Below are 41,119 nucleotides of genomic sequence, written 5' to 3'. Positions count from 1 at the left end.
GGGGTGGTCACTTTCAATCGGAATGAGGTGGTCAGTTTGCTCCGGAAACGGTGGTCACTTTAGCCCGGAATCAGGTGGTCAGTTTGGTCGGTTTTTCCAATTTATGTAAACAGTTTTTTTTAAAGCAAATGCTTCATCGCTTCATTGAATTGCTTATTCTCAAAACTATCTAAATAAATTTGAGTAGTGGAAAGTTCAGAATGTCCCAGAGCTTCACTTATTAAAGCAATATTTACACCTGAGTTCTTTAAAATTGTCGCGAATGAGTGACGTGAAACATAACTGGTTAACTTGGTTTTTATCTTTAATTCTTTGCCTATTGCCCTGAGTTCATGGTTTATTTGTTTACGGACTTTTAACACCCTGTCATTTTTTTGTATTGATGTTATATGAATATTTGCATCTAAAATCGGGAATAAATAAGAACTCATTTTACAGTTTTGTTCATAATGCTTTAAGTATTTATTAGCAGCTTTAATAAAAGGGATATTTATTAAGCCATTAGTTTTCTGCCTTTTGTAGATAAGTCTATTGTTTAAAATGTTTTCAGGTTGTAAGTTCGCCACATCTACAAATGAAATTCCACCGCATAAATAAGAAAAACAAAAAATTGAGTGTGCGAGCTTGCGTTTATCAGATTTGTTTCTGGTATTGTAGTTAATTATTTTCTGAATATCGGTTTTTGATAATGCTCGTTTAACGCTTTTAGTATTGAATTTCCCAAGTTTGAATTCATAAAACGGATTGCTGTCTTTACTAATAACCTTATTTGTAATAGCTCGGTTATAAGTTGCTCTTAATGTTTTAAATCGGTTAGAAATAGTACGGTCTGAATTTCCGTTTTTTCTGAGCCACGTTTCATATTTAGTTAGAAAGAGATAGTCAATCTTATCAAATGTGTATATCAGATTTTTACTCTTATTAAAATTCCGTAACGAATTATAAGAGGTCTTGTAAACATCACTATTCCCAATATTACCGTTTTTTCTCAGTATGTTAATAGTTTCAGTATAAAACTCATGAACACTTATTTTTTCATGCTTAATTGGCTTGTCTTTTGCAATTGTTTCAGCCGTGAAATTTTCGCCTTTAACCTTAACTGAAAGTAATTTTTGTTGATATTCGATTTTTGTTTTTAATATTAGCTGTTCAACTTCTGTTTTGTTGGGACACTCTGGTTTTGGTTCATTTTTTTCAAAATTCCAAAAGTCAGGATTAATCGAAACTCCCAAGCTTTTCATACTTCGTTTTCCATCTTTGGCTACTCTTAGCATCAAAGGATTTTCTCCATTAGATAACACTTTACTCTTGTAACAAATGATTGTAATTGTTGCATTCATTTTTAATCTTGGTTGACGTGCTGGTTGACGTTTGAAGTAAACCAAGAGTGAAATTCAACCAAAATCAGAAAAGTATATAAAAAGAAAAAGCTCAATAATCAGATGATTATCAAGCTTTAAATGAGTCGGGATGACAGGATTTGAACCTGCGACCCCTGGTCCCCCAGATAGGTGTTTGAAATTCTTGTATATTCTTGTAGATAAGCATGATGAGGTTTTTATAAAAATTGGTTTTTGACTGATTTTTGACTGAATTTGTGCAAAAACGTAACATTTTGCCGAAATCAGTTACTTTGTTTTTGTGAAGATACTAAAATAATTCAGACCGTTACTGTTAATAAGTTGCAAGTACAAAATTTCAGAAACCTGTAACTCATTTTATAGATTTGTAATGCGTTCCCCACGCTTGGCGATGTTACAGTTTTATATATGAAAAAAGCAACATCGCAACAAAAATTAACCTCTAACCGTAGGCTTGTTGCTCGCGAAGCAAAGCAGAAGTTCGATCCTGCTATAAAGGGCCTTACAGAATCCATTCGTCATACGAACGAAGTAACCGATATTTTTCACGGTTACAAAGTAAATGCCGGTACTTACGTTGATGGACGTGGAAGAACCTGGCAGCTTCAGGTACATGGTGTTCTTGCCAAAGGCAATTTCATTAAAAAGGACCAGGTGATTCCTGTATTCAGTAAATGGGCCATCGGTATTCGTGTAAAAGCATTCATCAAACATTTAATCGACAAAACCTTCAGTTAATGAAATTGAAAGAAAAATTCAAAGAGTGGAATAAACGCCGCAAAGTAAAGAAAGCTATGCGACGCATGAACCGAAATGTAACCCGGTCGAAAATAATGTATGCAGTAGTAATTTATGGTGGTATTGCAGGTTTCTTTTATGGCATTGCCAGTATTTTCACTGGTTGGCCGCGGGTGTTCGCATTTACGCCTGTTTTTATCATTATTGCCGCCCTGGCACTTCAATTTCTTAAAAAGAACTGGAAATTAATCTGGTTATATGTGCGCGACATGGAACAGGGCCGGTTATTACTTTATTTAAACGATCATACCGTATGGAGCCACGAACACAAAATGAAAGTTTTGGCTTGGGTTTACCTCCGCAGAAAAACGGTACGGAAAGAACGAAGCCTGTATTTAAGCAACAAATTACGCGAAGGTGAAAAACTCTGCCATCGGGAAAGTATAGAATTGGGGTACCATTCCGTATTCTGTCCACAACAAATACTCGATGGAGTGAACAAGGCAATTTTAATTGATGCTTTAATATGGGCTCACCGCAACGTTCAGGTACTCGACGATAATTTGCGTGAGATACTTGACCTCACCGACGAAAATATCAAGAATTTCAGCCTCCAGCGCGAGATTAACAAATGCCGGAAAGATATTGACAAGAAAGAGGAAGAACGTTTATTGGAAATTGGAAGAAAACGAAGCAAAAAACTGAATGGAAGCAAATAGCATAGCAATAGGATTAATGATCGTTCACATGGTTTATTACCTATGGTTTCAGGTAATTTCTGATTTTCAGCGAATCGGGATGATACACAATACGCCACACATTGAGATTGAACGACTACGGAGCAAGTACAATGTGAACATTAAAACATTTCAGAAAAATACGGTCCACTATGGTTTTGCCTGGTTCCGTACCATCTATTTGAATGAAAACCTGCTCCGGATGAAAAAACGCAAACAACCAGATCCCTTTTATTTATTGAAGTGGAGTTTTCATCACGAACACTACCATTTGCAGCATCATCATAAAAGAAATGTGCTGTTGCATCGGTTTGCATTCTCATTGCTTCCATTGCTGATAATGATTCACTGGATACCGTTTGTGGTAGTTTATGTTTTGGCCGCATACGGAATGTACTATTTAAAAGAAAATGTTTACGAGAGGAACGCGAATAACTATGCAAACGAGCAGATGAAATGACGAGAGCCAGTACTAAGCAAAAAGAAAAGAAAGTATTGAGTGAGTTTCACCGCTTGCTTCGCAGTGGAAAAGATTATAGTGCAAATTATATGTACGAAGAAGCAGGTAAGTCCTGTTTTTTAGCGGCTAAAAGTGCAGGTGACATTGTGCGGAAACATTACCAGGAGAAGATTACCGACGAAATGCAAGCGTTTGTAAACAATTTGGGCGATATGCCCCACGATGTTAAAGTGAATCTGTTTGCCGAAAGATTTTCATTGTGTGTGCGCGAAAGCCGGTTGATAATTCGATACATACGCCGAAACTCGATAGTTGATAATTTGAAATGACATGAAAATTAAAAAGTACAAAGCAACGATTAAAGCTATTAACCGGGAGGTTGAAGTTTTTAAAAACGACGAAGGCGACTGGACGGATTACAACGACATAGAAACTGTGTATGAAGATCACGAACTGGATATTCAGGAGTTATGACAAAAGAGGAAAAAACAGCATTACAAAAGCACATCCTTGATAAGATAAATGAATTGTGCGAAGGAAACGAAACTCGCAATGCTGTGCTGGTTATTAGTGTCGATGTGGATAACGAAAGGGTAATTACTCACAACATGGGCGATGTGCAATTATTATCAGCCGCACTAATTAATCAATTGGATAAAAACCTGGTATTGCGTCGGTTTATGTTTTCAACGTTTGGAGCCTATCTGAGTAAGAATGCAGAAGCAAAGATGGAGTTTGATCAGGGAATAGAATTAATGAAGAATGCTTTAGGAATAAATTAATGGCAGGATTAACACATAAACAAGAAGCCTTTGCCCAGGCAGTTGCAAGCGGTAAAACGTATTCCGATGCTTATCGGGAAGCTTACGATTGCAAAAAAATGTCTGTCAATTCAATTTATGTGAAATCATCGGAGTTGATGAATAACGGTAAGGTAACGGTAAGGGTGAAGGAGATTCAGGAAGAAACAAGGGACCGGAATAAAGTGGTATTGGATGAAGTACTAAAAGAAATGGCCAATTGGCTCAGATTTGATCCCATAGAACTGTTTGATGAGAACTATGCCGTAAAATCAATTGCCGATCTTCCTCCGCAGGTACGCAAAACAATAGCTTCACTCGAAGTGGTTGAACTGTACGAAAATATTGATAAAGAAAAAACCAAAGTGGGCGAACTGAAAAAGATAAAATTTATTGATAAACGAGCCATTTCCGACCAGTTTATGAAACACTTTGGAGCCTATGTTACCAAAGTAACCCACGAAATTGAGGATTTAAGCCACCTGGAAGATTTATTAAAAGGCATAAACGAATGAAACGTCCCGGTAAATACCATCGGAAAATACTTTGCCCCGATTGTAAAGGCGATAAAGTAACTATGCAACCAACTCCGGGAAGTATCGATCCGGAAGATTACAGCTTACAGCCATGCACTACCTGTAAAGGCGAAGGAATAACCGAAATGCACTGGACAATTGAATATAAACCTATCAAAAACTAAGGAAATGAAAATGGTTAGACAGGATAAAAAATGGCTCCGCATGGTATTATATGAAACCGGAGAATATGCGGTTCAGATAAGGCATTGGTTTAGGTGGCGCGATGTTACATTTGGCCCTTATGGTCCGTTTACCGTTGGGTTGTCAAGATTCTCTGTTCGTTGGGTACTCGAAGAAAGCTATAACGAATGTGTAAGAAATAAAAAAAGTTACACACTCAGAGGTGCCAGCCTTGTGCTTGCAGATATTTAATTCACTTATAAGTTAACTACTATGAAAAAACTAATAATTACAGGAATATGTATTTGGGTTCCAATTTTGATGTTTAGCCTTACGAATATTGGTAAACAAATACTAAATAATCCCGAAAACAAAACTCTTGGAATTTCCACTATAATTGTGATGGTAATTGGTATTGCGATGATGTATATCGGAATATTTAAAGACATGAATAATTCAAATTAAAGAAATATAACACCGGAACCGAAAGGAGAACCGCTGTCCTGTGGAAGTCAGGCTGTTAAATAACTCCGGTAGTTGTTGCTTCCGGAGTTTAACGAATAAAATATGGAAATAGATAAAGACTTAAAATTAAATCTGATTTCAGATGTTGAGAACATCCTTGGAATTGACTTGGACGAAGATAAAAAGCAAGCATTGGAGCGTAGTTTTGAAATTACTATCTCTGTTCACGATCTTGGAGCGAGCAAAATTCAGATAGGAACAGCTCTTGATAAGATGAGTAGTAGAGAGATCGATGAACTTGCCAAAATTGCCCAATCACAACGAGGTGTCATTTTGGTTTGTGGTCCCGTAAGAATTCCAGCGCCTCCGGTTCCCAACCTGGAAGAAAAAATGAAACGGGTGGATGAACTGCTCCATCCGGCTCCACTTGAAACTATATTTAAAGAACCAAAGCCTAAAGATCGACGTGCAAAATTTGGAAGGAAACCAAGTAGATATTAATTGCTAACTTTGGATTATGATATTTTCTGAATTTATACAAAAGCAGCATCCAGAGGTTTATAAGCAGCAACCTTACAAAATAGAAAGAATTTCTGATGCACTGGAAGAAGCAAAACGAAATTATTCAACACTTGTATTAGAAAATTATCGAAATTCATTGCGAAATCTGATACATGAATTCGAACTTATCAATAAAAAGGAAAAGCAAAACCGGGCAAAAGAGATATTTGAATCAATTTATTATCGAGACGGAAACAATGTTTTGGACGATGAGAATGTTCAGTTAATCGTTGAAGCGATGATACGTTTCGAAGAATCAGAATCTACCAACCTCCCGATTTCTTAACACCAGGTTTATCTTCCCATTCATCATCAACTTTAAGCGCAATGGAGTAAGCCAGAGCAGCGTTTGTTTGGTAACCTTCGCGTCCGTTTACTTCGCCGGTTTCTTTTTTGCGCTCCAGTAACTTAACTTCCTCAAATACTTCCTGTGGTAAAGCACCAATCTTTGCCGATTCTGCCCGGTCTTTCAGGTTGTAATACACTTCGCGACTGGTAGAATGATTAACTTCGAAACCAAACTCCCGTTCGCGTTTCTGTTTAATATCTTTAACTGTTAACCTGGAATAGATATTTTCGTATTGCAGCTTCTTAATTTCAGCCAGTGCGATGTGTGATAGGTCGTATTCTTCGTTTTGCGCCTGTCCGGTGGTTTTCTGTACTGCAACAACCAAACGCGCCTTATCGTACAAATGAGCCAATTCTACGGCCTTTTTACCGGCTTTCCGAGGTGTAATCTTTGTAGAGAAATAAGCAGATTGTACTTCTTTATTGGTCCGGTCGTAAATTAGTATCGATGTTGTTCCTCCACGATCACCTTCACCACGTAAAACCAATACACATAAATAACGGTACTGAAGTAAGTGGTTCGGATAGTCGAACAATTGAATATCGCCACTGTCGTTTTCTTCGTAGCTGGTTTCAATTCGTTTCCCAATAATTTGCGAAGTAACGAACATATTTATCGAACCGGCCACTAATTTTTCGAGTGCGGTAAGTGCATAAGCTTCAATCAATGTATTTTCATTCATGTAATAATGATTGATTGCATATCCGAGGTTATCTACGTGTTCGTCGTGTGCTGCGCGAGGGAAACCACATATTTGAGTAATGTATTCGTCGTTCCATTTTCCTTTCAGTAGCTTAATACGGTGCGACTGTGCTTTTGGCTTAATCATATTGTGTCGTGCAGGTTTTCCTTCCTGTACCAGCTTGCGTTCGTTTTTGTTGTGTTCGCCAATCAACACAAAATTGTAAGTAGTATCGTTTTCGATGTATTGAGCCAGTGAAATACCGGAAGCCTTTGGTTCAATAAATATCCGCGACTTTTGTTTGTTAAATAATCCGTTCTTCTCCAGTTCAATAAGGAAAGACATCAAGTCGGGAAGTTTCTTCCGCACATCGTAACTATCACGAACTACAATATCGTTTCCAATACGTGCAATAATATCAATTCCGGTAGGATCGTTTTCTGTTTTTTCGGTGTATGCTCCATCTATCCAAACATCCCATATTATATCGTCGTTCACCGTTTCAATAATATCGAACATATCCGGCGTAATATCCTGTTCGTCGAGATTAAACGGAGCCTGAAGATACTGACAAGTGTAAGGACCGGAAGTCATTTGGTTTTTATACCCGTCGAGAGCCTGTTTCGGAAGTCGTTTCGGGTCAAGAATTCCATCGGTATAAATGGCTTCTGCTTCTTTCGGAACAACAGCCTGTGCATTGGTAATTTCTGCAGGAAGGCAAACCTGAGTAATCGATATGTTTTTATTCAGCGTGTACCCGGTTAAATCTTCTTCGTGCAAACGTTGAGCAATAATAATATCGAGAAAGCAACTGGCGTTCTTATGTCGCGATGTAAGTGTTTCCTGGTCCCATTCGTTACAGTGTACCCGTTCGGTGTCTGATTTAGCCGATTTCGGATCCTGCATATCATCTTTAATGATAAAATCGGCGTGCATACCTGTTATGGTACCGTCAACCGAAGTATTAAAACGTTCACCTTTAAAGTTGTTCACCATTTCGTTCATGTTCATGGTGGTAATCTGTAAAGGCTTTCCGTGTTTTATCCTGAAGATGTTATCGAACAACAACCTCCATTTTTCGCTGTTTACAATTGCCCTGGCTTTTTTTGCATGGCGTTCAGACAGTCGGGCAGAGTAGGAAACGTTTGTTGATGCTAAATGTGGACCATGCAGCCAAACCCACATCGGGAAAGCAATGGTGGCAATGGTTGACTTCGAAGAACCGGGAGGAACATTAATAATCAATGTTTCCATCGAAAATTCCCCACGGATAACCGGCATGGCTTTTTCCTGAATCGTATCGCAGATGTATTTAATGTGCGGCGAATCGATCAGTTTTACACCAGTCATTTCGGGCCAGAAGGTTTTAAAGAAGTAGTAAAATGAATTGAAACATTTTACTCCTTCCATAACCGCCTGACGTTCGAGGTGCCGTTTCTTCTTCGATATGGTTTCCGTTACACCCATAACCTTAATCGGTTATAGATTCAACACGGCTGTTGAAGCGTTTTAGCTCCTGTTCGATGTCGCGGAGTGTGAAGTCCGTATCATTCAGGTTGGCTTTACTTTGAATAACTGCTTCGCGTAAACGTTCGGCCTGTGCTTTTTTGCCTTCTCCTTCCAATCGGGTAGCTTTGCTTTTGGCGCCGGAATAGGCATACTTTAATTCGTGTGCTGTTTCGGCAGTTTTTTTGTAATAATTGCTCATTCCCTTCAGCTTTGTTTTCGGCTCTGCCAGTTCTTTGAGCTTTTCGTCGGCCTGACGTTCGTCGGCCTTTGCCATAGTTTCCGCACGTTTAATAGTAGCTTTGTAAATCTTTTCTACATTTCTTCCGCCAATACCTATCATTGACGAGCCATACTTTGCTGCTTCTAATAAATAGGTTTTTGTTTTATCAATATCATCTGTTCTAATAGCTTTATCGATATTGTCAGCGAACTCAAAAGGTCCCTCGTAGATTGGATTCATACTTTCATAAACATGTAGTCCTGTCAGTAATCTTCCCCCTAAATCGACTGCATCTTTAATACCAGGCAACCCACCTACAAGTGAAATAGCAATTTGTAAACCAAGAGATTTTTCAAATTCATCCCAATCGTCGCGGCCTGACAATAGATTGGAAAAAAACATCCCCGCCGCTACCCATGTAATATTGTTTATTATGCCATAAATGGATATTACCTTTCCCCACTGGTATGCTGAAATATCACCTCGTTTATAGGCCTGATGCCCTTCTATCAGCTTACGATTATATTGTGACGGTGTGTTGGAGAAAGCAAACATTGCCCTTTTCCACGGTGTTTTACTGTTTTGAAACAGACTTAGTGTGCTGGAAAATGGAGCTTGCTGACTCCGAAGTGTGTCTAACAAGAACTGATCGACAGCTTCTTTCTGGTCCATTCCTGTACTTAATAAATAATCGAGGTAAGGTTTTCCTCCAAATATAATTGCTGCAATATCGCCGTAACGTGTGCCGATTGTTAACCATTTTTTTATTGATTTGTGAATGGACGAAGCCTTACTTGTTCCTTTGTCGGAGTTCAGTGCATTTTGTACAGCTTCGGAATAACCGGTTCCTAATCTAACTTTTAAGTATGGAACGGTTTCCATCATCTCCTTCCACGTTTTAGCAGGATTTGCCATTGCCTTAATAAAACCTGTAGCCCATTTTAGTGGCGGCATGTTCTCGGTATAGTTCACTACCGATAGTAGCTGTTTTGCCGGAACTGTAACTGTTAATCCAATTGCTGAAACTATCCAGTTGTCAAGTAACCAATTGGCAGCTTTTTCGATTTTCAATAGACTTTGCACCGGTGGGCGAAGCCCTTGATGGGCAAGGTGTTTGTTTATTAACTCGTGAAAATCTTCGCCGTACTTATCGGTAATTAGATCTTTTACGTTCGGATTTTTGAAGATGTTATTTAACCGGGTAACCGGAATTGCCATATTTGTATACCATTCGCCATCTTTTATATGTCTTGCGAATTTTTCAAAAGCATCGGCAATTAATGGAGTACGACGTGTTGCCAGTTCTTTTGTTGAAGAAGGATGTAAAGAATCCTGTTTGGACTGCTCAAAGGCATCGTTCATGTTTTGGAATTCTGCGGTACTGGGCCAGTAGTTGTCGCGTTTTGGAAGATCGCGGTTAAAGGTACGGATAAACACATCGTTCATTTTTCCCCAATAACTTTCGGCTGCTTGTTGCATTGCTTTGGCAAAGATTATGTCGCCTTCATTAAGGTTCTCCATTAATTTATCGATACGTTCTTTCCCGATACGTCGCTGAAGGATTTCGTTTGGTCGTCCATCGTCCGGGTTGGTAATAATATCGCCGTAACTGAAATAATAATCCTCGCGTATTTTCTCGTTTTGAATGGCGTTGTAAATATCAATCAGCATTAGTTTTGAAAGCGGAATATCAGATCCTTCGCCCCGGTCGCCTTCGCGAATTGGTTTAACGATGGAATATTCCTTCTTCTTCATTTCATTTATCTTACTTTGAAGGGCTTTTTTGTCTTCCAGTTTATAGCCTTTCATGGCTGTCTCCATTACCTCGTTGAAAGTTTCCTGTGTATTGACTTCCATTTCAACCTGGTTAAGTATGAGTGAATATTTGTCGCGGAGTTTATAACCGCCCATCATGGTAAGAATGGTTTCCCAATTCCCCATTGAATTAGCCAGGAATCCATTTGTTTCGGACATCCATCGGTCAAAGCGTTTGCGGTCCTGTATCGGTTTCCCATCGAGGAACTGTTTAACGAAGTCGCGGTCCTCTTTACGGTAGATCACCCGTTCAATATCTTCAGCGGTTTTAGCATCTTTGGCCGCATCGTAAATAGCTTGTAAATCTTCGCGGATTGCCTGAATTAATTCTTTACTTGCTTTACGTCCGTTACGGCGAAGTTCGATAAGTTTCATGGTAGTGAGATCGAGCAAAGACTTACTTTCTTTCTGATCGATTTCCTGCCACATAGCTTCCAGTGCTTTATCGGCTTCTGCTTTTTGTTTTGCTGTTGAGTTATTTGAGTTCTTTACAGCGGCCTGTGCAATAGCTTCTTTGTGGATGCGTTTGAATTCTTCGAACTCCTTAACGGTTTCGTAGGTGAATTTACCTTCCTTGTTCTGTCCTTTCTGACGGAAGTTGGTCATCCACTTAATCAATCGCTCAACGGCCCGGATGTTTTTATTCGATTCATTCTCTTTGGTAATTTCATCGATCTTTTCAAAAGCTTTTTCGATGGTTCGCGGTGTTTGTGCATCACGAATTTTATTGATTACCGAGAACATATCGCGTTTACCCACTTCATCGTAAGGCATGTTGCGTTGTGCATACTGGATAATGGCCGACTGAATGGCTTTAATTTTTGCCTTAGTATCTTTTTGCCCCATGCGAATACCTTCTTTCAAATCCTTGATCTGTTTCAGGATATCGGGTTTCTCGAATACCAATGCCTGATCGAATTCGGTTTTCAGGTCTTTAATGCGGTTTCTTGATTCGCTGGCCCGTTGTATTTTCTCCAGTTGACGGAATAATTGATCTACTTCGGGGTTGGTGGAACGGATGGCGAATCTTACACCCCCTCCGGCTTCGCCACCTTCCCCCATGTGGGGAGGAACAGCCTTTGTGCTGTTGGCGTGGTTGTAGAAGGGTTTTGTAGTCTTATCAGAGTTGAACCATTCTTTTAATCCGGCTTTATCGGTTCTGGTAATTTCACCGAGTCCTTTCCATCCTTTTTCGTAAGCTGCTAAATAGGTATTTCGGGCTTGTGAGATATTATCGAAACCGAGCATTACTTTTGCTTCGTCGTAGTTTCCTTTTTCATCTACCTGGTCAACTACATAAATACGTTCGTTTTCGGGTTTAGGTCCAATAAACACATCGATGTGATCTTTATCGCGTCCTTTGGTACCACGGAAGTAACCGTAATCGGCCGGAAGTTGTTGTTGCCATTCTCTGCCGGTTTTGTCTTTACCCGAACGGATGCTTCCTTTTGGGTTTTCTATTGAAATATCAAACCCATCAAAACGAACATGGCCCATTTTGTAGTTACCTGCGTGTTTTTGCGGATTGGTTGGGTTGGTGTTTACATTGTTCGCTTCGTTGTCAACTTTGAAGCGAATTTGTTCTGCGTCAATGTCGGGAAGGTTTAAAATGTCGTCGGTATTTACATTTGTAACCACAAACTGTTTTCTTCCGGAGCTAATATCTGCATCGTTTTCATCCGGTTGGAGCTGGTCGATTGCTGTTACAACTTCGAGTGTTAACGGGAATCCTCCATGCGCCTGAACAGCATTGTGTTTGTATCCATCAACTACCGGTCCTGAATATTCAGTGGTAAGATATACACCAAGATTTTCAGCATTATTTCGGTTTACATCTTTATCAGATTGTTGTAATCCGTTATTTTGAATCTCCGATAATATACCGGAAGCAGTATGATGATATAACTGAACTTCGTTGTTTCCGATTATCTTTATAACTTCAGGAGTAAGCTCATCGAACTGAATAAATCCGTTTTCTGTGACTGATATTCCGTAAGTATCGTTAAAGTATTCGTCAATCCAGTAAGTATCATTCATATTCATTACTTCGTTGATCTCGCCTCTTGATAAACCGTTGTCTTGCAGGTAAGAGATTAATGCACCTTTTTTGATGTTTTTAAGCAAGCTGGAATAAACAGTGTTCGTGTCGTTTACTCTGAACTTAACATCGTTATTTTCCTGGCGTTCTTTTCGTCTGGCCCTGCGTTCCTCCATTCGTTGTTTGCGATCACTAAATAAACGCTGTAATTCTCTGTCGCGGTCTTGTTTTATCCTTTTCTGATCGTCAACAGAAAGCATATCGTATAAGCGGTGAATGCCTGAAGCATCGCTGTAATAACTTTCGCCTTTAAATGCTTCGTTAAAGAAACCACTTGAAAAATCAACAATAACCAATTCGCCTGTTCCCGGTCGTTTCATTACCGAAACAATGTCGTTTACAAAATATCCCTGGTCGTTCAGGTTTTTGAGAATTCGTTTAATCTCATTGTATTCGTCGTAATTTAACGAGGTAAGTTCTTCGAGTCTTTCAATCTCGAAAGCAGGTCCTTCGTTTGTTTCTACCCGTTCTCCAATTACCGGAATATTGGGATTCCCCTGAAGGGCTTTAAGTATTTCGTATTCGTTGGTATCTTTCGTGGAGTATTTGGTTACAATTTCTCCGTTTTCAACTGTTCTCCATGTACCAACTAATGATTTAAACAAAGTTCCATTATCATTCTGAAATAAACCTTTTGTTCCTCCTTCGCCGTATTTGAATAGATTTACATCAACCGGATCTACTCTAAACCGTATATCCGGATTCTCCGAATCGAATTCTCCGTTGTTTCCTGTGGCTGATTTTATTTGGGTAGGGGAGAAAGCAATAAATGAATTGGTTTTGCTGATTTGATAATCAATATATGTGTCGTTCCAAAAATCAGTGCTTACTTCCTGATAAAATATTCCATCAAATCCATTTTTCTTAACCTGATTTATAAATTCTTCATCAGCCAGATGTAAGAACAATGGAAAGCTTTCTTCATCCTTAATTTTGTTTTTAAAATCTTCATCTAATTTTAACTCAGATGGCATTAGATCAATAAATTGTTGTCCATCAATATGCTTATATCCATCAATAGAGTTAAGATTAAGTGGTTTGCGGATATTTAAAAATACCGGATAAACAGAAGCATTCCCGTCTTTGTATCTCATTGCTGCTTCTGCCATATTATTGGCAATGTTTGGATCTTCTGAGAAATATCCTGCTACATTAAATTTTGTTGAAGCAAATTCATTAAAATCAGCATTAGTTCCATGATAAACTACTAAAGGTTTACCTTCTGAATCAACTACTTTTGAGTTGCCGAACCAGTTTTTGAAGGCTTCGGTTTCGGTTTGGGCGCGAAACAGTGCCATTTGTCCTGAAGCTTCGATTTTACCGGTAGCATTTTGTTTTTTAAGCAGGGAAATTTCATTATCGATACGTTGTATCTGAGCATTAAATTCCTGTTCTTTTTGGAAGATGGCTTCCGGGTTAAAACCTTCGCCGGCAAACATATCGTTTTGTGCAGCTTGTGTATCACCAAACAATCCGTTTCGCTGGTTAGCTTGTTTTACTAATCGGTTCTTTTCGGCTACAACTCTTTCGCGTTGGTTTTGTAATTGTTCTATTTTGGCATCGAGGTTTTCTACCCGGAACCTGGCACCTTTCATGCTGTCAATCTCATTATCGAGAATAACTGTTTCGGAAGGATAGTAGCTACCTTTGTATTGTTCTACCGTAATAATAGCATCGTAACCTTGTTGGCGTAATTTATTGCTAAGTTTCTTGCCGGTTACACCTTTATTCAGCAACGAAAGATCTTTCTTCCATTGAGGGTATTCCTGCCCGGTAATATCAATAACCAGCGGATTATTAAACGATACTGTTCCTTCAACGTAGTTTGCCGGAACAAAGGCATAATCCATTGTAATGTATTTACCGGCCGGTTCCACATCTTGTCCGAACATTGCACCCATGTTTTCAGATGGCTGTGAATTATGGATGTAGCCAAATGTTTTTCCTTTCCAGTATTCCGGATTGGTAATTTCGGCAGTTTTGTCGATTGAACCTTCTACCCTAAAACGCAAGTTGTTTTTTTTAGATGCCAGTTCAACCTTCCGGCTTCGGTCGCCTTCCTTGTCGGGATTATACTTTCTAACCTCTATTCCTTTGTTTTCGAGAATGTCAATTACATTCTGTGGTGTTTTGTTTGGAACAATAGCTGCTTTGAATTCGCTTAAATCAACAGCCCGTTGTACTTTGCTTTCGAAGTATTCTGTAGGCATGTGTTTAAGGCGATTCATAAAGTCGTTCAGTTGCTTGCGTACTTCCGTTGGCATTGGTTTAAAATCTACACTTCTGCCTTTTTTCGCGTAATCAAGTAGCGATTCGCTTACTCCTGTTGAATACATCCAGTGATCGGTAGCATATTTATAATACGGCTTAACCAATTCCATGATTTCGCTGTATTCGTTGCTTAATTCTTCTTTTATTTTATTGAATTCCTCGTGAGGTACAATCTGGTTGCGGTCTTGTTGAATTTCATCGATTGATTGAAATTCTTTTGCTGCACCGGAACGAACAGATCCAAGACCGTAGTTCATTCCTTCTTCACCCTGTAATCCTTTGCGGAGTTCGGCCACAACATTTTCGAGTGTGTGTGCCTGGTATCGTTTACTTCCGGAATTTGTATAACCTTTAAAGATGCGTTCTTTCGTAACCATCGATTCAAACTTCTCACGAATCCACTGATTAAAAGCTTCTCGTTTCTTTGGTGTTCCGGTAGCACGTTCACGTATGTTGTCGCGGTTGGTATGATAGTCGGGTTCAATAACTGCATCGGTATTAGCGACTTTACTTGCTTCGTTTCTGAGAAGATTGCCGTTTACAATGCCATTTTTCACAAAGTGTTCTTCTCCCAATTCTTCATCAATAGCCTTATAAATGTTTGTAACAGCTTCGATAAATTCAGGATTCTCACGAAGTTTAAAAGCGTCCTGGTGGCCTTTTTTAATGAATTTATGCAACGATTTATCCAGTCCTGAACTTTTCTTCACCGGACGTGGAGCATCGCCTTTGTCGATGAGATATGCCAGCATTGCTACCCTGTCGTCTTGTAGTTTGCTCAATCCGCTGGTATCTAACCCCAATGATCCGATAGAAATAGGATGCAAACCATACTTTTCTGCTCCGCGTGTATTTGCTTCGTCGAAAACTTTATCAAATGCGGCAAAATCAATATCGTAATGAATACCCGGATAACGCGGCGAGTAAATATCGGAATTAAATGTACGTGCCTTTCCGTGTCCTTTCGGATCTACCAATGATTTGTCGGCAATAAGACTTATGCTTCCGTAAGAAATAAAAGGAACATCGGTTCGGGCAATGGCTATCGATGGAACCGGCAAACCTCCTAATTTGTGAATGTTTAGGATATTATCGGGATCGAGGTTGTGCATAACAATTAAGTTATTGTCTTGTTGTTCGGCCCTGAACCGAACCGCTTCAGCACCACCTTTAATAAATATCTGGTCCAGACGGGAAACATCTTCGGTTTCCTGCAGTAATTTGCTTGCTCGGTATTCTGGCGACATATTGGCTCGTCTTTCAACATTTCGCGCCTCTACTTCACCTCCGAGTTTATGGTAAGCATCGTAGGAATCTTTAGGTAGTCGTGAAAGTCGGTTTGCCTCTTTGGTGAATGCGCTAATCTTTCCGTATGCAGGATAGGCTTCAGACAATCGTTCTTCTTCAGCATCCATCTGTTCTTCGGTAGCATCCGGATTGTTTGCAAGGAATTCGTCGCTTTCTTTTATGGCCTGTTTGTACTCGTCGGTCTTTTCTAACCTCTTAATCTCGTTAGTGTACATTTCAATTGTATCCGAATTACGGAAGTCGGTTACGCGAGGCATTTTACTTGGTGTTCCTCCTTGTGCAAAACCTTCTACTTCCTGAACAGCATGTTGTAATTCGTGGTTTAAAATGCGTTCCAACATCCGTTGCGATAACGGGAAATTTTTACTGATAGCGATGTATTGATTCCCGTTATTATCGCTTATGTGTGCAGCGGCTTTCACATCGCTTGTGAAAAACAGAAGCATATTTGAAATATCCGGGTAAGCTTTAAATAACTCAGTATCGTTAACAATATCGGTTATTTTTAATCCGTTTTCGGTTTCAAATGGAATGCCGTTTTCACCGGTTATGTATTCGTAGCTCACACCTTCGTCAAACTCAATGGTAACATCCAGTTTGTTGCCTTCGCGTGTACTGATAATTTCGGCAATTTCTTTTCCCAGGAACGGGACCAATTCATTTTCTTTGAGGTTAGAAAATCCAACAAACCCGGTTATGGTATTTGTAGCACCTTTTCCGCGCATCCTGAGATTATAGGTACCATCCTCATTTATTTCGTAATTGATTAAATCAACTGCATCGTGTTCGAATTTGGCGTTGCTCTGGACTTCTTTTAAACGGTCGAAGTTTTTGATTTCAATATCAGATGTTTCGTATCTCCACAACTTATCACCTCCGCGTTCCCATCCGGTAGCGAGTTTAATTTCTTTTGGTGATTTGTCGGAAGTTTCCATTTGTTTAGCAACTTCCAGGTTATCCATTCGTGTAGTTGCTTCTTCTGCTACATCGAGATTATAAGCTCCCCATTCGCCCATGATTCGGAAGCGGATATGATCTTCAATTTCAACCGCATTTTCGTCGAATACTACATAATTGAAAGAATCTTCGTGTTCTCCTTTACTGGTGTATTCTGTTGGGTATTGTATTCCGTCGATACCGGCACGAAGCAGGAATTCGGAAGCGGCTTTTTGATCTCCTAAAGCAAGAGACAATTCATTGTATAACATTTCTCCAGCTACGGAATGATTTACAGGGATAAAGAATTGGCCAGTTGATACACCACTAATAATTTCCCTGTTGTTTCGCTTTTGGTAGATGTTTTCCTTTTTAGCCTGGTCGATTATATCATCAAGTTTATTTTGGGGAACCTCTTTATCCCATCGTAAGAAATTAAGTTCGTCAATGGTTTTATCTCCGTGTATTTTGACTTTGTATAGGTTTCGCTTAGGTAGGATGTTTAATATGTCAGAAATTATCTCATTGGCTTTTTCTTCTGCATTTGGTCTATTTGCTACAACAATATCGGAGTCTTTTATTTTAGCTAATTCAATTCCTTCGGAATCTGTTGATATTTCTAATCCTCTATTTAAAACCTCTTTTATTTCATCTAAGCTCCAATAGTTAAATAATTTCTCAGCCAGTACCGGGTACTTGTTTTCGATAATATTAACTTTGTTTTCAATATCTTGATAGTCTCCCAATTTTGAATAACTCCTTGCAATACCTTCTTTATCCGTAAAATACAATCCCCAACCATAAGCCTGTGCGCCTTCGCCGGTTCCCATAAACTGTGTTGAGAATTTATCGAAAGCATGAGGTGAGCCATGCCATGCGGCTTGAAAACGGGTATCCTGTTTCACCCCTCCCGGCTTCGCCGTACTCCCCTGAAGGGGAGATTTCGTTACCTGGTTGCTTTTGTTTGTTGCGGTGGCCTTCTTTACTAAGTTGCGGTGTTCGGATAGCATATCGATAAGATCGCGGCGGGTAAATTGTTTTGACGACCAGCCAGCCAGTTTTTTAACGTGTCTCCATAGCGAATCTACAAGCGTTTTGAGCCTCGACAGACTACCTGCTTTTAATTTATCGATATTATTAAGTCTGTTGATTTCCTTTTGTAAATCCTCTATTTCGTTTAATTCGGCCAGTGTTTCTTCGGCCAGCTCTTGTTTTTTTGCTTCGCTTAGTGAATTGTAGCTGGCACCTTTTTTTAGTTGGTATCTTCCATTTACGAATTCGAATGATTTGACGAAGAAATCTGGAGCATAAATCTTTGCCCGGTCTGCAATTGTATTATCGTCGAGGCGTTTAAATACTTCGCTTAGAAATTGTTCTTTGTTTTTATATTTCTTTCCTAAAAGGGTAACAGGCTCAAGGTCGAAAATTAAATCAAGCCCTTTGTGAAGGATGGCTTCGTGGAAGAAAGATTTCTTTACATCGGAAACATGGTCTTTGGAGATCATGTCAGAAATAATATATGCTTCCTTCGTGTCGGGATCGTAGTATGCTTTTGGAGTGCCATTAATACCCTTTGATGCCAAAACAGCTTTTTCGGACATTTCAGATGAGTGAATAATATTCACTTTAATATTAAAAAGCTCGCTTAGTTTTTGGAGTGCTTTTAATGCGTTTGGCCGGTTGCGTAAATCTTCGGATGCTTGTTTGGTGGCGGTAATTTCGAGGTCGGCTCGGAAAGGAACATTGTTGTCCTGTTTCCAATCGTCGCTTAGTTCTTCGACGGAATTCTCATTCGCTGACCTTTGATTAGTGTTCGAAGTATTTCCTGACGGGTTTTGCCCGTTGCTTCCGCTTCGTGTTCCACTAACCTGTGAATCTTCGCTTTCAGTATTTCCCTGTCCATTTTCATAGTCTTGTAAAATTACGTTATCTATTTCATTTTCTGAAGCAATTAGTGGATTATTTTCGATGTTATCCACTGCTTGTTCTTCCAGTTGGTCCACTTCGGCATCGTCAACATCTTCGGCTTGTTGCATGGCTTCTGCTTCTGCCATCATTTGTTCGTCGATGGTTTGATAGTTTTGAAGCAGTTCTTTTGCCATTGCTGTTGATGAGTTAAAACTCAGAATCACATCTTCAACGGCTTCGCGAAAATCCTGACTGTCGTATTTCTCATAAATCTGATCGCCTGAATTTTCCCAAAGCATGTGTGCCATTTCGTTTACACCCATTCCTTCGGCTGAGTAATAAGATATTCTTCGTCTGCGTTCGCTTTCTACCGACTTTCCTTTTTTGTTCCCGAATATAGACTGTAGTGCAGCCATGTTTATTTTACCGTGTCCAGCAAGGTATTGCAGTACAATTTCGCGTGGGGTGTAGACTTCGAGCGATACGGCATCCTGTCGCACTTTTGAAAGTTTGCGGGGCTTTTGTGGTTTGTTGGCCTTTTTCTGAAGTGCGGCTAATCGTTTCTGTCGCTTCAGTTCTTTCTCCAGTTCTTTCGGAAAATTAGTTTGAAGTTGTTTATCTTCGGTTGTAATTTGTTCGCCTTTAATAATCTTCTGTGCTAAAGTTGACACGTTTTTTACATCTTCGAAGTAGGGTAGTTGTTTCTTTTGGTCGACTTTGTTTTGTTGCTGGTTCTGATTATCAGCGTTTTGATTGCTGTTTTGGTTAACTTTTTCGTTTTTGTCTTCTGAATTGTTTGCAGTATTCACCCCTCCGCTTCGCTCGTCCCCTAAAGGGGACATTTGTTCTGAAGTGGCTTGCGATTGTGACAGAATGGCTTCAAGCCTTTGTGCTTCGGCTTCGAGTTGCTTGGCTTGTTTTAGGTTGTTCAGTTTATCGGTTTTTGATGAGGTTTCTGCTTTACGCAATTCTTGTGCCTGAGAACGAATATCCTGAACATCGCTTAAAAGCATTTCGGCTGCAATATCTTCGCCATCATTTTTTAATACTTCATTGTAACGTTCTTCCGGAGTGAGTTCGTCGAGGTTTACCGGAGGTTGTTCTTTTTCGAGTTCAGCCAATTCAGCATCGTATTTTGCTTGAATCTCCTTTATTTTTTTCGTATCGTCTTGAAACCTAAATTCATCTGTAACCCTTTTAAGTCCTTCGTTTTTTATTTCCTGATTAATTTCTCTTTTTATTTTAGCTTCATTTTCTGCAATGACTTCATTTATATCGGTTGTACGAATAATACCTTGCTCGTCTGGAGTAACACCAAGATTTACTAATTCTTCAAATATTGCATCATTCGCATCAATAAACCTTTTGTTCTCGTCAACACCACCGCTTGCTTGATTTAATCCCTCTAACAACTTATTTTGTGTCTCATCAGCATCTCTTTTTTGTAAAAACCTTCTTTGTATCTCGGATTGACTTATTGTGTTTCCTTTTCTGTTTTTTAATTCTTCTTCCCTTCTTTTTTCAATTTCAGCCCTTTTGTCGTTTATAAACGCCTGTTGTTGTTTTATTTGCTCATTGGCGTAATCAGATAAAAAGCCTTGTAGTTCTTCCGGAGTGTTAAAGATTATTTCCTGTCCTTCTTCAATCGCTTTTGACTGGCCGTTGGAGAATTCAATAACGCGAAGGCTTCCCTGTTCCTTGTCGTTAACGATTTCAGCACCTTCGTCAACTCCGGTTAGTAATTGTTGCTGTTCGGCAATTAATTCCTGCTCCTGAACTAATTGCTCGTTCATTTCATCTTCCTGCGAAATAGTTGATCGTACTTCGTCGGGTGTTTGCGAGAGCCAGTCTTTTACTTTTACCGATTGAAATGCCTTTGTTCCGTTTTCGTTATGAGCAAAGATGATTTTTCCCGGCTTGCCTAAATCTTCGGGATTTTTAATGTACCATTCTTGTCCGTTGATGGTGGCTGTCGTAACGTTACCATCGGTGCCGGAGTATTTGTTTATACCTTCTTCAATCTGTTGCGCTCTCGACTTCGACATTTGTGTATATCGTGCCGAGTTCAAAACAAACTCATAAGCTTTCAGAAAATCTTCCTGCGATACATTAAACGACTGGTTTATTTCCTGGAAGGTATCGAACAATTGTTGCGGATCGGTATAATTCTGCGTAAGGTTGTAAACAGCTTCGGTATAGTTAGCATCCGGAATATCTTCGAGTAAACCAATTGATTTGTTGTATTCCTTTTTCACCTGGTTCCGGGCTATCGCATCGCCTGAAGCATTAAATCCCTGTTGAATGGCTTTTATCATCGACATATGAATACCTCCGGAAGTGGTACCCATTAACCCGGCATCAACCATTCCATCGGTTATTTTAATATCGGGCATGTATCCGCTGAACTTGTTAACGGTATTTTGCGCCAGTTGTGTACCCATCTCTTCGTAAGCTTCACCAAACGGAGCCATCCACGGGTTACGGATGATCATGTTTGAAACCTGGTCCTGCCATGTTTTTTTGATCTGCTGTTTGGCAACATCTTCGCCTTTTTCAGTAATTAGCTTTTTAATGGCATTACCGGCAGCTCCCGAACCCAGGTTGCGTTCGAAAATGTATTCTATTGCGCCGGTAAGTGCAGAAACAGCAACTACGCCATCGCGACTAAGGTTTCCGTATTCGCCCAACTGGTCGGCCTCATTCAGGTTCATCGATCCGAACACTGCCGATGTAGTTCCCATTGCTGCGGGAGCCGACATACCTCCGGTTAACATCATTGCCGCCGATGGAGCTGCTGAACGTGTTACACTTGAAAGCAGGTTGCGTATACCTCCGTCCACATCGCCTTCGGCAAATGAGTTTTGTACGCCTTTAATATAGTCGGGATTCAATTTGATCACTTCTTCGGTATTCTTCCGCGAAGCTTCCAATAAAATGTCTTTGTCTTTTTCGAGAATAGATAAAGGGTTTATATCTCGTTTCCCAACGGTTGCATCTTTGGTAAATAAACTTTCATCCCATTCGGGTACCGGAATATTCAATGCACGAAATCCGGAACCAATAAAATCGTAAACAAAACCAGGCGTTCCATAAATGGCAGCGGTAAGGTCGTTCACCGATGATTTACCCTGTAGTCCTAATTCTTTTCCGAAACCTTTCCAATTTCCACGATTCTCTATATTCTCGTCGGCCACACTACCGGCAATTTGTTTTGCTTCCTCAATGGGCATTCCCATTGCAACGCGAGGATTGTAACGGAATTGTTTTTGTTTTTCCGCTAATTCAGGAACTTTTATCTGTGGCTTTTCTGTTGGGTGAAGTGTATTGTCGGGTGTTGACGGAGAGAAATCGTACCGGGAATAAATATCATTCCTGAAGGCATCAACATCTTTAACTTTGTTTTCTTTAGCAATATCGCCAATTATACTGTCGTAGTTGTTGTTATATTTTTTAAGTACGTCGTTAGCCAGCTCGTCGCTGTATTTTTGACCATTACTTTCTACAGCATCCTTAATAAAGGATTTGATACCTTTTACTTCTTCCATTTCTCAAAATTTTATTGCCTTTGCAGGGCTTATATGAACGATTTTATTCTATTGGTGAGCTTTAACTATGTCGCTGAATGTTGACCGGGTTAATGGTTTCCCTTCCAAAAGGTTTTTAAGGTCCTTTTGTGCTTGCTGTATTTCGTTGCGTTTTTCTTCCCTTAATGGATTGTACTTCTCATCCACATCGTCGCGGTTGCGTTTTTTTGCCGATGAATATTCTGTGTTGTACTCGTTCTCTATTTGCATGAGCTCATTTTCCAGATCGCGTACCGCTTGCATTTGCCCGGAAAGGTCGTTCAGGTAGTTTTCCATTCCCGGTTTAGGAGTGGCCATTCTTACGCCTTTCTCGTCGGTAGAGAAATCATACATCCTGCTTAACAGGGTATTGGCAAAACGTTCGGTTTCGTCGCTTGATAAATTACGTTTCAACGCCCCTTCGTCGTCAACGGCATAACCGGCAATTTTGGCTAATTCGTTGACGAGGACAGGACTATTACCCGCGAGTTTGTAATACAGGTCGGAATACGGATTGTCCTGGTTGGTTAATTTCCAACCTCCGTTCTCCAGTTGCTCGGTATAAACAGGATTGGTCTTTGAGCTATTATTGGGTTTGCTATCGTAATAGGAATTGTTAATACGTGATGCCAGTTCTTTTTCTCCTAATGCAGTTTTGCGGTTAGTGGCTGCAATCTGATCGGCCATAACTTTATACTTCTCGCGTTCGGCAGCTGAAAGGGTAGTATCGTCAATCTTTTGCTGAATCCAGTCCATTAAATCGTTACGGTAACTGTCCTCGTAAGCCTGTTTTATTTTGCGGTTGCGATCAACGGTATTTTTATAGTTTTGGTATTGCTGGTCGCGTTCGCGTTGAAGTCGCGTTGAAGCATATGTTTCAGGATTGGCTACACGTCCCTGTAATCCCTGACCAAAAGCATAAAGTGCATCGGCCCATCTTACGCGGCGTTGTTTTCGTGCCGATTCTTTAAGGCGTTTCAGGTCCAGCTCCGGAAGATCCTCGTATTGTGGATTGGAATAAGCATTGGCGAAATTATCGATGTCGCTGGCAAATTCTTTACCGACCAGTTGTTTTACGCTATTGGTAATATTTTCTTCTGTAGAGGTGGTTAACGGGGCTTTTGATATGGTATTAATGTCGATACTATATTCACCGGCTTCTGAATTAACCAAATTGGAAGCACGTTCATCACGGCGTTCTTCGCGAAGCTGCTTCTTTGACTTGGCCGGAGGAACTACCTTCGCCGGAACGGATTTTAATTCTTCCTTTTTAATTTCGGAAGATTTTACCGAAGCCTTTTTCTTTTCCAGTTCTTTTAAGTTATCTTTTGCCATAGTGAATTAGTTATTATACTTCGGAAAAAACTTTATCGTAGTAAACTTTCTTAATGCCTTCGTTCATAACAACTTTATCCGGATCTGTTTTTTCAATCTCCTGAGCAATTACACCAATATGTACTTCTGGCTTACCTTTGAAGTTGTATTTATAAATCCGTTGCCCCTGAAGTGTTCCGATAAAGTGAATGTTTTCTTTGATGTTAATGTCGCTTCCGGCAGCGGCAGCGGCAGCCCCTGAACCTCCTGTTGCTCCAAGTATTGCTCCTGCACCCTGTCCAACACCCGAAGCAAATTGTCCGATTGAATCCAAGCTACTGAAGAAGTCTTTCCATCCCGATCCGCGTTCGTCAATCGAACTGGTCTTAATTGCCCCGTAGCTTCCCATTTGATTCTGTTGTAAACCCCGGAGAGCATTCGCCTGGTTGTTTTTGTTGGCTTCGGCTCCGGTGGCAATACTTCCGGCAGCTTCTCCAATGGCTTCCGATGCGGCCTGTTGCGATGCCACAATAGCTTCAGCCGATGCGTTAGCCCCCATCATGTTTGCAGCCCTGGTTTGGTATTGCCTTGCAGTGCGTGTGGCACGTTTCATGGCCGACTTTGCAGCGGCACTATCAAAAGGATTTGATGCCTGTAATGCGTCGATTTCGTTTTGAGTGCTGTCCGATAATGATTTGAATTCATCTGCCAGTCCTGCTTTCTCTTTTCTTCGTTTGTTCGAACCAAAAAGGTTAGGATCGGCACTGCCGTAAACGCTGCGTATAACCTGTAAAATGTGTTGAAAAAGTTTCATACCTCCGAGTTTTTATAATCCAAAGGTATTTAAGCGAATAGTGAGACTACTTATACACTACAAAGTAGTAGTTCTGAATTGGAACTTCTAAGTTCGAAAACCGAACTACTATCATTCATAACATTGCTGTATAGCGGATTGGATGCAATTATTTTGTTATACGAAACGATTCACAGAGAATCATTTGAACGACAAATTAAAAGCACAATCATGGATACACAAGAAGCTAAAAATCAAGAAGAAGTAAAAGCCGCGGGCAGTAAAGTAAAGACCCCGGTTCAGGGTACCGAGGCAGCACCTTTAAAGGATAAGACTGGCAACGCACCGGAAGCTTCTGAGGCTCCTACCGGCGACGATATTACGAACGTGGTGATGTTGTTGAACGAGTTTGATAAGATTTCAGGAGGCAGCGGAGAAATTGCCGATGTACCTGAGAACTTACGTGGCCCTGTAAAATTCCTGGTTGACAAAATGGTTGCATTGCGCGATGCGTATTACGATCCGTTATTTAAGGCTATTCTTGATGATCTGGTAGATCAACAGGAAGATGGAATGACACCTTCGGTAAAAGTTGCCGTGGCACGTACCATTCCTCTGAATGAGCTTCAGGAACTGGCTGACAGTGAAGAATACGGTGCAGTACAACAAGGACTGGCTGACACAAAAACAGCCGCCGATGAGGAAGCCCGTAACGATGAGGAACTGTTTGCCAAACTCGATAAGAGTAAGGCGAATCATGCTACTTATTGCGAAAGCATGGGCTACGACGAAACAGAAGGTAATGCTTTGTGGGAAGAATACATGAATTTTTTAAATGCCCAGGCTGACGGTGAAATTACCGAAACAGAATGGGAAAAATTCGACAAGCAACGTAATTACGATGCGGATATGTCGGCCATGAAAGCACAATTACCACCGGAGCCAACAAAAACAATTGTGCCGGATAAATCGTCGGTGGATACCTCGCGTATTCCCAATCCACAACCTGCCGATAATCAAACAAGTGCGATGGCTTATGCACAGCAAGGTCCATCGTATCAAGATGTTGGTAAACGTAAAATTTTCAAAAGTAAAAACTCTTAAAAACGAATAACAATGAAAGCTATTTTTAAATTTTTCTTAGTAGTGTTGTTCTCGGTACTGGCTACGTCGCCACAGGCCGTAAGCAATAATCTATCGCCTTTTAGCGTAGATATTACCGGTATTGATCCTGCACAGGGAACTGCCGGAACAAACATTTTTCAGGATGTAACTTTGGAGGGATTTGAAGGAACTGCCGCCGATTTTGTGGCTCCTGCATGGTTAGAAATTCTTGTACTGGTAAGTCCTGCAAACTATCCTATTTCAACGTTCCTGACTCAAAAAACGTTGGACGGAATCAGAGGTTTGGCAAAAGCACAACAAGCCAATGGTAAAGGTACTTACGACGACATTTTCCTTAACGACCGTATTAATTCGAAATATAAGGTTAAAGAGGACTTAATGAAGAACTACGAACAATTTGGTGAAGCTGAAATTTCGAGCTATAAACTGAATTGGGGCGATATTGCTGTACTTCCTTATCAGGACAGTATTAATGCTGTATTTGCCGGTGGTGCAACCAGCGCTGATATTACTGTAGCCAACGGCGATATGTGGACTCCTAATTCACTGATTCGTGTTCAGGGGAAAACATACGCAAACGGTGAATCGCTTGTATTGTTTGTTGCAGCCAGAAATGGTAATACATTAAGTGTAGTTTCAACCGGTAATAACGGTAATGAAGATATTCCTGCTTTGGCTGTTGATGATCGCGTAACCCGTCAGGGAACTTCATTCAATGAGAACGATGTTAAAAACGAATCAGTTGCTCAAAGCCCGACTAAAGACTACAACTATGCCCAGAAATTTATCACTTCAGTAGTTTATAGCAACTGGATGAGCATGACACAATTGTTTGTGAATTATTCATTCTCGATGATTACTAACCTGGCCCTTCAGGATTTCCGTTACGGACAGGAATTTTCGTTCATGTTTGGTAACCGTTCTGAATTTACTGCAAACAGCAAAACTTACCGTACAACCGGTGGATTGGAATATTACATCGACCAGGTAATTGAATACGGTACAGGTGGTGGTAACACTGATATTACTGAAACTGATATTGTTGATTTCACTAAACAAATGCGTGTAGGAAACAACGGATCAGACACTCGCTTTATGTGGGGTGGATCGGAAGTGATCAGTTCGTTGAATAAAGGTGTAATGAGCGACAGCACCAAGTTTGTACAAAAAGAGTACGATACTGTTTACGGTTTGTCATTCACTGTTCTTTATAGTTTCTTCGGAACCATTAACGTAAGTTATGCTCCATTAATGGACCAGTCAGACTATCGCGATAAAGCTTTCCTTTTGGATATGGCCTACATCGATAAGTTTGTATTCCAACCGTTCCGCGAAACTCAGTACGACGGTGTTAAACATCGTGATTTTGATGGAAAAGCTATCGACCTGGTTGAAACCTGCGGTTTGGTAGTTCGGAACATCGATACCCACTTCATTTTCGAAGTTAAGGCATAAGTGTTTTTTGCTTATGTATTTCATATCGGAGGGACTTCGGTCCCTTCGACTTAACTCATAATATCAATTTAAAAACGAATAACAATGGCAACAAAAACATTTGTCCTTAGCAATCCAAGAGTATGGAAAAGGGAAGTTGCAGTATGGCTTCTGAATAAAGATAAGAAGCTGAGTAAACGACTTCTGCCTTTTGCCACAGAGAACGTAAAACCGGGCCAACGTCGTGAAAAGGGACGGGCTGTTCCGGCGCAATTTACTACCGCAGACGAAAAGCTGCAGGAAGCATTATACCGCAACACTGGTTACGGAAAAGACTTCTACGAAAAAGGCGATAAAGAAGGCAAAAACAAGATGGATACATTAGTTGTAAGCAAAGAAGATGCTGAACTGGTGGCCCTTCGTAGTTTGTACGAAGCAAACGGTCTTGTTTTCGACGAAAACGATCCTTTGGACGTAGCAAAGAAAAAGTATGAGATTCATATTCATGCTTTGGCCGGTACCCGAAAATTGGGAGAAAGCACCGCTACTGAAATTGCTCACGTAGAGGTTGATCCGAAGAAACAAATTTCGGATGCTATTGCAGCCGGTAAAAAAGCCTACGAAGAAAAGTACGGTGAACCTGTACCGGAAGCAATTGCCGGAGATAAAGCCAAGCTTATTACATTGATTGACGGAATGAATACTCCGGAATTTGATGTTGAAGCTTATGTGGCCGAAGCTACAAAAGAGGATGATGAGGAATCATCTGAGGATGTAAAAGCTCCCGAAGCATCATCTGAGGAAAAGAAAGAGGCCAAAGAGCCCACCAAGGATGATCTCCTAAAAGAATACTTCGACAAGTTTGGAAAGAACGTTCCGAACACGAAGAAAAACGATTTGAGTTGGATTAAAGAACAACTCGCAAAACCAGAGTAATAAGTACAAAGAGAACAAGAAAGCGGTTTTGTGCCGCTTTCTTTTCAAACACTTAAAATGCCAAAAACAGCCGACGATATTATAAAAAGAGCATTAACGCTGATCGATGAGCAGGTAACTGAATTCGAAACAGCGGCTTCTACCGAAATGTCGATGGAAGAAATGGCATTGGATATTTTACCTGAAGTATGTCGCGACCTGGTAAAAGAATTACCCTACGAGCTAAAACGTTACCTGGCAAAGTCGGGTACACTTGCCGAAGACACTATTCCCGGAGGTGAGAACCAGAGTTCGTATGTAAAAAAGAAAGCCGTTTTCCAGGCTCCTGACGATTTTTGGGAATTGGTATCCATTCGTTTAACCGTTTGGTCCCGGCCGGTAACCGACTACATTCATATTGACAGTCCGGAATACCGTGTTCAGAACAATCCTTTTACCCGTGGAGGCAAACAAAATCCTGTTGTAGCACTGTCGAATGTAAGCACCGGATCTAAAGCGCGAATTGAATGCTTTTCGGTACACAACGACGATGCTAAAACAGTTGATCAATTTCAATACGTTGCCTTCGACAATGTTCCCGACAATTCAGGAAAAACATGGCCCGATGAGGTTTTTGACGAAGTTACAAAAGCTTTGGCCGCACAACTTCACCAGATAAAGAGTAGGCTCGATGAGGCTTCGTTACGCAATGACGAAACACTGGAGGCTATTAAACAACACGAATAATCACCTTTAAAATATAACATCATGTTAAACGAGAAAGTGGAAAAGATGGAAGATGGCAAAGACAAGGAATTAATGAAACTTGTTGCCGAAGGAGGCAAGCCATACATTAAAAAAATGGACGGAATGGCCGTTCAGGTTACCGAGGACAAAGAAATAACCTATAAGGATTACGAAGGCCAGGAAAACACGATGAAAGTTCCTGCCGGAAGCTATGTGGTAACCGATGGTGATTCTTGTTATCCGAAAATAGTGACCTCCGAAGAATTTGAAGGCAAAAACAAATTTGTTGAAGGCAAGGCTGAAAAGAAGGCTGAAAAAGACGACTCTCCAAAAATCGGTATTGAATCATTGTAATGGCAGACGTAACGGTAAATATTGAAGTTAGCAACGTTAGTTTTCAGGCGTGGTTACGCACATCGTACATTAGCCTTGGATTGGTTGGCGATGATGGCAAACCTATGATTTTAAACACCGAAATGGGACCCGATCAGGTTGATGCTTTTGAAAACGTCATGGAAGAATCAGCCAGGGAAGTACTAAAAGTTTTTTTATCGAGGCAGGGAGATGTAACGGGTGTTCCTTTTGAATACGACGGAAGCAATGCCATTTACCGATTTAGGGAAGAAGAACCGGTATTGGCGCAAGGGGAAGCCATTAAGAGTGCGCTAAACGAAGATGTTAAAAATGCTTTGTACATGTACACTACTTCGTTATGGTTACGCATGAAAAACATGGATAAACAAGCCGATTATATGATGGAACGTTACCACAAAATTACTGACAACATTAATATTCACCTTTATAAATTACACGACTAATGGCAGCAGTAGCAATATCAATTAGCAAGTCGCAGGTATTTAAAGAAGTCGCAAGGCGAACTTCTGTTGCGACAGAAACGGACCCCTTTTACAAACAAAACACAACCGAAAAGAAACAGTATTCGCAGTTACATGGCGAAGGCGACCGTATTACAACCGACTTCTTAGTAGAAGCAGCTAAGGAAGTTTTAAAAGCATTCCTTTCGCGGCAGGGCGATTTAAGTGGAACCGATGCTCCGTTTGAAATCACCGCTACCGATGTTGTTTACCGGTTTGAAGAAGCGGAACCGGTTTTGCCACACTCGGCATCTATTAAGCAGCGTTTAACGGATAACGTTCGCGATGCGCTGGTGTATTACGTAATGCTTTCGCTGTACCGTACCGATGGCAACGTAGCCAAAGAAAAAGAAACCTTTCAGAAGTGCTTAACCATTATTGATGAATTGTCGGGTGACTTATACCGCTTACACGATTAATTATGGCAACACTTACCATTGAAAATACCGGATTAGATCATTTATACCCCGATGGCGTACCGTTGGCAGAAGCTACAATTGCCATCGCTGATTTGTTTGACGAAATTGCCCGGCGTTCGTCGCTGGCAGTTCGGACCGATCCGTATTTCAGTGATAAGACGCAAGCACAAAAACTGTTTTCGGAATTACACGGAGAAGGCGACCGTATTACCCGCGATTTTCTGAAAGATGGTGCCGAAGATATTCTCCCGGTGTTCCAGGCAATGCAACGATGGATACCCGAAGAAGCACCCGGACCACGATTCGAATTTGATCTGGCCGACAGTGGGAACATTGTTTACCGCTGGCAGATCATGGATACCCGCTTACCCGATTTTAAACTGAATTACACCAGCGAAACACTGGTTAATATACGTACTGATCTGAATTGTATCAGTAACGTAAAAAAATACTTAAAGGACGCTTTGGTTCGGTACGTTCTTCGCGAACTGTACGAAACCATCGGATACAACAGGAAACATGCTGAGTATGTACGACGTTATGCCGACGCTCGTGCCGACGTAGCATATTGGGCTAAAAACGACACAAGTTTACAAACAACGAACCACAATGCCGGAGTTTAATCAAATACAGGACAAAAAGCAGATACAGGAAGCCTTACGCCAGAAAAAACGTTTGGGGATAAAAGACCAACCCCGGCAAGTTGTAAGGGAAACCGAAGATTTAAGTTTTTTGGAATGGTATGTATTTCAGACAATGAATACAACTCCGAAACAGTTTATAGCCAATCTTGAAATTGAATACAACGCGGAGCAGAATTTACGCGACCGCCGACAAAGAAACATCGACTTTACGAGGGCACGACATTTTAATGAGCCTGTTTGGGATAACGAATTAGGACGATACGTTACGCAGTGGGTTTACCTGCGACGAAGAAATATCCCACCGTTAACCTACAACGTAGTATCAAAACTGGTACGAAGCTTAACCGGGCAGTTCCGCGAAATAAACACCGGCAATGTAGTAAAATGCGACAGCCAGGATGAACGAGGCGTTGAGCTGGCAAATTTCCTTACCCGATGCTTAGACCGCATAAAGAAGAACAACAAGGCCCGTGATAAGGATGCCATGAATTTTCAGGAAATGCTGGTTAGCAGCCGGCCTGTTTACAAGAATTTATGGGCGCAACTTCGCAACGATAAAAACATTGACATAAAATTCAGGATTGTTGCTTCGGATAAGTTTGTAATGAATCCCGGAATAACCGATTACGACCTGGATAACTTTTATCGCGGAACTGAAATACACGACGGTTCGCTGAATGACATTCTAAAAAACTTTGCCGACGGAGATTTTGAAAAGGGAATGCGTATTCGCAACGCCTACGTCCGTAACAGCGGAAATGCGATGAATAACCCAACATACAGCGCACAAAGTTTCGACGGTAACGAACGACGAAATAATTCGTTCCAAAATTATACCGGAGTTAACGGAACCTGTAGGTACTACGAAAGTTGGGTAGAAATAGCCGACTACGAAGCCATAACGGTAGATCCTACTGAAATTATGTCGCCCCGTACAACCCATAAATGGCGACCGGCCGACCAGGTTAAAAAAGAAGTGGATGCTGAGAATGCCCGTCGTGAAGAAATGATGGGCGATGAGGCTGACCCTAAAGACTATAAAATCGAGTTCACTACTGATTTTGTTCCCCGATGGTACGCTATTTTTATGACACCTTGGGGCGAAGTATTAAAAGTAATGGAGAGCCCGTTTAAAAGCGGCCAACACCCATTCACGTTCACACCTCCGGGGTTGAATGGTGAATATTGGGGATTGGTGGAAGAAGTGCTGGATGCACAATTATCGCTCGACCGTAAAATACACCAGGCCGATGCTATTATTGATAATGCGGCAAAAGGTATCTGGTTGATTCCGGATGTAGCTGTTCCGGATGAGTTTTCGAATAAAGAATACATTTCGAAATTCAAAAAAGCTGATGGAGCAGTAATTTATAAGGTTCGTTCGGATATGACCGAACAGCATAAACCTACACAGGAGTATGCCAATTCTGCTAACGTGAGTGCACAGGTGCAAACGATGATTCAGTTGTTCTCTAACCTCACTGATGAGATTACAGGAAACTACGGAGCCGCACAGGGCCGCAGCGACAGTGCCACAAAAACAGCAACAGGATATGCTTTGGAAAGCCAGAATGCCGGATTAAATGTTCGCGACACCATGGAACGGTACCTGAGTATGTTGGTAGACCGTGACGAAAAATCGCTGAGTTTAATGCTCGACGGATACACCAAAGCCGATTACTACCGCATATTGGGTATTGAAATCGATCCGGCAGAACTACGCACATTCAATTTCCACATCGAACAAAGTAAAGGAACCAATTCTCCTTCGCAACGATGGGCAATGGAGCAGGAAATATTGACAATGGTGTACAACCAGCTTATTCCGTTCGAAGTATTTGCCGAAGTTTCTACCAATCCGGTTATGATTCAGGCAAAACAGAAATGGGAAGAATGGAAAAAGAAAGTAGCACAAGAACAGCAAAATACCCAGATGCAACTCGGTGGTGCACCGCAACAACCCGTTGAAGTTCCTGCCGAACAGCAAATGATGGTACAGGGAACACCACAGGCCGGTATGTTGCAGGAAAGGGGAGTGGATCAAAAAATGAGACGATTACCAGGAGTATAATATGTACACTGTAAAACCAATAGGAATAAATATTAAGGACAGCGAAAGCGAAGTGAAGGATGGATTTCTTCGCGAAAGCATAAACCTGCAGTGGAGGGAAGGTGCTTTTCGTCCGGTACCCGAACGGTTATTGAGTGCAATTAACGTAACCGAATACACCAATATAATACTTCATAAAGTTAGCGACGAGGACCAGGTAAACGTTCTTGGCTTTCGTTTACAAAATCCTACTTTTTTAGCTTACGATTTAGCCGGAGACCTTGGAGGAGTTCCCATTACAAATGGAAACCTTGAATGGTTTGGGAAAATTGCTGATGGCGAATACACCCCGATAACCCCGGTTGATTTAGGAATTACCCGAACTGATGGGATGAGTTTTACAATATTGAACGGATTGATTTATTTTATGGGCGACGGAAGTTCTACTGCAGAACAATATTACACCCGCTTGCAATTCAATATTAATTCGGAAGCCTACGAAAGTAAAGATATGTATGCGTGGAAATCGTTGATTCCGTTTTATCCTTTTCAGGCTCAAATCGCTGTTAAGGCCCCAATGCTTGGAACAACTCCATTGCTGGTATTTTCTCAGTGTGGAGTTATTGCCATTCGTTATACGCTTGTTTTAAACAGTGGGGAAGAAGTATTGCATTCACCAATTTACGGGTTTATACTTTACGGCTTAAACAGAGGCGATGCAACTATAAATAAAGATACAGCGGTACGAAATATTCATGCATTTATAAACATGGATTTTAGTTTTGCCGACACCTCTTTACTTGCCGATGAAATAAGTGCCATTAATATCTATGCTTCTACTCCGTATTACGAAAGCAAATTAACTGAGGATTATACAGCATCGGTTAACGCACATTTAACTGATGAATCTACAATAAAAGGTGAGTTTCAGAAGAAAGCAGAAGAACCCTTTTATTTGATAAAGACCATTGAAAAACCAACCAATGAAAAGATATTATTAACCGTCGGGCAGATGGATTCAGATATAAATTACACTGAAACTGTTTCGTCGGTAAATATCGACACAATAGCGGCCGGAGAAGTTATGCCGGTAGATAATTTCTCGTACCACAAACTTTACGGCAAAATAACGTCGTATAACGGAAGATTGATTATCGACAAACCTACTACGGTTCTTTCAGGAGGGCATATTCGTGCACTGGCAACTATCGATGCCAGTTCCGATCAAGGATTTAAAATTGATACCGAAGATGGGATTTTAAACGGAGTTAGTTCGAGAATTGATAAAGCTGTTGAGTTTGATGACCTGGCAAGCCTATGGACACGAACAAGGGGATTATTATCATACCCCGATGGGAGAGCAAATTATATTGGGGCCAACGATGCCATTAATAACGCACTGAGGTTATTTAAAAGCCGGAGGAATAAATCACACAATATGGCTTGTGTATTTAACATGAAATATGCAAGCTTTGATTTAATTAGCCAAAGCAATGATGGAACAGATTTCACTACTTTAACAAACTATAATCTGTATATTACATACGAAGATTACGATATATTAACAGGAATAAATCAACCATTAATAACCGCAAAATACACCAGCGAAAACCGCAATCAGTTTTCCGAGGTAGGGGAGTTTAGTGTTTGGCCGGCAAAGAATAGTTATCGTATTGGAGAGGGAAAAATTGTAAGCACCGGAACCAATAACGTAAACAGTACCAATACCGATTTGCTGGCTCCTTTGTATATTGGAACCACTGAAGGCTTATATACAGTTAACTTCGATCAAACCGGGCAAAACCTGGTAAATTCAATAACCCGTTTAGCAAAAGTACCGTTCGTTTCGGATGAGGTGCTGGAGGTTTCGGGTGCCATTGTTTTTGTTAGCGATAAAGGATTAATGCTATTTGGTAATGGCGAGCTGGTTAACCTTACAAAAGATTTCTTCCCGGATCAGGGCAACGGCAATTTCCCCGACTTAAATACCATTTTGCCCAATTACACCACTTTAACCGCGCCTTATTTCGGGATAAACGGTAACCCTTACACCTTAAACGATATTGTGGCGTACCTGAAAGGGGCTAAAATGGCCTACGATGCCCGAAGAAATACCATTTGGTGCAGTAACCCCGAAAAGAACTTTTCGTTAATATACAGCTTCGATAACCGCATGTGGGGCATAAGTACCTTGGTATTTAGCGAAAAAACCGAATTAAACGGATTTATTAACGACGAAAGCGGCTCGACAACTATTTATACCCGGTTTTTGGTTCGCCAAAAATCCGACTACCAAAACAAACTTTTAATACTTAGTGGCGAAGATATGGACAAAGAAGTTCAGATCCATTTACTCACGCGCCCAATAAAGTTAAACTACCCCGATAATTATAAAAAACTACGCCGCTTAATAGCCCGTTGCGAATTGTACCGCGATGAGGCTGCAACCGGTTACTTTACCTACGGGGTTTGGGGAAAACAAGACCACAACAGAAAGAAAACCTATATACCTATTGCGGCTTATTACGATGGACGAAGTGTGGTATTTCCGAATAACGTAAGGCAAGACATACCTATTGGCCGACAAAAAGGAAAATACAAAGATATTACCATTCTTATAGGAGGCCAGGTATTACCCGATAGCAGCATAAAAGGATTTGAGTTTGATGCTTTATTAGTTGATGATAAAATAATGAGATAAAATAAACGACATGGCAAAAATTACATACACCGATAAAACAAACCCGGTAGCGGTTACCAACAGAACGCAACAAAGTACTGCTGAGGATTGGAACGAGGTTAAGTCAATTATTAACCAAAATGATGATGAGACTTTTGCTGCTATCTCCAGCCAATTGAAACAGTACAATTCGGATTGGATTTTTAAAGGATATGCAAAAGTTGGCGATGCTACTCCAACCGCCACGCTAAACCATGTGTATTTCCCCACCGAAAACGGGACTGTTTTCGGGCAAACTGTAAGCGATTATACTAAAGAGGTTTTGGTTGGGGATGGTTCAACTGGTTACAGTGTGAAGAAATTAGAACAAAAAGATTTGCAAATAATGGCAGATGCAGGACAGAAGATAGTTAAAGATATATATATTCCATCAACTGGAATAGTATCATTAACTGATATTGTTATTTATCCAAACCGGTCTGTTCTTGTTTTATTGAGTAGTTACAGTAAAACACTAGATAGCACAAAATCTTTCTTGCGTCTTCGCAACTTTGATTCATACACAAATATAAGTAGTAATTTGATTGGTAATAATGCTTACAACATAGTGACATCAAACAGCAAAGAATCATTCCTTAGACTTGAATTACCTAATACCGAAGGCGAATCAGCTACGGCTACTATTACATTATATGTAATGAACGGTGTTATTAATGATTATGAAGCTAAAGCAGAATTAGGGATCCCTATAAACGTTCGGTCAACGGTAGGAAATGGTTCTAGTGGTGTATTCTACGATGTTCTTGTACAACCTTATCAATCTGTTGTTGTTACGTTTGATTCTTACAATAAAACATTAACATCTGCATTTGCACAACTTAGGCACGTTGGTCAATACACAACTATTGCATCTGAATCAATAGAGATAGGCGGCAGCGTTAAATTAACGGCAGATTCAACAGCTTGTTTTGTTCGATTGGTTTGTTCAAATTCAGAAGGCGAAATAGCTGATGTTCTTTGGAATCTAACGTTCAACCAGGGTGTAATTAAAACAGTAAATGAACTTGCATCAATTCAGAAATCAAATCTTAAAATAACACAAAATGTGTTTACAGAGGATATAATTATAGGAAGTTCAGGCACAAAGGTATTAACTGATTCTTGCTACAGAGTTAAACCATATAAGCGCGTAAAAATAACACTTAACAGTTACGACAAAACGTTATCTTCTGGGCTAATTAGGTTAAGGCACGTTGATGATTATACCAATGTAGAAAACTTGAATATTGGGATCGGAGATTCAGTTTATTTTACAGCGGACAAATATGAATGTTTATTGCGTCTTGAATTCACTTCGTCAGAGGGGGTCGAGGCGACGGCAAATATGAGTTTTGAATATCAGCAAGGAGTAGTATCAGATGTCGAAAATAATAGCTCTAATGCTGTCAATAAACTTTTTAACAAAACATTTTTTGTTAAAAGCTATCTATCTTTTTCAACTTCAAATTTTGGAGATTTTTCGACACAACTAAGAAACCCTTCAGTTTCAATAATGTCAAATAAAAATGCTTTTGCATCCTTTCAGGTAGTTAATGAAGTTGGCGAATCGCACGTTGGCTATTTTGTTTATGATAAGGATTCAGCCAGCATAACTAGCTTTGGATATATTGCTAAAAAAGAATCAACGGAATCATACCCAATAAGTACGAGTTCAAAGACGTTGGTTGTAGATGATCGAATATACATATTTTATTCGGGAAAAAACACCTCAGGTACGGTCTTAAATTGGTCAATCTATTATAAATATTCTGATGATTTTGGTCAAACATTTAGTGCGGAGCAAACAATATCAGAAGATTGTCGATACACTTTAAATGGGGTTACTTACGCAGTCGCTTTAACACCAAGTTCGCATGGTTATATATTAGACGATGGTAAAGTAGTATTACCGCTACGGTTTGACGACATAAACGATACAGAAGATACCGCTGCAGTAGTTTCGAGTGGGTATCTTATTTTAAATCTAACCGATAAAACTTTTACTATAAAGTGCGTTGGTATAACACATACTAATGAATGTTCAATGTTCAGATTAAACAGTGGTAATTTGGTTTTAAGTTGTCGTGACGATAATTATGGGGACTATCATCAGCGTAAATTCTACGAATCAGACCCAAGACTGTTATCAAACGATTTTAGGAAATACACTGTTACAGATGGAGAGGCACTAGTTTGTACGGAAGATACTATTACACATGATGGAATAGTATATAGAACTAGGGCAACGCTTTCTGATTTTGATGAAAATGGATGGGACTGGCCTCGATATAATACAACGCTATACACAAGTGTTGATTATGGAAAAACATTTAAGCGACATTGTTTACTTACTCAAGAGGGGGTTGCTAACGCAGGATGTTCTTCAATTGATGTGAGTTCTGAAATTATTTATACTCTCTGCGAGTCAGGAGGTGTTGATACCTTAAGACTTTCATTATTAGGTTATTACAGTAATTCTGTTCGATTAAAGTCTCCATCCGGAAATGTATTTGAACTAACGGTTGACGATAGTGGTATCGTGTCATCAACAGAGGTATTGACTTAATTCACAATGAAACTTTATTTGAACATTTTAAAAAATATTACACAGCAACTTTCGGGCTGCTTTTTCTGTCCTTTCAAAACAGCCACACTCATCCCATATTTGAAATAAAACTTTAAGGTAATGATGAATAAAAGACAATAGAAATAGTAAAAAGAATAAAGAAATAAGTTCGCGGTAGTTGGCCGCTAAAAATAAAGTTGTGATATGGTACAAGCAAATCCCGATGTTGAAACCTTAAAATTAACGCTTTGGATAGCCGTGGGGCTAATAATGTTATTGATTGGTGTAATTGCTTATCTGGCAAAGTTAAAAGACAGCAATGCGGTGGCCCAGGTTGAAAAGCTAAGTAAGGTTGTTGATACGGTGCAAGAAACGGTTAACTCGCTAAAAAGCGTTGTGGAGGTAATAAAAACTCAGTTTTCGGAGGACAGGCCCCGTACCGAACGAAGGCTTAACGAACATGCCGAACGCATTGACAAACATGCCGAACGCCTGGTTAAAATTGAAACAAAACTAAATATTGATTAATGAAACTATTAAAATGGATAAGACAAAATAACGAATTCACATTTGTTATTGCACTGGTAGCAGTGGTGTGGTTTGCCGCACCTCCACTGTTGAGATTGATCGATCCGCAGGCCGGAGAATTTGGAATAGAAATGCTTTACATTCCATTACTGGCCGGTATCTTCTTTTTTGTGGCCCTGTTGTTTGTGTGGGCTTATATGAAGCTGGTATTTCCGCAAGGCTTCCGGCTTCTCGACAATTTATTCGAATCAAGCAAAAAACTGTCATCATGGGAAAAATCGCAGCTTATATTACGTTTGTTTGGCTGGTTGGTAGTCCTTTTTTCGGCTTCGCTGTTGGCCGTAACGGGCATATCCGCAATAATGTAAGCGATACCCTTCAGTCGTATCTATGGGTAAAAGAAGCTACGGGCAATAACGATGGTTACTGGGTAGAAAAATTCATTGGCAGTACCGGCTTAAATCCCAAAGGGCAATACCCGTGGTGTGCAGCATTTATTACCTATGTGTTTAAAGTAAACAATCTCGATGTACCGAAATATCCGGCTCGTGCAGCATCGTGGTTCAACGAGGCACACTTAATACCAAACGAGAAAGCGTATCAAGGCGATCTCGGCTCTCTTTACTATCGTAAGCTGGGGCGAATTGGGCACATTGTTATGTACCTGCAACCCTTTATTAACAACACACCCTATGTAGTAACCGGCGAAGGAAACACCAATGCCCAGGGATCGCGCGAAGGAAACCAGGCAGCACGAAGAATACGGCCAAGGGGAATAATTCATTCCTCGGCAGATTGGATTACTAACCGAAAAAACAATAAACCATGCTTGCATTAGGCTATACACTTGCTTTTGGGCTGCTTGTAATTTACATGCTTCGCATGAGCCAACTTGAAATTAAAAACAACAAAAAATGAAAATTCCGGGACAATACAACATTTTTAACACCATCGAGAATGCTTTGGTGGTATTAATAACGGTAGCTGTAATGAAGTTTACGGTTATCGATCCAATGGCACATCGTTACGAATCGAGACTGGATAAGCAGTCGGCAGTAATTGTGGAGCTTGCCAAAATTGAGAAGTACAAGATTGAGAACGATTTCGAGAAGATGAAAACACAAAAAGGAGGACAAATTGTACTCGATCTCGAAAACAAACTAAGCGCCCTTGAATCATCTACACCACCTGATACTATCTCAGAACAGGAAAAGAAAGGATTCTTTAAACGCCTGTTTGGAGGAAAAGATAATTAAGATTTTCGGGAGTAGATACCCGAATGCGAAAAGGTTTTTTTAGATGTCATCCCCGTAGTATTAACTGCGGGGATTTTCGCTTTTGAATGACATTAGCTATTAATCTGTTGAAGGAGTAAACGTATAAGTGTAAGCTTTTGACGACGCTAACCAATCATACACGCCATATCCGTAGCAATTAAGTACTACATCAAATATAAATTCGGCTTCATGGGTAACTTCATCCGGTCCCATCGGGATGTTAATTTCGAATACGCCACTTCGCGACGGAAGCGGATACATTGGAGCAGGAGCCATATCGAAAGTACTTTTGTCGCGTATATTTAAAAACACCACAAACCCATTGTTTTCTGGCATCATTTCCGGGATATCGTATTCAACCACACATTTAACCGTTGTTTTTTCGTGAAGCACCGAGCCGCTTTCCGGTGTTAGCTTAACAATGCCGATGTAGGCAATTGGAGCTTCTATTTCATCATTGTCGCAAGAGAATAATAACGCGAGTAAAAGGATCAGTAAGTAATGTTTCATTTTTTTAGATTCAAAGGTTCCAGCAATATAAGCATAATATTTAAATTGATTTTAGGAAGCCCAACGGAGTTGAATGTTTCCGAGGTGTTTTGTAGTTACATGGGTGTAAATTTCGGTGGTTTTACTGGAGGCGTGGCCCAATATTTCTTGAATATACCTCAGATCGGTTCCCTGCTCCAGTAAATGAGTAGCATACGAATGTCGTAAAGTATGTGGCGTTACGTGTTTGGTAATTCCTGCCTTCTGTACGGCTTTGGTAAGTATTTTACGAATAGAGGTTGGCGAGTACAATCCGCTTTGTCCGGGAAACAGGAGAAACTTAGGTTTGTACTTTTTGTAATATTGCCGTAAGCGAATTAAGCAAACCGGATCGAGAGGAATATTCCGGTCTTTGTTTTGTTTTGAATTTTTAACGGTGAGGATATTTCGTTTACTGTCGATATCGGTTAAAGTGAGTGCCGGGAGTTCAGACACCCTTAAACCATGTGTGTAAATTGTCTCAATTATCGTTCTTTGCTTGAAATTTTCGATCTTTTCAAGAATCATGTGTATTTCCTCTATTGAAAGAACGACAGGCAATTTGCGGTCTTTAAATGGCCTTTGAAGATAATATGTTTTTCGTGGCTGATTTAATACCTTTTCGTAGTAGAATTTAATAGCATTAATCTGCATGTTGATGTAGGGTTTTGATGCCGCTATATCAAATAACGATTCCATGTAATTG

The 41,119-nt window shown here is 40.3% G+C and carries 34 protein-coding genes; 27 read left to right on the top strand and 7 right to left on the bottom strand.

Going from position 1 to position 41,119, the window contains the following annotated elements; translation table 11 throughout:
• Positions 1-119: 119 nt before the first annotated feature.
• Positions 120-1,340: a tyrosine-type recombinase/integrase gene (locus ABZB17_RS01985; protein WP_372647796.1), complete on the bottom strand. Its 1,221-nt coding sequence runs from the start codon at positions 1,338-1,340 to the stop codon at positions 120-122.
• Positions 1,341-1,769: 429 nt separating this feature from the next.
• Here ABZB17_RS01985 and ABZB17_RS01980 point away from each other — a divergent pair, with 429 nt between their 5' ends.
• The 12 genes from ABZB17_RS01980 (at position 1,770) to ABZB17_RS01925 (ending at position 6,106) form a co-directional block, all read left to right on the top strand.
• On the top strand, positions 1,770-2,099 hold the full coding sequence (locus ABZB17_RS01980) for a hypothetical protein (protein ID WP_372647795.1): 330 nt from the start codon (positions 1,770-1,772) through the stop codon (positions 2,097-2,099).
• Positions 2,099-2,818, top strand: coding sequence for a hypothetical protein (locus ABZB17_RS01975; RefSeq protein ID WP_372647793.1), 720 nt, complete (start codon positions 2,099-2,101; stop codon positions 2,816-2,818). The genes ABZB17_RS01980 and ABZB17_RS01975 overlap by 1 nt, the downstream gene beginning before the upstream one ends.
• Complete coding sequence (locus ABZB17_RS01970) at positions 2,805-3,296, top strand: hypothetical protein (RefSeq protein WP_372647791.1); 492 nt, start codon at positions 2,805-2,807, stop codon at positions 3,294-3,296. Before ABZB17_RS01975 ends, ABZB17_RS01970 begins: the two co-directional genes overlap by 14 nt.
• Complete coding sequence (locus ABZB17_RS01965; protein ID WP_372647790.1) at positions 3,293-3,625, top strand: hypothetical protein; 333 nt, start codon at positions 3,293-3,295, stop codon at positions 3,623-3,625. The genes ABZB17_RS01970 and ABZB17_RS01965 overlap by 4 nt, the downstream gene beginning before the upstream one ends.
• 1 nt (position 3,626) lies before the next feature.
• On the top strand, positions 3,627-3,770 hold the full coding sequence (locus ABZB17_RS01960; RefSeq protein ID WP_372647788.1) for a hypothetical protein: 144 nt from the start codon (positions 3,627-3,629) through the stop codon (positions 3,768-3,770).
• On the top strand, positions 3,767-4,078 hold the full coding sequence (locus tag ABZB17_RS01955) for a hypothetical protein (protein ID WP_372647786.1): 312 nt from the start codon (positions 3,767-3,769) through the stop codon (positions 4,076-4,078). The genes ABZB17_RS01960 and ABZB17_RS01955 overlap by 4 nt, the downstream gene beginning before the upstream one ends.
• Positions 4,078-4,611, top strand: coding sequence for a terminase small subunit (locus tag ABZB17_RS01950; protein WP_372647784.1), 534 nt, complete (start codon positions 4,078-4,080; stop codon positions 4,609-4,611). The genes ABZB17_RS01955 and ABZB17_RS01950 overlap by 1 nt, the downstream gene beginning before the upstream one ends.
• Positions 4,608-4,796: a hypothetical protein gene (locus ABZB17_RS01945; RefSeq protein WP_372647782.1), complete on the top strand. Its 189-nt coding sequence runs from the start codon at positions 4,608-4,610 to the stop codon at positions 4,794-4,796. Before ABZB17_RS01950 ends, ABZB17_RS01945 begins: the two co-directional genes overlap by 4 nt.
• Positions 4,797-4,800: 4 nt before the next feature.
• Entirely contained in the window at positions 4,801-5,046 is a 246-nt protein-coding gene (locus ABZB17_RS01940) for a hypothetical protein (RefSeq protein WP_372647780.1), read from the top strand.
• Positions 5,047-5,067: 21 nt separating this feature from the next.
• Positions 5,068-5,259: a hypothetical protein gene (locus ABZB17_RS01935; protein WP_372647779.1), complete on the top strand. Its 192-nt coding sequence runs from the start codon at positions 5,068-5,070 to the stop codon at positions 5,257-5,259.
• 102 nt (positions 5,260-5,361) lie between these two features.
• Complete coding sequence (locus ABZB17_RS01930) at positions 5,362-5,760, top strand: hypothetical protein (RefSeq protein WP_372647778.1); 399 nt, start codon at positions 5,362-5,364, stop codon at positions 5,758-5,760.
• A 16-nt stretch (positions 5,761-5,776) separates the two neighbouring features.
• A complete protein-coding gene (locus tag ABZB17_RS01925) occupies positions 5,777-6,106 on the top strand; it encodes a hypothetical protein (RefSeq protein ID WP_372647776.1) in 330 nt (109 codons plus the stop codon).
• On the opposite strand, the gene ABZB17_RS01920 is transcribed toward ABZB17_RS01925, so the two are convergent.
• The 4 genes from ABZB17_RS01920 to ABZB17_RS01905 are packed head-to-tail and all read right to left on the bottom strand — an operon-like array spanning position 6,084 to position 24,607.
• A complete protein-coding gene (locus tag ABZB17_RS01920; RefSeq protein WP_372647774.1) occupies positions 6,084-8,318 on the bottom strand; it encodes a hypothetical protein in 2,235 nt (744 codons plus the stop codon). The two genes, ABZB17_RS01925 and ABZB17_RS01920, sit on opposite strands and share 23 nt — an antisense overlap.
• Before the next feature lie 4 nt (positions 8,319-8,322).
• The gene (locus ABZB17_RS01915; RefSeq protein ID WP_372647772.1) at positions 8,323-22,461 is read right to left on the bottom strand and encodes an LPD23 domain-containing protein; all 14,139 of its coding nucleotides are present in this window, start codon (positions 22,459-22,461) and stop codon (positions 8,323-8,325) included.
• A gap of 48 nt (positions 22,462-22,509) precedes the next feature.
• Positions 22,510-23,814, bottom strand: coding sequence for a hypothetical protein (locus ABZB17_RS01910; protein WP_372647770.1), 1,305 nt, complete (start codon positions 23,812-23,814; stop codon positions 22,510-22,512).
• 13 nt (positions 23,815-23,827) lie between these two features.
• Positions 23,828-24,607, bottom strand: coding sequence for a tail fiber domain-containing protein (locus tag ABZB17_RS01905; RefSeq protein WP_372647768.1), 780 nt, complete (start codon positions 24,605-24,607; stop codon positions 23,828-23,830).
• 210 nt (positions 24,608-24,817) lie between these two features.
• On the opposite strand from ABZB17_RS01905, the gene ABZB17_RS01900 reads away from it, so the two are divergent.
• The 15 genes from ABZB17_RS01900 to ABZB17_RS01830 all read left to right on the top strand — a co-directional run bounded on the left by ABZB17_RS01900 (position 24,818) and on the right by ABZB17_RS01830 (position 39,864).
• A complete protein-coding gene (locus ABZB17_RS01900; protein WP_372647766.1) occupies positions 24,818-25,690 on the top strand; it encodes a hypothetical protein in 873 nt (290 codons plus the stop codon).
• A 12-nt stretch (positions 25,691-25,702) separates the two neighbouring features.
• Positions 25,703-27,166: a DUF5309 family protein gene (locus ABZB17_RS01895; RefSeq protein ID WP_372647764.1), complete on the top strand. Its 1,464-nt coding sequence runs from the start codon at positions 25,703-25,705 to the stop codon at positions 27,164-27,166.
• 84 nt (positions 27,167-27,250) lie between these two features.
• Positions 27,251-28,081 carry a hypothetical protein gene (locus ABZB17_RS01890; RefSeq protein ID WP_372647763.1) on the top strand — a complete coding sequence of 277 codons (831 nt, stop codon included), beginning with the start codon at positions 27,251-27,253 and terminating at the stop codon, positions 28,079-28,081.
• Positions 28,082-28,138: 57 nt separating this feature from the next.
• A complete protein-coding gene (locus ABZB17_RS01885; protein WP_372647761.1) occupies positions 28,139-28,807 on the top strand; it encodes a hypothetical protein in 669 nt (222 codons plus the stop codon).
• A gap of 21 nt (positions 28,808-28,828) precedes the next feature.
• Positions 28,829-29,161 carry a hypothetical protein gene (locus tag ABZB17_RS01880; RefSeq protein WP_372647759.1) on the top strand — a complete coding sequence of 111 codons (333 nt, stop codon included), beginning with the start codon at positions 28,829-28,831 and terminating at the stop codon, positions 29,159-29,161.
• Entirely contained in the window at positions 29,161-29,625 is a 465-nt protein-coding gene (locus ABZB17_RS01875; RefSeq protein WP_372647757.1) for a hypothetical protein, read from the top strand. Before ABZB17_RS01880 ends, ABZB17_RS01875 begins: the two co-directional genes overlap by 1 nt.
• Positions 29,625-30,101: a hypothetical protein gene (locus tag ABZB17_RS01870; protein WP_372647755.1), complete on the top strand. Its 477-nt coding sequence runs from the start codon at positions 29,625-29,627 to the stop codon at positions 30,099-30,101. Before ABZB17_RS01875 ends, ABZB17_RS01870 begins: the two co-directional genes overlap by 1 nt.
• Before the next feature lie 2 nt (positions 30,102-30,103).
• Positions 30,104-30,724: a hypothetical protein gene (locus ABZB17_RS01865; RefSeq protein WP_372647754.1), complete on the top strand. Its 621-nt coding sequence runs from the start codon at positions 30,104-30,106 to the stop codon at positions 30,722-30,724.
• On the top strand, positions 30,711-32,816 hold the full coding sequence (locus ABZB17_RS01860) for a hypothetical protein (protein WP_372647753.1): 2,106 nt from the start codon (positions 30,711-30,713) through the stop codon (positions 32,814-32,816). Before ABZB17_RS01865 ends, ABZB17_RS01860 begins: the two co-directional genes overlap by 14 nt.
• A 1-nt stretch (position 32,817) precedes the next feature.
• Positions 32,818-35,496, top strand: coding sequence for a hypothetical protein (locus tag ABZB17_RS01855; RefSeq protein WP_372647751.1), 2,679 nt, complete (start codon positions 32,818-32,820; stop codon positions 35,494-35,496).
• A 10-nt stretch (positions 35,497-35,506) separates the two neighbouring features.
• A complete protein-coding gene (locus tag ABZB17_RS01850) occupies positions 35,507-38,080 on the top strand; it encodes a sialidase family protein (protein WP_372647749.1) in 2,574 nt (857 codons plus the stop codon).
• Between the two features lie 204 nt (positions 38,081-38,284).
• Positions 38,285-38,608: a hypothetical protein gene (locus ABZB17_RS01845; protein ID WP_372647747.1), complete on the top strand. Its 324-nt coding sequence runs from the start codon at positions 38,285-38,287 to the stop codon at positions 38,606-38,608.
• Complete coding sequence (locus ABZB17_RS01840) at positions 38,608-38,976, top strand: hypothetical protein (RefSeq protein WP_372647745.1); 369 nt, start codon at positions 38,608-38,610, stop codon at positions 38,974-38,976. Before ABZB17_RS01845 ends, ABZB17_RS01840 begins: the two co-directional genes overlap by 1 nt.
• Positions 38,877-39,446, top strand: a complete 570-nt coding sequence (locus ABZB17_RS01835) for a hypothetical protein (RefSeq protein ID WP_372647743.1) — start codon at positions 38,877-38,879, stop codon at positions 39,444-39,446. The genes ABZB17_RS01840 and ABZB17_RS01835 overlap by 100 nt, the downstream gene beginning before the upstream one ends.
• Positions 39,447-39,522: 76 nt before the next feature.
• A complete protein-coding gene (locus ABZB17_RS01830) occupies positions 39,523-39,864 on the top strand; it encodes a hypothetical protein (protein ID WP_372647741.1) in 342 nt (113 codons plus the stop codon).
• 99 nt (positions 39,865-39,963) lie between these two features.
• Here ABZB17_RS01830 and ABZB17_RS01825 read toward each other — a convergent pair whose 3' ends face one another.
• Both ABZB17_RS01825 and ABZB17_RS01820 read right to left on the bottom strand, forming a co-directional pair.
• Positions 39,964-40,395 (bottom strand): hypothetical protein, encoded by a 432-nt coding sequence (locus ABZB17_RS01825; RefSeq protein ID WP_372647739.1) that lies wholly within the window; start codon positions 40,393-40,395, stop codon positions 39,964-39,966.
• 51 nt (positions 40,396-40,446) lie between these two features.
• A partial coding sequence (locus ABZB17_RS01820; RefSeq protein ID WP_372647737.1) for a tyrosine-type recombinase/integrase occupies positions 40,447-41,119 on the bottom strand: 673 nt, incomplete at its 5' end.

Source organism: Draconibacterium sp., assembly GCF_041583095.1.
In the GTDB taxonomy this organism is placed as follows: domain Bacteria; phylum Bacteroidota; class Bacteroidia; order Bacteroidales; family Prolixibacteraceae; genus Draconibacterium.
The sequence above is the reverse complement of the archived record's forward strand: the minus strand, read 5'-3'. Positions and strand labels throughout refer to the sequence as shown.

Excerpts from the sequence above, each read along its gene's own strand:
- ABZB17_RS01840 (WP_372647745.1), top strand. The coding sequence starts at position 38,608 with ATGAAACTATTAAAATGGATAAGACAAAATAACGAATTCACATTTGTT.
- ABZB17_RS01910 (WP_372647770.1), bottom strand. The coding sequence starts at position 23,814 with ATGGCAAAAGATAACTTAAAAGAACTGGAAAAGAAAAAGGCTTCGGTA.
- ABZB17_RS01870 (WP_372647755.1), top strand. The coding sequence starts at position 29,625 with ATGGCAGCAGTAGCAATATCAATTAGCAAGTCGCAGGTATTTAAAGAA.
- ABZB17_RS01880 (WP_372647759.1), top strand. The coding sequence starts at position 28,829 with ATGTTAAACGAGAAAGTGGAAAAGATGGAAGATGGCAAAGACAAGGAA.
- ABZB17_RS01850 (WP_372647749.1), top strand. The coding sequence starts at position 35,507 with ATGGCAAAAATTACATACACCGATAAAACAAACCCGGTAGCGGTTACC.
- ABZB17_RS01900 (WP_372647766.1), top strand. The coding sequence starts at position 24,818 with ATGGATACACAAGAAGCTAAAAATCAAGAAGAAGTAAAAGCCGCGGGC.
- ABZB17_RS01835 (WP_372647743.1), top strand. The coding sequence starts at position 38,877 with ATGGGAAAAATCGCAGCTTATATTACGTTTGTTTGGCTGGTTGGTAGT.
- ABZB17_RS01985 (WP_372647796.1), bottom strand. The coding sequence starts at position 1,340 with ATGAATGCAACAATTACAATCATTTGTTACAAGAGTAAAGTGTTATCT.
- ABZB17_RS01925 (WP_372647776.1), top strand. The coding sequence starts at position 5,777 with ATGATATTTTCTGAATTTATACAAAAGCAGCATCCAGAGGTTTATAAG.
- ABZB17_RS01980 (WP_372647795.1), top strand. The coding sequence starts at position 1,770 with ATGAAAAAAGCAACATCGCAACAAAAATTAACCTCTAACCGTAGGCTT.
- ABZB17_RS01945 (WP_372647782.1), top strand. The coding sequence starts at position 4,608 with ATGAAACGTCCCGGTAAATACCATCGGAAAATACTTTGCCCCGATTGT.
- ABZB17_RS01845 (WP_372647747.1), top strand. The coding sequence starts at position 38,285 with ATGGTACAAGCAAATCCCGATGTTGAAACCTTAAAATTAACGCTTTGG.
- ABZB17_RS01855 (WP_372647751.1), top strand. The coding sequence starts at position 32,818 with ATGTACACTGTAAAACCAATAGGAATAAATATTAAGGACAGCGAAAGC.
- ABZB17_RS01935 (WP_372647779.1), top strand. The coding sequence starts at position 5,068 with ATGAAAAAACTAATAATTACAGGAATATGTATTTGGGTTCCAATTTTG.
- ABZB17_RS01875 (WP_372647757.1), top strand. The coding sequence starts at position 29,161 with ATGGCAGACGTAACGGTAAATATTGAAGTTAGCAACGTTAGTTTTCAG.
- ABZB17_RS01830 (WP_372647741.1), top strand. The coding sequence starts at position 39,523 with ATGAAAATTCCGGGACAATACAACATTTTTAACACCATCGAGAATGCT.
- ABZB17_RS01970 (WP_372647791.1), top strand. The coding sequence starts at position 2,805 with ATGGAAGCAAATAGCATAGCAATAGGATTAATGATCGTTCACATGGTT.
- ABZB17_RS01865 (WP_372647754.1), top strand. The coding sequence starts at position 30,104 with ATGGCAACACTTACCATTGAAAATACCGGATTAGATCATTTATACCCC.
- ABZB17_RS01955 (WP_372647786.1), top strand. The coding sequence starts at position 3,767 with ATGACAAAAGAGGAAAAAACAGCATTACAAAAGCACATCCTTGATAAG.
- ABZB17_RS01930 (WP_372647778.1), top strand. The coding sequence starts at position 5,362 with ATGGAAATAGATAAAGACTTAAAATTAAATCTGATTTCAGATGTTGAG.
- ABZB17_RS01890 (WP_372647763.1), top strand. The coding sequence starts at position 27,251 with ATGGCAACAAAAACATTTGTCCTTAGCAATCCAAGAGTATGGAAAAGG.
- ABZB17_RS01920 (WP_372647774.1), bottom strand. The coding sequence starts at position 8,318 with ATGGGTGTAACGGAAACCATATCGAAGAAGAAACGGCACCTCGAACGT.
- ABZB17_RS01960 (WP_372647788.1), top strand. The coding sequence starts at position 3,627 with ATGAAAATTAAAAAGTACAAAGCAACGATTAAAGCTATTAACCGGGAG.
- ABZB17_RS01965 (WP_372647790.1), top strand. The coding sequence starts at position 3,293 with ATGACGAGAGCCAGTACTAAGCAAAAAGAAAAGAAAGTATTGAGTGAG.
- ABZB17_RS01860 (WP_372647753.1), top strand. The coding sequence starts at position 30,711 with ATGCCGGAGTTTAATCAAATACAGGACAAAAAGCAGATACAGGAAGCC.
- ABZB17_RS01885 (WP_372647761.1), top strand. The coding sequence starts at position 28,139 with ATGCCAAAAACAGCCGACGATATTATAAAAAGAGCATTAACGCTGATC.
- ABZB17_RS01940 (WP_372647780.1), top strand. The coding sequence starts at position 4,801 with ATGAAAATGGTTAGACAGGATAAAAAATGGCTCCGCATGGTATTATAT.
- ABZB17_RS01905 (WP_372647768.1), bottom strand. The coding sequence starts at position 24,607 with ATGAAACTTTTTCAACACATTTTACAGGTTATACGCAGCGTTTACGGC.
- ABZB17_RS01825 (WP_372647739.1), bottom strand. The coding sequence starts at position 40,395 with ATGAAACATTACTTACTGATCCTTTTACTCGCGTTATTATTCTCTTGC.
- ABZB17_RS01895 (WP_372647764.1), top strand. The coding sequence starts at position 25,703 with ATGAAAGCTATTTTTAAATTTTTCTTAGTAGTGTTGTTCTCGGTACTG.
- ABZB17_RS01915 (WP_372647772.1), bottom strand. The coding sequence starts at position 22,461 with ATGGAAGAAGTAAAAGGTATCAAATCCTTTATTAAGGATGCTGTAGAA.
- ABZB17_RS01950 (WP_372647784.1), top strand. The coding sequence starts at position 4,078 with ATGGCAGGATTAACACATAAACAAGAAGCCTTTGCCCAGGCAGTTGCA.
- ABZB17_RS01975 (WP_372647793.1), top strand. The coding sequence starts at position 2,099 with ATGAAATTGAAAGAAAAATTCAAAGAGTGGAATAAACGCCGCAAAGTA.